The organism is Sorangium sp. So ce117 (genome assembly GCF_051524395.1).
Classification (GTDB): Bacteria; Myxococcota_A; Polyangia; order Polyangiales; family Polyangiaceae; genus Sorangium; species Sorangium cellulosum_B.
On sequence record NZ_CP150309.1, the window covers coordinates 1,671,375 to 1,729,045 of the forward strand.

The following is a 57,671-nucleotide window of genomic DNA, read 5'->3' on the forward strand; positions in this document are numbered from 1 at the left end:
CCGCTCTCCGGGATCGACGAGCTCACCTGGATCGTGATCTCCAGGTAGTGATCATCGCAATGCTGTTCCTCACGTCAGGACCGGCTTGATGTCGACGACCGGTGTGCCGTCGATGGCCTCGATGGGCCCGATGCGCAGGCGGTCGCCGTCGATGGCACGGACAAAGGTGGGATGGAGACCGAGAGGGTTCGGTCTGTCCGGAGATCGCGTCGCGAAGACGCCCGTGAGCGGATTGCGCGCGTCGGACCGCGGGTGGACTCGGAGGACGTCGCGACGCCCCTGGTGAAGCCACGTGATGACGATGATCTCGTCGCCGACGGCGAGGCCGTGCAGCCCTTCCGCCGCCCACGGGTACAGCTCGAGCCAGGCATCCGGCGCTCCCTCCGAGCCTTGCCTGGGCGCCTCGCTGCGCTCCTTGAGCAAGGACCGGATCACGCCGACCGGGCGCAGCTGAGCGCCATCCAACGCCGCCTCGAACGCCATCGTGCTCATGGAGGGGAAGGGAACGCCAGACGATGCATGGGTGTCAACGGCGAATCGTCACGCGCGCTCAGTTGGCCCTCGGTTGACCCTAGTTGCCTGATGACGGATGACCGAGGCTCCTTGCGCGAAGCAAGCTGTCGCTAGACGATGTCTGCCATGCGATATTCCACATCGGTTATCGCGTCTGCCACATGACGGGCGTGATGCGGCGCCGGCACGAGCTCGCTGAGATCTTCGATGGCGTGCTCTCTGTCTTCAGAGCGCACCGAGGCGCCGACGAGAACCGGTATCCCGCGCCGGCCTTCAGCCGCTGTCCACCGTCGCGACGCCGGCGCTGGCCGCCTGCGAGGGCACGAGGACCGTCCTGCGGAGGCGTCGCCAGCGGATGGCGGTGGAGAGCGCGGAGGCCTCGGAGGTTCGCTGATCCGAGGAAGCTCGGGCCACGGCGGCTGAAGCGGCGGCTCAGCGGCGGCTCAGCGGCGGCTCAAGGCGCGCGGAACCCGCTTGACGCTCGTCGCGCCCGCAAGCTATGTTCCCCGCATGCCCCGCGCGCTCCCCGCGTCCTGCGCTCGCCGCCGCTCCGAGGCCTTCGTCCTCGGCGGCGCGTCGTGCTCGGCCGCCGAGGTGGGTTCGTGCGTGGCAGGGCTGCGCTGGTGGCGCTGGTGCTCTACCAAGGCGGGCCCTTACCACGGGTAACGCGCCTCCCTGCGGGGAGGACGACCTGAAGGAAAGAAGAAGAGGGCCCGCCGAACAACGGTGGGCCTTTTCGCTTTTGTCCGCTATGCAGGGCGCCGCGGCGCGACGCCAGAGTCCCGAGGATCCGTGTCTGCCGGAACAGCCGTGAACATGAGGAGAGAACCATGATGCATGCAGTCATCGATGCGCTCTGCGCCGGCGTCGACCTCTCCGCGGAGCAGACCGAGGCGCTGTTCCGCGATGTGGTCGCAGGGGCGCTGACCGAGATCGAGCTCTCCGCGCTGCTCGTCGCGCTCAAGGCGAAGGGCGAGACCCCCGCCGAGATCGCGGGCGCGGCGCGCGCGCTCAGGGGGGCGTCGGCGCCGTTCGCGCGGCCGGCTTATGTCTATGCCGACTGCTGCGGCACCGGCGGAGACGGGCAGTCCACCGTGAACGTGTCGACGGCCGTCGCCTTCGTCGCGGCCGAAGCAGGCCTGCCGGTCGCCAAGCACGGCAACCGCTCGGTCTCCTCCCAGTGCGGCTCCGCCGACGCGCTCGAGGCGCTCGGCGCCCGGCTCGACCCGCCGGCCGAGGTCTCGCGCCGCGCCCTCGATGAGGTCGGCTTCTGCTTCCTCTTCGCGCCGCAGTACCACGCCGGGCTCCGCCACGCGATGCCCGTGCGCCGCGCCCTCAAGGTGCGCACGATCATGAACCTGCTCGGCCCCCTCGTGAACCCGAGCGCGCCGCCGATCCAGGTGATGGGCATCTACGAGCCGGAGCTCGTCACCCACGCCGCGCGCACGCTCGGCATGCTCGGGTGCCAGGCCGCGCTCGTCGTCCACGGCGGGGGGCTCGACGAGGTCGCCCTGCACGCCCCGACGCGCGCGGCCCGGCTCCGTGATGGGATCGTCGAGGAGCTCTTGATCGACCCGGCGGACGCGGGGGTCTCGCCGGCGCCGATCGAGGCGCTCCGGGGCGCCGGCCCGGCGGCGAACGCGGCGTGGCTCCGCGATCTGCTCGCCGGGCGCGGCGCGCCCGCGCACCGCGACGCCGTCGCGATCAACGCCGGCGCGCTGCTCTGGGTCGCCGGGCGCGCCGAGGGGCTGCGGGAGGGGACGGCCCTGGCGCTCGACGCGCTGGGCTCCGGGCGCGCGGCGGAGCGCCTCACGCGCTTCGTGGCGCTGAGCCGGGATGGGGCCCAGGAAGCGCGGAAGGAGGCGAAACATGGCTGAGCAGGGCAATGTGCTCGCGCGCATCGTGGAGCGGAAGCGGGCGGACGTGGCGGAGCGCGAGCGGCGGACCCCGCTCGCCAGCCTTCGGGCGAGCGCGCCGCCCACCTCACGGAGCCTCCGGCGCGCGCTCTCCGCGCCGGGCGCGCGGTTCGTCCTGGAGTGCAAGAAGGCCTCTCCGTCCGAGGGCCTCATCCGGCCGGATTTCGACCCGCACGCCGTCGCCGCCGCGTACTACGGCGTCGCCGACGCGGTGAGCGTGCTGACCGACGAGCCCTTCTTCCAGGGCAGCTTCGAGATCCTCCAGGCCGTGCGCGCGGTCGTGGACGTCCCGATCCTCTGCAAGGACTTCGTCGTTTCGCCCTACCAGGTGATCGAGGCGCGGGCGAACGGCGCGGACGCGATCCTGCTCATGCTGTCGGTGCTGGACGACGCGACCGCGCTCCTGTGCCTGGGCGCCGCCCAGGCGCTCGGCATGGACTGCCTCGTCGAGGTCCACGACGAGGCGGAGCTCGAGCGGGCGCTCGCGCTGCCCGCGCCCGTGATCGGCATCAACAACCGCGATCTCAAGACGCTCAAGGTCGATCTCGCCGTCTCGGAGCGGCTCGCCCCGCGCGTGCCGCGCGATCGGATCGTCATCGCGGAGTCGGGCGTCGAGTCGCGCGCCCACGTGGAGCGGCTCGCGCCCTCGGTGGACGGGTTCCTCGTCGGCACGTCGCTCATGCGCAGCCCCGACATCGCGGACGCCGCGCGCGCGCTGGTGACCGGCCGGGTGAAGATCTGCGGCCTGACCCGGCCCGGGGACGCGCGCGAGGCGGAGCGGCTCGGGGCCCGCTTCGGCGGCCTCGTCTTCGCCGAGACCTCGCCGCGGCGGGTGACGCGCGAGCAGGCCGAGATCGTGGCCGCCACGGCCGCGGGGCTGCCCTTCGTCGGCGTTTTCCTCAATCAGTCCGTGGACTTCGTCGCGGATACGGCGCGGGCGATCGGGCTGCGCGCCGTGCAGCTCCACGGCGACGAGGACGCCGCGTTCGTCGAGGCGCTGCGGCGCGCGCTCGCCGAGGGGTGCGAGGTCTGGAAGGCGGTCCCGATGGCGCCGTCCGGGGAGGCCGCCGGCGCGGCCGGCGAGGCGGGCGGCGACGGCGCGGGCGCGGAGGTCGAGCGCAGCGCCGACCGGCTGGTCTTCGACACGCGCACGGCGGAGGCGCGGGGAGGCACGGGGCGGACGTTCGCCTGGAGCGCGATCGACGGCCACCCGGCGCGCACGCGGAGCTTGCTCGCGGGCGGGCTGAACCCGGACAACATCGCCGCGGCGCGCCGGGTGGGGACCTGGGGGCTCGACGTGGCGTCGGGCGTCGAGCGCGCGCCCGGCGAGAAGTGCGCCGACCTGCTCGTGCGCCTGTTCGACAGCGCGCGCGGCCCGTCGCGCCACGACAATGATCCCGGGGCCCCGGCGGACCGCGCCTCCCCCTGACGGCAGCTCTCACGACGCACAACGCACAACCGACGATCGAGGCAATCACATGCAGCAAAGCGGCCGCTTCGGCGCCTTTGGCGGCGCCTATGTCCCGGAGATCCTCGTGCCCGCGCTCGAGCAGCTCGAGCGCGCGTACCTGGAGGCGCGCGGCGATCCGTCGTTCGCGGCGGAGTTCGACGCCTTGCTGACGACCTACGCGGGGCGACCGACGCCGCTCACCCTGTGCCGCAACCTGACCGGCGATCCGCGCGTGAAGCTGTACCTCAAGCGCGAGGACCTGCTCCACGGCGGCGCGCACAAGACGAACCAGGCGCTCGGCCAGGGGCTGCTCGCGCGGCGCATGGGCAAGCGGCGGCTCATCGCCGAGACCGGGGCCGGCCAGCACGGCGTCGCGACCGCCATGATCGGGGCCCTGCTCGGCATGCCCACGCGCATCTACATGGGCGCGAAGGACGTCGAGCGGCAGCGGCTCAACGTCTTCCGGATGCGCCTCATGGGGGCCGAGGTGGTGCCCGTGACCTCGGGCTCGCAGACGCTGAAGGACGCCCTCAACGAGGCGCTGCGCTACTGGACCGAGAGCTACGAGGACACGCATTACCTGATCGGGACGGTCGCCGGGCCTCACCCGTTCCCCACGATCGTGCGCGATTTCCAGTGGGTGATCGGCCGCGAGGCGCGCGCCCAGATCCTGGAGGCCGAGGGGCGCTTGCCCGACGCGGTGGTCGCGTGCGTGGGCGGCGGAAGCAACGCCATGGGGATCTTCTCCGAGTTCATCCCGGACAAGGACGTGGCGCTCGTCGGCGTGGAGCCCGCCGGCCACGGCCTGTCGACCGCCATGCACGGGGCGACGCTCCTCAAGGGCCGCCCGGGGGTGCTGCACGGGTCGGAGACCTACATCCTCCAGGACGAGCACGGGCAGGTCGCCGAGACGCACTCGGTCTCGGCGGGGCTCGACTACCCCGGCGTCGGGCCGGAGCACGCGCACCTCATGACGTCGGGCCGGGCGACGTACGTCGCGGCGACCGACGACGAGGCGCTCGACGCGTTCCAGCGGCTCGCGCGCAGCGAGGGCATCATCCCGGCGTTCGAGTCGGCGCACGCGATCGCGCACGCGCTGAAGATGGTGGCGGAGGCGGCGCAGGCAGGGCGCGAGACGGTGCTCGTCGTGAACCTGTCGGGCCGCGGAGACAAGGACATGGAGCAGGCGCAGAGGCTGCTCGATCCCGGGAGGTCGACATGAGTCGGGAGACGGTGACGACGCGCTACGATCGCGCATTCGAGCGGCTGCGGCAGCGCGGCGAGGGGGCGTTCATCCCCTTCCTGATGCTGGGGGATCCGGACCTCGCCACGAGCGCGCGGCTGCTGCGCGCGGCCGTGGAGGGCGGCGCGGACGCGATCGAGGTCGGGATCCCGTTCTCGGATCCGATCGCGGACGGCCCGACGATCCAGGCCGCGGCCGTGCGGGCGCTCGCGGCCGGCGTGAGGCCGGGCGACTGCATCGAGCTCCTGGCGCGGTTCCGGGCGGAGGCGCCGGAGGTGCCGATCGGCATCCTGACGTACGCGAACCTCGTGAAGCACCGCGATCTGGCGGGCTTCTACGCGTCGGCGGCCGCGGCCGGGGTCGACAGCGTGCTCGTCGCCGACGTGCCGGTGAGGGAGTCGGATCCGTACGTGGCGGCGGCGCGCGCCGTGGGGGTGGCGCCGGTGCTGATCGCGCCGCTGAACGCCTCGGAGGCCACGCTGCAGCAGCTCGCGGAGCGGTGCAGCGCGTACACGTACTGCGTGACGCGCAAGGGCGTGACGGGGGCGGACGAGCAGCTGCGCCTGGGCCACGGGGGGCTCTTCGAGACGCTGCGCCGGTTCGACGCGCCGCCCGCGATCCTGGGGTTCGGCATCTCGAAGCCCGAGCACGTGCGCGACGCCCTCGCCGCCGGGGCGTTCGGCGTGGTCAGCGGGTCCGCGGTCGTGCAGCGGGTCGCGGCGAACGTCGGTGATCCCGAGGCGGCCGCGCGCGCCGTCGCGAGCTTCGTCCGCGAGATGAAGGCGGCGACGGCGCGCTGAGCGCGCCGGCCGGATGGCGTTCCACCCGCCGAGCCGGTCAGGTTCACGGCGGAGCGCCGTCGCTACCGCGCCATGAGGGGTTCGCCTTTCGGGCGGCGAGCCGAGCTCACCGGCACGTGACGTCGCACAGCCTCTCCGAGAGCGCGATGCAGCCCTCGTCCCACCCGAGCGTGCAGCAGAAGCTGTCTCCGTCCTCTCCGCACACGGTCTCGACGCAGCTGTTGCAGGTCGCGTCGAGGGGCGCGCCCGTCTCGCAGAGGTCGTGGGCGCACCCGCAGGCCCGCCCGCAGGCGGCGGTGAGGCCGGCGACGCAGTGGGTGTCCCAGTTGCTCATGCAGCACGCCGGGTCCTCCGCGCACAGCTCGGTCACGCACGGGTCGCAGCCCATGAGGAGGGGCGCGCCTTCCTCGCAGAGGTCGTGGCTGCACTCGGCCGGCGGGCACACGCCGCAGTCGGTGGCGCACGCCTGGCAGTTTTCCCTGTCGGGCTCGCACACGCCGTCACCGCAGACCGGCGGGCACACGCCGCAGTCGTCGGCGCACGAGTCGCACGTCTCGCCGGTGTCACACCGCAGGTCGCCGCACGCCGACGCCCCACCCTCTCCACCGCCGCCGGCGGCGTCGCCGCCGCCCGTCGAAGCGCTGCTCGCCGAGGCGCTGCTCACCGAGCCGCCGCCGGCGGCGTCGCCGCCGCCCGTCGAGGCGCTGCTCGCCGAGCCGCCGCCGGCGGCGTCGCCGCCGCCCGCCGAAGCGCTGCTCGCCGAGGCGCTGCTCGTCGAAGCGCTGCTGGTCGAGCCGCCTTGCCCGCCCGCTCCACCGCCGCCCGTGGCATCTCCGCCAGCCGAGGCGCTGCTCGTCGAGCCGCCTTGCCCGCCCTCTCCGCCGCTGCTCGTCGAGCCGCCTTGCCCGCCCTCTCCGCCGCTGCCCGCCGCTCCGCCGGCCCCACCGTGCCCGCCTTGCCCGCCGGACCCGCCGGCGCCGGACGTGCTCGCCGCGCTGCTCGGCGCGGCGCTCTCGTCGTCGCCGCAGCCGGCGATCGTGAGGGTCGATGTCAGGGCGAGCAAAGCACACATGCGGAGTGAACGGTTCATCAGGGGAGCCTCGTTATCATCATGCGTTGGGAGCGGCCTCGCGCGCGAGGCCGCCTGTCAAAAGAGCCCCACGGAGAAGTGGAGTGCACCGTCGATCTCATCCAGCTCGTCGCGCGGATCCAGGTTGAAGCCGTAGTCGAAGGCGAGGGGGCCGATGGGCGTGTTCACCCGCAGGCCGGCGCCGAGCCCGTAACGCAAGAGCCGCGGATCGAGGTTGACGTTCCTCGCCCTGATCCAGAGGTTGCCCGCGTCGAGGAAGAGCCCGAGCTGGAGCAGATCCGTCAGCGGAACGCGCAGCTCGGCGCGCGGGTTCACCATCACCGTCCCGCCGCGCGGGATATCGTCGGTCGACACCTCGGCGTCCCCGCCCAGCGCCTTTCTCGCCTCCTCGAGCCCGTCCTCAGGATACAGCGACTCGGCCAGATGGGAACGGAGAGAGTCGACGCCGCCGAGGAAGAACAGGCGATCCGGGTACGTCCCGCTCTCGGCCACGAGCGGCTGAATATACCCTCCGGACAGGCTCAGGGCGAGGGTGAGCCGCGACCGCGGCGCGAGGGGGATATAGCCCGACACGCGGCCCGTGAATCGCAGGAAGTGGCTCTCGGGGAAGCTCGATTGGGCCCGGACCGAGGCGAAGGCGTCGAAGGCGTCGACGTGCTCGACGCCGCCGGAGAGGAGGAAGCCCCGGGTCGCGGCGAAGGGGGTGTCCCGCGTGTCCCAGGACGCGTCGATCCGCTGCGCCAGGGCGATCGTCTCGCCCTCGGGCATGCGCAGCTGGTCGAGGATATCCCGCTTGTCGGCGCCGACGGCGCCCGGGAAGAATCCGACTTTGTTCAGCTCGGTCGACAGGGCGAGCTGCGTCGTGACGGCGCGCCGCGGGCGGTAGGTGATCGCGGGGATGATCGCCGTCTTCGTGACGCCGAAATCCAGCTGGTTGTCGCGCACGTGGATGCCCGCGAGCGACATGCTGACGAGCGGGCCGAGGCCGATGTCCGGGAGCGCGACCGAGACCGCGATGCGGCGCTCCAGCTGGTCATCGACCTGGAGCTCCTCGTAGTGGCGGCTCGCCGCCTTGTCCACGATCATGAACTCGAACAGGTAGCTGAGCTGGACGCCCATCGTGAGGCCGATGGCGAGGCCGGCGATGTTGCGGTGTCCGTACTCGAAGGCGAGGCGCGCGCCCTCGCCGGTCGAGAACCCGATCTGCGGGTTGAGGTACTGCGGCAGCTGCTCGACCACGTGGATGACGACCCGCTTGTTCTTCTGCGGGACGTCGGGATCCTCGAGCGAGATCGACACGCTGGAGAAGGGGCCGAGCGTGGCGATGCGCTCCTCGCTCAGGCGGGCCTGCGACTGGCGGAACGGCGCGCCCTCGCGGAGCAGCACGCGGCGGAGGATCAGCTGCTCGTCGGTCCGGACGGCGCCCTTGACGACGATGCCGGTGACGAACACCCGATCTCGCTCCGAGACGATGAACCGCGCGCGGGCGCGCGTGCGGTCGGGCGAGGGCTCGATGGCCGTGCGGACCTCGGCGAACGCGTAGCCCAGGTCGCGATAAGCATCCATGATGCGCAGCCGCGCGGCGTCGAGCGCGAGCGTCGAGAGGGGCTGTCCGACCTTCAGATCGGCGAGGTCGCTGAGCCAGCGCTCGCTGAACGGCCGCTCGTCGGCGCAGAGGGCGCGGTCGCGCTCGCTCAGGCCGGCCTGGCGGCAGAAGCCCTTGTTCCCCTCGAAGGCGAGATCGTAGAGCTGGGTCTGCGGGCCGGGATGGACCGGAATGCGGAGCGTCACCTCGGGGGAGCACGCGATGTGCCGGGCGGCGTCGGGGCGGCACGTGAGGGCGGCGGGGACGGGCGGCTCGGGGAGGGGCAGCCCTTGCGCGTCGGTGAGGCACTGGGCCGTGACGCGCTCGGCGACCGGCTCGGGGATGCAGGCGCCCGGCGGGGAGCGGCGCGAGCAGGTGGCGCGGAGCACGGAGACCGGGCCGACGACGGCGTTCAGGTAGCCCTTGCTGAAGTAGAGATCGCGAAGGTGCTTGAGGGCGCGCTCGTAGGTCTCCTGCGCGTACGTCATCGAGGGGATGAGCTCGACCGGCCTGGCCCGGCCGCCGGCGCCGCGGGTCGGGCCGAAGAGGTCCGAGATGCCTCGCGGGTCGGGCATCGAGAAGGCGTCGGCGCCGGGCAAGTCCTCCTCGAGGAAGCTCTCGATCTCGCGGCCGAGGTCGTCCGGGCTGAGATCGCCCGTGAGGCAGGGGAAGACGCGCTTCGTGACGCGCACCTGGTCGTGCTCGCGGACGGTGAAGGTCAGGTAACGGACCGCATCGTCGGGCTTGCCGCCCAGCGAGGGGGTGACCTCGGCGTCGAGGAAGCCGCGCTCGACGTAGAACGCGCGGAGCCGATCGGTGAGATCGTTCGTCCTGGTCTCGGTCGTCTCGCCGAGGTCGAGCGCGGCCTCGAGGGCGTCGTCGTCGAAGGCGCGGTTGCCGTCGAAGACGGGGACGATGCGTGCGCCGGGCTCGAGGTAGACGTAGAGGTAGTTGTGCGGGCCGACCGCGAGCACGCGGTGGGAGACCTCGGCGTCGTGAAAGCCGCTCCGTCGGAGCAGCTCGGCCATCTCGCGGTCGGCCTCGGCGAGGGCGGGCTCGTCGACGCGGGCGCCGACGCCGAGGCCGTAGCTCTGCTTGAGCGAGCCGAGCTCCCGGTCCGCGCGCGGCGCCACGACGAAGACGCGCTCGGAGACCACGCGCGGGGCGCCGGCCTCGATGTCGAGGGCGAGGACGACCTGGGAGGGCTCGTCGGTGTCGACGGCGCGGACCGTGACGGCGGCCGCAGGGTAGCCGTGAAGCGCGTAGAACGCGCGGATGCGGGGGCTGATCTCGGCCAGCGTGGCCGCGGTGATCTCGCCGCCCTCGGCGATGCCGGCGGCCTCGAGGGTGTCCTGCCGGTCGAGCGCGCCGCCGGTGATCTGGATGGTGGCGATGCTCCTGCGGGGGACGACGACGATCCGGAGCGCGGCGCCGTCCGGCACGAGGTACGCCTCGGCCGACGCGCGGGCGAAGTTGCCGGAGGCGAGCAGCTCGCGCATGGCGCGGCGCGCGGCGTCGGGGCTGAGCGGCTCGCCGAGTTCGACGCTGGTGACCGGCGACACGATCTGCCATCGGTCGCCCTGCGCGGTGACATCGATGCGGACGATCGGCTTGCCGACGAGCTCTCCCAGGGCCAGCGGCTGGCCGAGCGACGGCACGTCGGTGGCCTGGGTGCCGGCCTCGTCCGACGGCACGGCCCGTGCCTTAGGGTCGACAGCGTCGACAGCGTCGACAGGGGCGAGGCTGGCCTGACCGGGGTTGAGGTTGGCCTGACCGGGGTTGGGGCTGGCCTGAGCCGGACGTGCCGGGGTCGGGTCGGCGTGCGCCGGGACGGCGATCGCGCCGAGCGGCAAAAAGCCGAGCAGAAGGGGAATGAGGGTGGAACGGAAGCGAGCCATCAGGCGCGGAGCGCCGGGGGACGAAACGGAAATGAACCGGCGCCGGCGTGCACGACGGACGCAGCGTAGCCCGGTTGGGCGCTGGATGGGCAAGAGGCCGCCCGCGAGGCCCCGATGTGCGAGACGCGGGGCTCTCGGCGGGCAGAGCTCGTGCTAGCGTCGCCGCCCGTGCGAGGCACCGGATGAAGGACCTGGCGATGCTCGTCGGCGCCGTGGCGCATGACGCCAAGGTGGTGACGCTGTGGGAGAGCTTGCGCGAGCACTTCCGCGAACATGGAATCCTGATTGATTTCGCGCTGTTCTCTACGTACGAGCGCCAGGTCGAGTCGCTGATCCGCGGGCACATCGACGTCGCCTGGAACAGCGCCGTCGCGCACGTGCGGGTGAAGCGGCAGACCGAGGGCCGGTCCCGCTCGCTCGCGATGCGCGAGATCGATCGCGACTTCCACAGCAAGCTCCTCGTCCGCCGCGACGCCGCCGTCGGGGCGCTCAGCGATCTGGAGGGCAAGGCGCTCGCCGTCGGGAGCGTCGACTCGGCGCACGCGCGCATCCTGCCGCTCCACTTCCTCCGGCAGGCGGGCGTGGCCGTGGAGAAGATCCAGCTCATGCCGTTCGAGGTGGACGTCGGCAAGCACGGGGACACCGCGACGAGCGAGGTCCAGGCGCTCGCGGCGCTGCACGAGGGCAAGGCGCAGGCGGCGGCGGTCGGGGACGCGGTGTGGCTCGCCGAGCAGGCGAACGGCCACATCGACCTCCGCCGGGTCGACGTCCTCTGGACCACGCCGGCCTACGATTTCGCGATGTTCGACGCGCTGCCGGCGCTTCCCGAGGCGAAGGCCGAGGCGTTCCAGCGCGCGCTGCTCGGCATGACCTGGAAGAACCCGAAGCACCGGCGCATCTTCGAGCTCATGGGCCACAGGCAGTGGGTCTCCGGCCGCGACGACCGGTACGGCGCCCTCGACGCGGCGCTCGCCGCGGCCACCTGACGGCCGCGGATCGAGCGCCGGGCGAGCGCCCTTCGAGCGCCGTCCGCGGCTCGAGCGTCACTCGAACTCGAGCCGCCACCTCAGGTCGGCGCCGACGTTGCCGAGCGGCGAGCTCGAGGCGTCGCTCGAGTTGTCGTACGACCCCTGGAGGCTCATCCGGTCGCTGAGCTTCACCTCGACGCCCGCGCGCACCTGGCTGCCCTGCGAGAGCCCCGTCGTCACGTTGGCGCGCACCGCGTCCGTGATGCGCTTGCCGATCGTCACCGTCGGCTCCGGGGCGCCGTTCTTGGACGAGTAGCCGGTGCCGAAGCGGAACTCGTCGATGAGGGGGACCATGGTCTTCACCGCCTTGTCGGCGCCCGTCAGCGACGAGAGCGCCTCGAGGCCCATGGTCTCGCCGAGCGACGACACGACGCCCTGGTTGAGCTCGGCGCGCGTCATGCCGAGCGTCAGCAGCAGGACGATGTCCTCCTGGCTGAGCGGCGGATCGCTCGTCAGGTTGAGCTGGAGGTTGTCGGCGTCGCCCTGGGCGTGCAGCTTGATGCGCCAGAGCCCGCTGGAGTTCGCGCTGCCGCCCGCGGCCGCGGCCGTCGGCGCCGTGGGCTCCGCGCCCGACGTCGCGTCCGCCGCGGCGGCGGTGCTCGTCGACGTGTAGCGGCGGTACTCGCTCTCGGCGCGCACGTCGACCTTGGGCGCGATGCGGAACGGATCGTCGAAGCGGACGTAGCCGTCCCGGACCTCGAACTCGGTGCTGCGCAGCATGAGCTTCGAGTCGGGCAGGATGCGCAGCGTGCCGCGCGCGCCGAAGCGCTGGTTCGTGCCCGAGAGCGCGAGCCCGGGCTGCGAGACCTCGAGCCGCATGTCGGCCAGATCGTTCGAGAAGCGGAGCGGGTTCGGCGAGGCGACGGTGACGTCGAACCGGACCACGTCGGCGGCGGGGTCGTAGGTCTGCACCGTCGTCCGCTGGCGCCCCGTGAGATCGCCGAGGTCCATGCTCATCAGGATGGGGCGCGTGTAGCTGAACGACGTGAGCGTGATCTTCCCCTCGACGCGCGGCAGGTTCTTCTCCCCCGACGCGTCGTCCTCGACGCCGGGCCGGAAGCTCGCCGTCAGGTTGGCGTTCGCGGTGAGGTTCACCCCGTCGGCGACCGGCAGCTTCACGCCGTTCGCCACGATGGATGCCTGCGCCGTGCCGAGGGTCAGGCCGCGCACCGGCATGTGCCCCACCGCGGTCACCGTGCCCGTGCCGACCCGCGCGCTCGCCTTCGTGAGGCGCACCTGGTCGCCGCCGATCGCGAACTCCACGTCGATGTCGTCGAGCGAGACCGGCAGGCCGACCACGTCGAGCTCGCCCTCCTTGAGCGTCGCCGAGCCCGTGTAGCGCAGCCCCTGGAGCGGCCCGGCCACCTGGACCTCGGCCTGCACCGTGCCCCGCGCGTGCCGGATCTGCGGGATGTCGGCGCTGAGCCGCGAGAGGCTCGTCGGGCTCACCCGGATCGCCACGTCGAGGTCCGGCGCCGTGAACACCCGCTTGACCTCGCCGGACGCCGTGAACGCCGCGGACAGGCGCGAGGCGGTGTGCGCCTCGAGGTGGAGCTCCGGCACCTTCAGCGTGTTGCCCGCGAGGCGGATCGGGCCGCTCGGGCGCGTGAGGTGGACCCCCTGGCCCTCCCGATCGAGCTTGAGCGCGTCGACCGTGAGCGTGAGCGCGGACTGCCGGAAATCCGTGAGGGGGAGCCGCTCGATGTCGAGCGACCCGGTCATCGTGCCCTTCGGCGCCGCCGCGAGCGCGGCGCCCGGGATCAGGTTCGCGAGCGTGCCCAGGTCGAGCGCGTCCATGCGCACGTCCCCGTCCACGATCTTGCGCCGCTGGCGCGTGACGCGGAGCCCCTTCAGCGCGACCTGCCCGCCGAACAGCGAGCCGTTCGCGACGAAGGAGCCGTCGGGGAGGTCGCGCTCGTACTCCGCCGGATCGAACGGCGCGCCCTGGGGGTTGCCGCAGATCGGCGTCCTGCCGATGATCTTCGGCGGCTTGTCGTTCGGCAGGATCGTGAGCTCGACGCGCGAGGGCGGCAGGCTCGCGTGCGCGCGGCGGATGCCGACGCGCGAGACGTGCACGTCCGCGAAGCCGGCGAGCCTGCTCACGGTGCCGCCCAGGCTGGCGACGACCGACACCGAGCCGTCGAACTGCGAGGCCGCCGCCCCGAGCCCGTCGATCCGCGAGAGCGGGAGGCCGCTCGCGATGACGCTCCCCTTCAGCGCGCCGCCGTGCGCGACGGAGGCGCTCGCCAGCACGGAGCCCGTGCCCTTGCGCAGCGACGCCGAGCGGACGTCGAGCCGCATGCCGTCGGCGCCGGCGGCCTGGTCGTCCCAGATCATGTCGAGGTCGACCTCGCCCTCGTCGAAGCGCTCGTCGAGCAGCTCGACGCCGGTGAGCCGCATGCCCGCGTTCACGGCGAGGTAGCCGCCGCCGCAGCGGTCCTCGGGGCCGCCGAGCGCGAAGTGGGCGCGGGCCGTCCCGCTCGCGGTCGCCTTGTAGTCGGCGAACCGCGGATCCTTGTCGAGGCGGAGCACCTCGAGCAGGTCGCGCGCGGCGAGGTGCGGCGCCTCGCGCGTGTCGACGGTCGCGTCCACGACGACGATCCCCGTCGAGCTGTCGAGCGGGCGGCCCTTGGGCAGGTTGCCGGCCGGGTCGAAATCGATCTTGATCGACGGGACCCGGACGCGGCTCGCCCCGTGCCGGACCCGCGCGTTCTCGAGCGTCAGGGCGAGCGGCTCGAACGCGACCGGCGAGGGCTCGAGGTCGCCGATGGGGAAGCCGCCGAACACGAACTTCTCGACGCCGATCTCGCCGGTGAGCTTCGGGTGCTCGTAGGAGCCGTGCATGGCCGCCTTCATCGTGGCGACGCCGGCGAGATCGAGCGCGGCGAGCGGGGAGATCTCGGCGAGGTCCACGCGCGAGCCCGGGTGGACCTCGGCCCCGAGCTGGTCGTTGAAGCCGAGCGAGACGGTGGTCCTGAGGTGCGAGCTCGGCGTGTCGATCGAGAAGCCCGAGAGCACGACGGCGTTCGGGCGCACCTGGAACGAGCCGCGGACCGTGGCCTCCTTGACGCCCATCAGGCGCTTGCGGGCAGGGTGCTTCGTCGGGTGATCGAAGATCTCGAAGCCGTGCGTCTGCACGGCGAGCGGGCCCTCGAGGGAGAGCGGGGACAGCGTGCCGCCGAAGCGATCGAACCTCCCCTCGCGCAGCGTCCACGCGACGTGCGCCTGAGGGTGGACGGCGAGGTCGCGGAGCAGGCCGGGCAGCTCGACGTTGGCGAGGTCGATCGGTCCGGCCTGGAGCGGCACGCCCTTCTCGAACGGCTTGATCTCCGCGCTCGAGATCTTCAGCGTGCCGTCGGCCCAGGCGACGTCGGCGTCGGAGAGCTGCACGGCGTCCGGGGTCGTCGAGACCTTGCCCGCGAGGCGCGTGACGAAGACCCTGCCGTCGAGGCCCGGCCGGTCGAGCAGGAGCGTGCCCTTGAGGCGGGGGAGCGAAAGGCCGAGCGGCGCGGACGCCGCGTCGTACTCCGCGTCGACGTCGAGCGAGACCGAGCCGGACGCGGGCGGCAGGGCCAGGAAGCGGTGCACGATCGGCACGGGGAGGCGCGCCCGCACGCGGCCCTCGATCCGGTGGGGCATGCCGCCGCCGAGGCCGACGGCGCGGAGGGCGCCGAGCTCGAGCTCCACCCGGCGCCAGTCGCCGTCCTGGAGCGCGCAGGGCGGCGCGGTGCCGGGATCCGGGTCGAAGTCGGCGGCGCCCTCGAGGATCAGCCGGCGGACGAGCGCGCGGCCCGGCTCGACGCGGACGCGCGTGTCGAAGCGGCAGACGACGTCCTCGTCGACGCTGTCCTCCTCGGCCTCGTGGCCGGGCGCGGGGTGCGTGCGGACGACCGAGACGAGGCCGGAGCGCATCGCGATCTCGAACGCGTCCGACGGCTCGGCGGAGACGTCGACGTCGACCTCGGTGGCCTGGACGCGGACGTTGTCGATCGTCAGGTCGACCCGCGCGTCGGTGATGGCCACCGAGGAGAGCGGCGCGCGGTCGAGGCCGCCCCCGCCGCCCTCGCCGGTGCTCGGGAGGGTGAGGTTGCGGAGCTCCCCGTCCTTCAGCACCGCGCGGACGCGGGGGCCGATGATCTCGACGTCCCCCGCGTCGATGTGCCCCGCGAGCAGCGAGAACAGGCGCGGGCGGATGGCCACGCGCTCGAGCTCGAGGAACGGCGCGCCGCCGTCCGAGGAGTCGACGACGAGCCGGTTCAGGCCGACCATGAGGGGCCAGGCCTGGACGCGCACGTCGTAGCGGGCCGTGATGCCGAGCTCGCGCTGGAGCAGCGCCGCCGTCTCGCGCGCCGCCCAGGCCCGCACCGTCTCGGTGCGCACGAGGAAGCCGAGCGCGAGCGGGATCGCGCCGATCACCGCGAACAAGACGCACAAAATGCGCACGGCGAGGCGCCCCCAGTCCCTGCGGGCGCTCGGCGGGGAGCCCTTTCTCCTCGTGCCGTGCATCGGGCGCAGCTTAGCTGAAGAGCGGTCGGACGCTTACGTGGGCGGGGTGATCCTGTGCCAGGAAAATACCGGTGCGTGCGCGTCGCACCCGACCGGAAACGTGCTCCGGGGTGGAACGCCGCGGGGGCGCCTTGCGAGGCGCGCCGGGCCGGGTCAGCCCGCGGTGAGCTTGCGGTAGCGGAGCTTGCGGGGCTCGGCCGCGTCGGCGCCGAGGCGGCGCTTCAGGTCGGCCTCGTAGTCGGCGTAGTTGCCCTCGAACCAGACGACCTTGCTGTCGCCCTCGAAGGCGAGGATGTGGGTCGCGATCCGGTCGAGGAACCAGCGATCGTGGCTGATGACCACGGCGCAGCCGGCGAAGTTGAGCAGCGCCTCCTCGAGCGAGCGGAGCGTGTCGACGTCGAGGTCGTTGGTGGGCTCGTCGAGCAGGAGGACGTTGCCGCCGCGGCGGAGCAGCTTGGCGAGGTGGAGGCGGTTGCGCTCGCCGCCGGAGAGATCGCGGACCTTCTTCTGCTGGTCGCTGCCGGCGAAGTTGAAGCTGGCGACGTACGCGCGCGAGTTGACCTCGCGCTTGCCGACGAGGAGGCGGTCCTCGCCGCCGGAGATCTCCTGCCAGACGTTGTTGGTCGGGTTGAGCGCGTCGCGCGACTGGTCGACGTACGCGAGCTCCACGGTCTCGCCGAGCTTGAGCGCGCCGCCGTCGGGCTGCTCGAGGCCCATGATCATGCGGAAGAGCGTGGTCTTGCCGGCGCCGTTCGGCCCGATGATGCCGACGATGCCGCCGCGCGGGAGCGAGAAGCTGAGGTCGTCGATGAGGACGCGGTCGCCGAAGCCCTTGCGGAGGTGGTCGGCCTCGACGACCACGTTCCCGAGCCGCTGGCCGGCGGGGATGTGGATCTCGTTCTCCTCGACCTTCTTCGACCTGTCCTCGGCGAGCAGCGTCTCGTAGGCGGCGAGGCGGGCCTTGCTCTTGGCCTGGCGGGCGCGCGGGGCCAGGCGCACCCACTCGAGCTCGCGCTCCAGGGTGCGCTTGCGCGCGCTCTCCTGCTTCTGCTCGAGATCGAGGCGCTTCTTCTTCTGCTCGAGCCAGCCGGTGTAGTTGCCCTCGTACGGGATGCCGGCGCCGCGGTCGAGCTCGAGGATCCAGCCGGCGACGTTGTCGAGGAAGTACCGGTCGTGGGTGACCGCGACGACGGTGCCGGGGTAGTCGTGGAGGAAGCGCTCGAGCCACGCGACGCTCTCGGCGTCGAGGTGGTTGGTCGGCTCGTCGAGCAGCAGGATGTCCGGCTTCTCGAGGAGGAGCCGGCAGAGGGCGACGCGGCGGCGCTCTCCGCCGGAGAGCTTGGTGACGTCGGCGTCGGGCGGCGGCAGCCGGAGGGCGTCCATGGCGCGCTCGACGACGCGGTCGATTTCCCAGCCGTTCGCGGCCTCGATCTTGTCCTGGAGCGCGGCGTACTCCTCGAGGAGCGCCTCCATGTCGGGGGGCGACTCGCCGAGCTTCGCGCCGATCTCCTCGAAGCGCTGGACGAGGGAGCGGACGTCGTGGACCGCCATCTCGACGTGCTCCTGCACGGTCTTGCCGGCCTCGAGCTGCGGCTCCTGGGCGAGGTAGCCGATGCGGATGCCGTCGGCGGGCTTCGCCTCGCCGAGGTACTCCTTGTCGACGCCCGCCATGATGCGGAGCAGGGTGCTCTTGCCGGCGCCGTTCGAGCCGAGGACGCCGATCTTCGCGCCCGGGTAGAAGGAGAGCCACAGGCCCTTCAGCACCTCCTTGTTCGGGGGGTGCACCTTCCGGACATCCTGCATCGTGAAGATGAATTGAGGGGCCACGTCTTCGCCTGCCTGTGCGTGCCCGGCGCGCCGTGGGGCCCCGCTCGGCCTTCGAGCGGGCGCGGCGCTGGCCGGGCTGGGGGGAGAGGCCGTATGCGAGATCGCCGGCTGACGGTCAAGAGGGCGCGGAGGCGGCTGTAGGCGGGCGCGCAGGGCGCGTGTCGGGACGGACGCGGGCGGGCGCGCGGGGCGTCGTACATACGAAGAGAGATTTCAACGCAAAGCCGCAAAGGCGCAAAGACGCAAAAAAGAACAGATTTCATGCAGTTTTGCGCCTTTACGGCTTTGCGCCTTTGCGTTGAAATCTCTCCCCGGATCCGTGGCCGGACTCCTGACGGGCGGAGCTAAACGCGCCGCGCGCCGCGCCCGAACGCCTGCTTGATGGCGGCGAGGTCCTCGCGGCCGACCTCGCGCGTGGCGACGAGCACGGCGAGATACACGAGGCCGACCAGGAGCGCCTCGCCGAGCACGGCGATCTTGCCGAGCCACGGGAGCTGCGTGCCCACGGCGATCGCGGCGAGCAGCGCGGCGCCGACGCGGAGCGCCGTCCGGGCGGGGACGAAGCCGCCGGCGGCGCGGTGGAGCAGGACGCCGCCGGCGACCGCGGCGGTGGCGAGCGCGAGCGAGGTGGCGACGGCGGAGCGCACAAGCATGTCGGGGCCGAACGCGGCGCGCGGGACGGCGATCGAGCAGCCGGTGGCGACGAGCAGGACGGTGGTGGCCGTGAGGGCGGCGGCCGCGCGCTCCCGGTGCAGGCTGGTGAGCGCGGCCGAGGCGACGCCGAGGACGGCGAACGCGCCCATGCCGAGGGAGAGGACGCGGAGCGTGTCGCCGCCGCGGCTCCAGATCTCGACAGGGAAGGCGAAGCGCAGGACGTGCGGGGCGAGGCCCGAGATCGGGGCGCAGAGGAGCCCGGTGAGCAGGAACGAGAGGCGGACCCCGGTCATGGCGTAGCGGCGGACCGCGGCGCGGTCGTTCTCGGCGTGCGCGCGGGCGAGCATCGGGAAGAGGATGAACGTGACCGAGAGGAGCAGCTGGTACGGCAGGAACGCGAAGAGCTGCGCGCCGCGGTAGACGCCGATGAGGTCGTCGGCAGCTTTCGCGCCGAGCGCGAGCCCGCTCGTGGCCTGCCCGAGGAAGCGGCGGAGGAGGAAGAAGTCGGTCTGGAGCAGGAGGTTCAGGAACGTCTGCGAGACGGCGAGCGGCAGGAGGAACGCGGCGTGCTCGCGGATCGAGGGGCCGGCGCTGCCGGGGCGGCCAAGGCCGGTCCTGGTGAGCGCGAGCGGGACGATGACGGCGGCCGCGGCGACGAAGCCGGCGATCGCGCCGAGGACGCCGCTCTGGCCGGCGCGGAGGAAGAGCAGGGCGAAGGCGGCGATGCTCGCGGTGCGGAGCGCGCCGTAGCCGACGTCGAAGGCGGCCTGCGTGACGAAGCGCCGCTGGCCGTTGAGCGCGCCGACGAGCGGGGCGTAGAGGCCGTAGAGGAGCACGACGGCGGCGGCGAGCCGCAGCGGGCCCGCGACGTGCGGGGCCTCGGAGAAGTCGGCGATGGCGCCGGCGAGGAGCGCGAAGCCGGCGGAGACGACCACGGCGAGGAGGGCGTGCAGGGCGAGCGTGCGGCGGAAGGCGGCCGCGACGTCCTCTTCCGCGACGCTGGAGACGGCGCGCGAGACGCCCTGGATGCCGGTCGCGACGATGACGTTGTTGACGACGCCCACGCCCGCGAGGACGACGGAGACAGCGCCGTAGCCGTCGGTGCCGAGCAGCCGCGGGAGGATGAGCTGCTGGACGAAGCCGAAGAGGATGAACGAGACCTTGGCGCCGGCGATGGCGAGGCCGCCGCGGCCGGCGGAGCGGGCGGTGGCGGCGGGGGCCGGGGCGTCCGGCGGCTGCGGCGGGAAGGGCACGGCGGCGCGCTGCACGGCGGCGTTGTCGCAGAAGCACGCCGGGCGGGCAATCTCGCGCGGAGCGGGCGAGCACACCGGGGCGTCACGTAAACTTCAGCGGCGGTGCGGATTCGCTTGACGGGGGGGCCTCGCCGACTATCCTCGCGCCCGTCTCCAACGCATTCCAGCTTAGCTCAGTTGGTAGAGCAGGCGGCTGTTAACCGCCGGGTCGCTGGTTCGAGTCCAGCAGCTGGAGCTATTTCGTCGCGGCGACCCGGTCTGGGCGCCATGCCGACAAGAGGCCTTGCTAGAAAACCTGGCAAGGCCTTTTTGTTTTTCCGCAGCTCACGCAGCGCGCACGCGGAACCCAGGAGATCGCTCAGAGCAAGACGGGGCGTGTGACGAGCCTCAAGGTTCGGCCCACGGAGCGCCTAGACCGAGCGGTGCTCTTGAGTTCACGGTGAACGGTTCCCCGCTCTGGGGTGCACAGCTCCTCCTCTCCTTGCCGGTCGCGCCCGCACACCGGAAGATAGAGAGGGAGGCCGCGATGAAGAAGCACACCTTGACGCTGCTGGGAGGGATGCGCGGCGAGCTTCGCGTTCCGGCAGACGTGCTTCTCGAGACGGTCGGTGCGCTGATCGAGGGTGCCCGCCAGGCGACGCGCTTCGTCGTCGAGGGCGAGAGCACGCGCAAGGGGCCGCGACCCGCGTGGCTCGATGTGGCTTGTCGCGTGGAAATCACGGGGCTGACCGCTGGTTCCGCCGTCGTGGCGCTCGAGGCTCCGACGCTGGCCGACGTGGCGCCCGAGCGCTTTGGAGGCGCGCATCAAGTCTCGCTGTTCGTCGAGGCGCAACGGCTGATCGAGACGAGCAGCTCGGCCGTGGACATCTTCGCGGCGGTGCTCGCGAGCGTCGTGAAGGGCGACCGAGATCGCGTGCTCGCCGACCGCGCGCTGCTCGACACCTGCGTCCGGTTCGCTCGGGCTGCGCGTGACGGCTTTCATGGCGTACAGCTCGAAGGCATCGCTGGGCTCGACGCCCCCCTCGTCGTGCGACGCGACGATGTGAGCAAGATCGAGCTCCTTCGCGACGAGACCCCGGATCCCAGGGCCGTGCGTGTGACCGGCACGCTGGACACCATCTCCGCGACGAAGTCAGACGTCATGCTCACGCTGGCAGACGGCACTGCCGTGGCTGCCCGGCTCGACGTCCGCGACAACGAGCAGCTCAAGACACTGTTCGGCTCGCGGGTGGTGGTTTCGGGCATGGCCCAGTTCCGTCCGTCCGGCAAGCTCCTGGTCATCGACGTCGAGTATCTCGGGCCCGCGCGCGCTGGTGACGCCGTGTTCGAGAGCGCGCCGAAAGCCACCGCCAGGAAGCCCGTGGCCTCCTGGGTGCCGCAGGACGAGGCCACTGGCGTGTCGGCGTTCTTCGGCACGTGGCCGGGGGACGAGACCGATGAGGAGCTGCTCGGCGCGCTCGAGGCGATCCGGTGAGCCAGCGGATCTACCTGCTCGACACGAGCGTGATTCTCCCGCTGGTGCGCGGTAACGCGCTGGGTAGGTACATCGACGAGCGCTTCGGCCTGCGGTCCGTGGCGCAACGCCCGCTCGTGTCGGTGGTCAGCCTCGGCGAGGTGCGCGCGCTCGCGCTGCGCAACGCCTGCGGCGACGCCAAGCTGAAGGCGCTCTCGAATGCGTTCGACAACCTGGTTGTCGTGGACATCAATCATCCAGCCGTCCTTGACGCGTACGTGCAGCTCGACCTGGCCTCGCAGAGCCATCCCGAGGGCGCCCGCAACATGGGAAAGAACGATCTGTGGATCGCGGCCTGCGCCAAGGCTTCTGGCGCGACGCTGCTCACCACGGACGACGACTTCTCCCACCTGCTCCCCGAGCACCTCGAGGGCGAGGTCATCGCTCCCACGAAGGCGTCGTCATTGCTGACGTGAGGTCTGCTGAAGCGACGGACGACGCCGAGCGAGCCGCGGAGCTGAGCGAGCCCCTCCGACCTCATCGGGTTCACTGAGCCGGCGCGGGCTCGGAGCGCGCCCGTGCAGCGCACACGGCATCTCGCATGTTCACCGCGCTGGAGAACGGGATGCCCCCCGCCTGGGGCGACAACGGCTTCCCTTCGTCGACCATGAAGGAGCGCGCGGCCGAGCTGCTCGGAGCGATGGGGCTCGCCGACCGGATGAACTTCAGGGCGACCGCGCTCTCGGGCGGCCAGCAGCAACGCGTGGCCATCGCGCGCGCGCTGTCGCGAAGGCCGCCGCTCGTCCTCGCCGACGAGTCGACGGGGAACCTCGACACCGAGTCGTCGGCCGAGGTCTTCGCGTTGATGCGGCGGTTCAACCGGGAGATGGGGACGACGTTCCTCGTCGTCACGCACGATCCGCGCATCGCCGAGCAGTGCGATCGCGTCATCGAGATCGTCGACGGTCGCATCGCCAGCGACCGCGCATGACGGTCATCCAGGCGTCGCACCGAGATGCAGCCCGGCGCCTCGCGAGCAACTCCTGGAGCTGGCGGACGAGACGCCGCCGAGGCCTCGTTTCCGCGTGCGTTCGGCGCTCGGCGAGCACGACGCGCGCGTGAACAGCGTTCGCGCACAGCGCGCCGCGGGCGCGAAAGAAGGCGTACCGAGGGCGTTCCGGACGGCGTTCGCGCTTTCTGTGCTGTCCTCCGGGGAGAGCGAAGCCGAGACTTGGTTAACAGCTGGCCCCTCTTTCCGGGACAGTGCCCTCGCGATTAACTGGCCACCAGCGTCACTCGACGCGGTACGCCTCGCTGAAGGCACCTAGCGTCACGATGGCCGGCGCGGTGGCGTCCTCTGGGTCGCGCGCCAGCGCCCCGTCGAGCACGCGCACACCGGTACCCGGCTTGAACGTGGTCGGCTGCTGGAGCCGAAGCAGCACGGGCGTATTCGCGGAAAGTTCGCGAGCACGCACGACGACGGCGTCCCAGCTTGTCGGGCCGTGCTGACGAACGATCCTCAGCTCGACGTCGCCGAAGCGGCCGTCGTCCGAGACGGCCTGCGCGGCGCCGGTCCAGTAGGCATCGCACAGGTGGCGCACGCTGCAGTAGCGGCAGGCGTCCGCGCTCGGACGCGCGGCTGGCGGACGCGCGGCGAGCGCCGCCTCCGCCGCCTGCCGACGCGCTAGTAGATCCTTGGCGAGCGCGTCGATCTCTTCCGCGCTCGGCGGCACGACCTCGACGTCGCGGCTGTCGTAAGCGAGCACGAGTCGATCGATGACACGCGCTGTTGGGTTGAGCTCATCGTCGAGGCGCCACAACACCGCGTACACCTGAACCTGGAACTTGTGCGCCTCGTCGGCAGATCCGGTCTTGAAGTCAGTGATCTCGCACGCCTCATTCGAAAGGACGAGGAGATCGGCCTTGCCTTTCCACCCAATGCTCTTCGCGCGAAGCTCGACCTCGGGGTACGTGCCGTTCGTGAGCGGGGTCCGACGGGGTGGCTGCTGCCCCGTCGAGTCGGACGCGGATGGCGCGGTCGACGCTCCTGACGGGAGATGGAGGCGCGCCAGCATCGCCTGGACGCGAGTGCGGAGCGTCGGCACCTGGCCACGCAGCGTCCGCCGCGCGTGCTCAAGCAGCGGGAGCGCGCGAGGGTTGTCAGCGAAGCGCCTGAGGATTCGCTCCACGCACTCCTGTACGATGTTCGTGTAGCCGCCCAGCTCCTTTAGCACCTGCGTCGCGCGCGGGTGATCCTGCGATGGTGCCCCGGCGCGCTTGAGTTGTTTCGTGATGATCTCGAGCGCGAGGTGGACGACGCTCCCCGCGAGCGCTGTCAGTTGGAGCCTCGGCGGATAACCGCGGCCGTCCCACAGCGCTGGGTAGTCGGCGGCGCCGAGCGCCCATCGACGCGGGCACTCTTCGATCTCTGCGCTCGTTGACACGCTCATATCCGTAGGCGCGGCGGGCCACGTCGTCGGTGAGACGACGCTCCACTGCGCCTCTGGGTCCGTCGGTGCTGTCATGTCCCGACCTCTGACTTAGCCGAGCTTCTCGATGAGTTGTGCGGTGGCGTATGGAAGGCTCCGACGCACGACCAACTCGTCGACGAGGATGACCGGCAGAGACGCGGAGTACTCCTTGATATCTCGAAGCGCGACGTCCGTCGGTTCATCGGGCGTCAACGGTCCGTGCAATCCGATCGCGAAACGCGCGCCTCGACTGTTCGCGGCGAGGATGGGCGCGACGACGTCGCCGAGGCCGGGGACGGAAATCCGCTTGCCACGCTCGAGCGAGATGCCGTCAAGGCCCTGTCGATCGAGGTCCTCGAAGAGGAGGTCCGTCGACCGCGCGACGCGGGTCGAGTTCAGTGTTGGCGCAGCGTCGTACAGAGCGAAGCGCAGTAGGCTGGCCCCGAGGTGACGGTCGAGCAGGTCGTGCTCGAACTTGTTCTTGTAGCTACGAAGGCACCGGTAGCAGGAGCGGTCGCAGTTGTCGGGGCAGCTCTCCAACACCTTGAGCGCATCTTCGAACACAGGCAGCCCGAGCTCACCGACGCGCTTCGCGAAGCCGGCGCCGCCCGGCAGCGTGTCGTAGATGTAGATCTCTGCTTCACGCCCCTCTCGCCCTGCGGCGGTCAGCGCGGGACGGTACTCCGCCTGGAGTTCATTGGCCTCGAGTTCGAGCCGAGCGCACGCGGCCTTCGTGACTGCCTCGCAGAGCGTCCGCAGCGCGACATCCGTCGCGAGCACGCCAGGGACCAGCAGGATGGGCGCGTCGACGCGGATCGAGACGAGCAGTTCGTCCGTGATGAAATCGGTGCCGAGGACCAGCCCCTTCGTCGCGCCACCGCCGGCGCAGTTCGGAGCCCTCAGGTCGGGGTACGGCTTCCGATGAGCAGCGCCCACGACTCCCTTCGGGCTCGCCGTCGGCTCGATGAGCCCGCACCTCGTGCAGTACGTATAGCCCTCTTCGCGCGGACCACGGTTGGTGACGAGGAGGTGCTGACGCGTGTGGTGCACGCGGAGGCGCTCGTTCAACTGCGTCCACCTAGACGGATCCGCTGGGGCGGGCGCAGTGAGCTTGGCGCGCGTGGCGTAGCTCTTCGCAGGCACGTCATCGGGTGACGTCCCCTCTTCCTTGCTCACGGGGTGCGCAAAGCCCGGTGGGCGCAGCCACTGCGTTGCCGGGCCGAAGGTCCCGATGCCGCCGCATGCCTCGCAGTCCTTGGTCTCTCCCCGCGAGCCGCCGTCTAATGTCGTGGTCCTCGCGTAATGGCAGACGCTGCACTCGTAGTAGAGGCGCCGCCCCAACCACGCGCGGTATCGATCGTCGCGCATGGGCGAGTAGATCGCGCCGGAGGTCCACAGCTTGTTGCCGATCCAGACCTCCTTCCCTGGCGCGTACTGGGACAGCGCGACCGGGAGCCCCTGCGATGGCGTGAACCTAAAGACCGGCCTGTACATCGTCGAGTTGACCGGGTCGAAGACATGGAACGACGCGACGTCCGTCGGAAACGCGTAGCGGGGGAGGACGCCTTTGTAAAGCAGGCGGTCGAGGAGGTTCTCGGAGGCGGGGTCCCGGCCCGGCTTCTCCTCGCCCTGCTCGTCAGGTGCCTCTAGCGCGGTGTCCGTCGTCGTGGGCGGCGCGGCGGCCGCGTTGGGCGCTGACGCCGTTGTGGGAGCGGCTCCGGCAGCCGCGGTGGCGGGCGGAACGTATTCGATGGCTTCGTCGATTGGGCGCATCGTCTCTGCGACGAGTTCCTCGAGCAAGCGCATTCGGTCGTTGGCGTCGAGCTGCTCCGGTAACCACGCGTCTACCTCCGCACGCAACTTGGCCTCGCTCGCGCGCAGCCAGCGCTCAAGGTCCGCTCGATTGAGCACCTTCGCGGAGTTCCTGAAGTCCGCGACGGTGCCGAGCACCGCGAAGAGGTGGGGCTGGTCCTCTGGCTTGATCGAGGGGAGCTTCTCCTGGTGATAGCGCTGCAGGAGGTACGCGGTGACGTGCCTGCGGATGATCTCGCTGTTGTCGAGCGTGAGCAGCGGGTCGTCGACGGCGCCACGGATCATTTGGTCGGGGTTGGTGAAGTAGTGCTCGTCGTGGCTATCTGCGCTGCCGAACGCCGTAACCGTCGCGACCGCGTTCCCTCGACGACCTGCGCGACCTGCGCGCTGCTGATAGTTCGCCCGCGCTGGCGGCATGTTCCGCAACGACACGCCCGAGAGCGAGCCGATGTCGATACCGACCTCCATCGTTGTCGTGCAAGATAGGACATCGATGGCGGGTCGCTCTCGACCGGTCCCCTCTTCACCGAGGTTGACGTCCTGGAAGAGAAGTTCATGCTCCTCCGCCTTCGAGAAGACCTCATCAGCCTGCGCGCTGTTGAGCTGCGCGGTGTGCTCGGCAGCGATTAGTGCCATGGGTGGGACCGGGGGCGCCTTGAGCGCATCGAGCGTACTCGCGCGGTAGTAGCCCTTGCGCGCGACGAAGACCTTGTCCGTGTTGGGATCGATCGGCGTCGCGGTGTCCCGGCCACAGTTTACGCAGGTCGTGCGGCCGGGGAACGGACGCTGCGCGGTCTTGCAGGACTGGCAGTAGGCCCAAGGTCCACCAACGAGGAGAGCGACCTCGCTGCCTCTCAGATGGAACTTGTTGGGCGCGAGTCGCTCCCCGAAGCGGAGAAGCAGCTTGGGCAACCACTCCTTATTGAAGGCGGACCGCGCGGTCTTGTCTGCGATAAGGCGATCCATCTCGTCGAACTTGCCCGAGCGGGCCTGGAACTCACGGCTTGAGCCTCGCCACGCAGGCGGCATCTGGCTCATCCACAGCCCGGCGCGACCCCAGCAGCGGATCCAGGAGCGTGCGGTCGCGACCTTCTGCTCCGGCGTGACCGCGAACCCAGGGATGTCGGGGAGCGCTTCAACCCATGGGGTATCTTTCGCGCGTTCGCGGAGCGACGCGAGCGCTAGAGCTTCGAGGCCGTAGTACCGGTCACCCAGCGAGTTCACGATCGCGCGCAGCAGCGACTCAGGCGGATGCGACGCGCGGAGCCCGCCCCACAGGGTCAACAGCAGTGCGGGGTCGCTAAGCGCGCCGTCTTTGAGGGCGGCTTCCACGTCGAGATCGTCTTGGAAGCTCTCTCCCACCTTGAGCTCGGGCCGCAACCTGACCCCCAACTCCTTCGCCGCGATGAGCACGCTCAAGTACAGGTCATCGAGCGACAGCCGGTCGGCGACCGCAGGAGCCTTCGAGAGCCGGTCGTAGCCAGCGACAATCAGCGGGCGTAGCGCATCTTGCGTCGAGTACGTCTGGAGGTTGGGCGCGAGGCGCGCCGCCGTCTGACGCGAGTCCGAGAAGATGAGGACCTTGCGACCACGAAGCGGCGCGAGACGTGTTGCGCGCACGGGGCTCGGCGGCTGCACCTGGATCTGCTTCGCGATAAGCGCTTGGAAGGGCTGGTCGCCCTTGGTCTGATGATCCTGCACCGACGAACGTCCGAAGGCGGCGCTCCCGCCGCACACAGCGCAGGGGCGGAACGCTCCAGGGCTCGCGTCGCGCGGTTCATCATCCGCCGCCGGCTGTGACATCGCAGCCCGAACATAGACCCGTCGGTTTCGCGCGCCGGGCTTCTGCGGGTTCAACCGCCCGGTGATCAGGTCGTACTCCGCGGGCTTGGCGAGTTCGGCGAACACCGGATTCTCAAGCAGGAGATCGATCGGTGAGAGCTCGTCGACATATTCCGCGAGCGTCCTAAAGGCCCCCCCCGGCTCTGCCCACAGGAAGTTAGGGTCGTTCACGTCATTCGTATACGCGCGCGCGTGCGCGGAGCCGCAATTGCGGCACGTGAACAGCTCGAGCACTCGTGCGCCGCACTCGCACGCGTCACGCGGTTGGCTATACAGCTTGCCACCGGGGCCGCCTCGCTGGGCAACAGGCAGGCTCGCGCAGTTCGGGTCCATGCAGACCCATAGACCCGCGAGGCCACGGTAGAACGAGTGCACGCGGCAGGGCAGCAACCCAGGCTCCGTCGGTCCCCTTCGCGCGACGCTGCCGAGGGCAATGAGGTTCGTTACCGCGCGTGCTGCGATGTCGGCCGGAACATCCGCATCGAACAGCGCCGCGCCGAGCTCGTCAACCGGCTGCGCCTCCTTCATCGTCGAGTTGACGAGACTCGACATCGGCCCGAACGACTCCAGCGCCTTATAGAGGGACGGCTGCAGGTCCCACGGCTCGGGCACGTTGCGGTACTTGAGGAAGCTCGAGACGACCTTGAGCCGCGCTTCGTCTGTGTCTGCCTCATAGAAAGTATTGAGGTCGAAGGCCTCGAGCGCGGCGGCGTCGGCGGCGGTCCCCTTGGAGGCGCCGGGGCGCTTGAGCAGATCGCCCTCGACCTTCTGGAAGTCGGCGGGGTCCTTTCCGGTGAGCTGAGCCCCGAACTCGACGGCATAGTCGGCGCGATTAAAGCTCGCGCTCGTGCAGATCACCTGCAGGCGCGCCGGAGGGATGCCGAGCCGGGTGCGAAGGCGTCTGATGAGCAGCGCCACCTCAGCGCCCGCAGCACCTCGATAGAGGTGCGCCTCATCGATGACGAGGAGGAAGCGCTCGTCCGGGTTCTTCTCCAGCCATTCGCGGGTGCGGTCGAAAATGGGCCGCTCGAGCGGTCGCATCAGCATGTACTCGAGCATCGAGTAGTTCGTCACCAGCACGTCGGGCGGCGCCGCATGAACCTCATGTCGGGTGATGAGCTCGGGATCCTCGGGGAGCGTGACGCAGCGCTTGAAGTCGCCGTTCTTGTCGAGCCAGCGTCCCTTCCCGTACCAGGCCGCAAGGTGAGGCTTTGCCGGCCATTTGCCGCGCACCTTCAGCTCGTTCACGAGGTCCTTTGCTGCCTCCTGCTGCGGCGACGGCGGCCCCGACGCGAGCTCGAGATTTCCGACGTAGTACTTCCCGATCGGCTTCAGTCGGTCCTGGTCCTTATCCTTGTCGCGTACACCCGGGTACAGCGTCCGGCTCGTGTAGCGCGCGAACCGCGCAGGTCTACCGGACCAGCTGACGAAGCGCCGGACGACGCGCGGGTCACCGAGCAGCAGCCGCAGGCGGCCGAGCTGATCGTTGACGAGCGCGTTCATCGGATAGAGGACCATCGCGCGCACGGCGCTCGTCTTGCCGAACTCGGAGCCCTTCGCACTGGCCTCCATCGCGAGCTTGCCGAGAATTGGGAGGAGGAAGCACTCTGTTTTTCCTGAGCCGGTGCCCGTCACCACGACGAGGCTGCGACCTCCGACGAGCGAGAGCTGGGTCGAGAGCGCTTGGTGCTGGTACGGAGGATCGTGGATCAGGAGCCCGAGGTCCACCTTCGGCGCGGAGACCGACGTGAAGATTTCCAAGACGGCTGGGTCGAGTCCGAGTTCGGCGAATGTCTTGCCAGGCTGGTATCGCGGCGTGCTCTCGAGGTAGGGCCGCTGGTGGATGACGCCGACTTGGTCGAGGAGCGCGCCACGTTGGTCGACGAGCGCTGGGTGGCTCACGTGGTACGTGGCCTCGATGTAGTCACGCAGAGCGCGGTGGAGTTGCTGGGTCGTCTCGCCGATCGTTAGAGCCATTGTCGTTCCTGTTTTACTGGGGATTCGCGCCGAACTCTTCAACCCAAAGCGTGTCGCGCGCGAACCGCCGCTCCTCGTCGATCTCCGTCTTCGGAATCCGGTACGCGAAGAGGTTGCTCGTGCTCGGCACGGGTTCACCGATCGCGTCCCACCGTCGCCGCGCCCACGCGGGTACGGGCGAAAAGAACTCGAGCACAACGGAGGCCCCGACGCTCTGCGTGATGCGGAAGCGTTGGGGTGAGCATCGCTGGGCATCGAGAGCCATCTGGAGGTGCCACGCCTCGTCACATCCTCGCCACCGGCTCCCGCGCAGCGGGAGGTCGATCATCCGCTCCGGCTGGCCGTCACGCACTTGGACGTAGCACCAGAGATCGGCGCCGTACGCCTGGCGTCGCCGGGCGACGTAGCGGCCAGTCTGCGCCTTCGGCTCTACCCAGCGCCCTCGGTAGTAGTGCACCGGCCGCGTTGAATCGAGCAGCAGTAACCCCGGGATGTCTCTCGACGGGGCGACGCTGTCGAGCGAGCGATCCCGCGCCGCCACATGTTGAGAGGCGCTCTCCCGCGCGGGGCCCTTTAGCCAGTCGTTGAAGGTGAGCTCGAGCAGCCCGAGTTGTCGCAGCTCGGTGCGCAGATCCTCCCCCGCCGAGGGGATCATCCGACGGACATGCCCGACGTACTGGATGCGACGCTCCATCTCCGCGGGCAGCGGTGAGAGGTGGTCCGACGCGACGCCGAGGAGGATTACGAGCCCGCTCTGCCGAGCCACGAAACTCGCCGGGGCAGCGTAGAGGAGCACACGGGACGAAGACGTCTCCCCCTCCACGTCGGGCTGCTCGAGCACGTCGCCGTGCGCGATCATCGCCTCGAGCGTCGCCTCCACCAACTCCTGCGCCCTGTCCAGGTCAGGCACCAGTCCGCGCAGGGGGCGCACTACCGCGCGCACGAGCGACGCGGCAGAGCACGGGCACAGGAAGCTCGCCGCGCGCCTGAGGGCGCCCGCCAGCCCCTCCGCGGTCGTCAGGTCCAGCGCCTCCGGGTCGAGCCCGAGCTCGGCAATCTTGTGCGCGTGAACCTCCGCCGCAGTTAGGCGCTTCATGACCACCCCCATCCCGCGTAGATCTCGCCAGCCGTCGCGTGCTTCTTTTGCTGGTCCACGGCGAGGACGAGGAAGCGCGCAGCGCGCGCAAGCGTGGGTACCTCCAAGAGCTTGTTGATGCTCGCGTCGATGTGTTCCCCAGCCCAAGCCTCGAGGGTGACGGGATCGCTCGCCATGCGGAGCGCGAACTCAGCGAGCCACGTCGAACAATCGGGGCCCACGCCTTGAACCCGCCGCACTACGGTGGACCCAGGAGACCTTGGTCGGCTGATGATCTCTCGTCGGCTCTGGCTCGGCGGCACGAGCCGGAAGCTCTCCGCCAGCGATGCGAGGCTCGCGACGCGCTTCGCGGGTGACGTATCCGCGAGCGCCTCGTACTCCAGCTGGAGCTTCGCGCCGATGCCCGCCTCGGACCGGTCCTGAGAGATGCTCCGCTTGAGGTCAGCGAGCCCGTTGGGCGCGCCGACGTTGGTCTCGGCGCTCCTCCAGGCTTGGCCACCGAGCAACGACAAGATGTGGGCAGTAATGGCGCGAATGACGAGCCGCTGGCGCGCTCCTGCGATGAGATCTCCGGAGAGCCGCGCGGTCCCCCAGCGTCGGGCCAACGACAGGAGTTGCGAGACGGACTCCGGCGTGCGGTCTCGCACGTCGATCCGTGGCTCACGCTTCAGCTCCGCGAGGCCCCTGACGATAGAGGGCACGATGATCGACGCCTTGAAGTCCCGGAGGGTCGCGACGTAGAGCCCGCCGGCGCGAGGCGCAGCGTGCTCCGCGACACCCTGGAGCCGCTCTGCCACGGTCGGCTGGTCGAAGGAGTACCGCTCGATCAGCGGGGCGCCGCTGCCGGCGTCGTCGTGGAGCCGCGCGACGAAACCAGATGGGGCCCTGCGGAGCGACCAACGTAGCGGCGTGAATTCGCGCTCGCACCGGAGCGTGAAGGCGCCGAGCTCGTCTGCGGAGAACTCGACCTCGCAGACGCGCGCGTCGTCGTACGCGCGCTGCGCGGCCTCGTTCGCCTTCACGTTGCTCTCGAAGTGGCGCCGCCACTCTCCTCCGGCGAGGGGCAACGTGACCGCAGGGAGTTGGCGCTCAAATGAAGGCGCCCCGCCAGCGTGCGTGAACATGAGGACCCGGCACCGGAGCGGCCGCTCAGCGGGGCCGCGCACCGAGAGGTCAATCTTCCCCTCCCAGAGTTGCTCGAGCGTCGGGGCGGCGGGGTCCACCTCCACCATCAACGGTCCATGCGGTGTTATCCCCGGCGACCACGGGCGTGCTTCTCGGACGCGCATCACGACGTCGAGATCCCCGATCACCTCAGCGTCGGCGCCGCGCCCTCCGCGCGCCGCCACGCTGAACTTGTGGAGACCGATGCCGAGCGGCGGCAGCTCTATGAAGACTGGTTCGCCGATGGGCGTGTCCGTCAGCGACAGGGACAACGACGCGCCGCCATCCCCCATCGACACGACCAACTCGTCGATCGGGTGATCCGAGCGGACCGCGAGGGTCGGTCGCTCGGACGCGAGCCACTCGCCGTGGCCCTCGCCGTCCCACGCCACCGCCGCGAGCCCCGCGGGCCATACCTCGATGGATTTCGCCTGCGTGACCTGGAGCTCTCGGAGCGCCTGCTCCCACTCCGGCGTGAGCGCGCTCGGCACATCCAGCAGCACGCCGAAGACTCCCTTGCACGTCAAATCGACCGACCCCGCGAGCGCTGTGCGCGTGAGCGGCGTGGTGCTGAGGAGGAGGTAGCGCGAGCCTGCCCTGACGCGCATGCCCCGGGATTCGTATGCGAGGCCGTCGCTCGCGACCTTGAAAAGCCAGGAGGAACCGGGGCGCAGGAGGCACTCCGTGCGGAGGAGGTATTCGAGCTGCGGCTCGATGCGCTCAAATTTCAGCAGGACCTCGTCCGAGCGAGGCCACCGGGCGAGGGCGATGCGCTGCGGTCCGTGCAAGCACCGGCCGCGAGCCAACGGGCGCCCCGCCGCGCCTGCGACGGTGCAGCGGGAGTCCGTAAGGACCTCTCGAACGTGGGGGAATCGTAGGAGTAGGTGCGACAGGTCGGGGAGCTCCAGCAGCACTTCCCACAGCGCCCCCTCCATCGGCCGGAGGACGAGGCGCGGCTCGACCCCGAGGCGCGCGACCTCCGCGCGAGCCTCGTCCCGTCGTTGGACGGGCGTCGTGGCGGGCTTGCCGAGCGTGAGCCCTCGGATCCGTGCCCGCTCCTCTGCAGCGCGTCGAGCGTCGCGCAGCCACTCGCGCCCCCTCCGCTCGCGGTCGACGTCGTCGCCGATGCGCCTGAGCGTCGTTGGGTGAAGCAGCGTCCTAAAGCCCTCCTTACCCTGGAGGAGGAGCGCGGCCGCGATCTGCCCGACGAGCGCCGGCTCCTGGATGAGGTTCTGAAAGCGCGCGGAGGTGTTCCAGCTCCGCGACGCGATGAATTGTCCGAGCAGCAGCGGGGCGTCGAACAGCTCAGCGGAGAAGGAGTGCCGGAGCTCGTAGAGGATCCTCGCGAGCTGCTGCTGCAGATCGCGCGGCAGGATCGCGTGCGTGATGGGCCAACAGATAATCGAGAACTGCTTCGCCCACGCGCCGGACGGCTCCGCACCGCCGAACTTCTCCCGGAACGCAACGAAGACGTCTCTGATCCAGCCTCGGTCACCGCGCTCGGTCCAACCCGGCGTCTCCGCCTCGAAGGTCTGCCAGTACTCATCCCCCGCGTAGCGGTACCCGAGCTCCGCGGCGTATGCGATCCACGCGAGGGCGTGGTCTCGCGAGGGCGTCCAGAGACGGATGTGGGTGCGGATCGCTGCTGACAGCTCCTGGACATCGTCGGGCGTGAGGCCGTGCTCAAGCGCGAAGATCGGGATGTCCTTCCGCGCGCGAGCCAGCTCGCCGAAGTGAGTCGCTAGTCGTAGGTTCCACCCCCTAAGATCCATCCTCACCCGCTCACTTCCGCGGACGCGCGGGCGCGCGCTGCGCGTAGATCCACGCGTCGAGGTCGACGCGACGAACGTGCCACTGCCGACGGACCTTGAGGGCCGGCGACTCCCCGCGTTGCGCCATGGGATAGGCGGTCATCGCTGCCACCCGCAGCAGCGATGCGACCTCCCGGATATTGCGGACCTCGTTCGTCATCGTCAGCGGCCGCCGCGCGGTACCAGCGCTACCAAGCCAAGGTAGCCCACGGCATAGTAAGCGAACCTGGCACTGCGGTAAAGTGGGGGCGGCCGACCGGCTGCGGGCCAGGTCCCCCGACGAGCACGCGACCTCCGGGGCTAACGTGGTGCGAGGGGTGCGGCGGGACACCGACTCCGCAGCGCGCGTGGGCAGGTCGCGCACGCTGTCGGAGCCAGGTGCACGCAGTCGGCGATGGCCGCGCGGCGGTTGGCGGTACTCATGAACAGGTACATCGCCTGCTGAACGAGGCGCGGGTTGTAGCGCTGCAGCGCACTGTCGAACTCGGTCAGGTCGACGACTCGCGCGAGTTCGCGCAGGAAGTCGCGCCTGGCGTCGTAGGTGCCGTTACCTTTGTAGCCGATGGACGCAAGGAATAGATCGACGTTGCTGTCGATGACGACGTAGTAGGTCCAGTCGATCCCACGGGACCACGGCGCGAGGCCTCGCGAGAGGTCTGGGTTCGTGACCATCGAGAGGAACATGCTCGCGATCTTCTGGTTCACACGCCACGCGCGCGAGAGCTCACGCTCAAGCTCCTGCGCGCGTGTCAGCGGATCTGGCGCTCGCCTCATAACCAACCGACGCAGCGCCGAGAGGTCCTCGACGCCCGCCTCCCTGACCATCAATGCGATCGACGTAGGGACCTTACCGAAGTGCCCGTAGCGCTTAAGCAGGACGGTGTGCCGCTTGAGGTGACACGCGACCTTCGGGTTCGCGTTGCAACACCCCAGACGAGTCCGAGGATCCTTATCGAGGTCGCACTCCTCGGCGAGGGCGAGCGTCGTCCGCATGTGCGCGCAGCCGCCCTCGTCGACCAGCGCCAAGAGCTGCTCTGCGTCAGAGATCTCGTCCGCGTCGGACGCACCCATGCCCCGCAGAATGCGGAGGATCTGCACGTCCTGCCGGCGCTGGAACATCGCCGTCGCGACGAGAAGTCGAAAGAGGGCGCGGCCGTCCCCCGCGCGCAGGGCTCGCCGATCGACAGCGAACGCGCCCACGCGCGACGGGTCGCAGAACATCTCGAGGACGCCTGGGTCCGAAGGGCGCCGGAAGTGGTGCTCCAAGTACCACCGAACGACCGCCTTCGTCGCCGCGATTTGGCTTGCGCGCGGCCGCCCGAGCCTGTTCGCCTTCACGACGGATCAGCGAACAGCGGCAGCTGGCTCGACGAGGCACGCTGCTGCGTCACGCGGGCGCCGTGGGTGATCGGGTGCACCCTAGTGTGTCGCGAGACTTCCTCGAGCACTTCGTCGGACGTGATCCGGTTCCGGAGCCACCGTTCTCGCCACCACGCACCGATCTCTCCCGTGGCGGCGCGACCCTCGTCAAGGGGGATGATGGGCTCCGGCTTCGGGGCGAGCCCGATGAGGTAGTCGCGTAGATTCCTGATCAAGTTCACCGCGTAGACGACGCGTGGGCGGTGGTGACGCAGGAGCATACCGGAGGGCAGGTTAAGCATGTCGAGCGCCTGTCTCACCTTGCGGAGCTTCGGGCTCACCCCCTCGCCGAAGATGCTGTTCACGCGCTGCTCGTAGGACTGCTGCACGAGATCGACGAGCGCGTCGACCGTCTGCTCGGAGTACTGCGACGTACCAAACGCCTCCGAGCGCCCCAACTCCTCGTAGCGGATGACCTCATTGTCGGCGCCACCGAGGCGGTCGGCGGGGATCTTGATGCGGTTGTACTGACTCGATCCCACGCCGTAGAGCGACGTCGTCCCGAGCAGTACGAGCGTCGGCGCACGGACGATGGATCGGCCCGCAACAGAGGACGCGATCTCACTTTCGGCGGCCGTGTAGCGACGACGGTATTCTGCGACGACCTCCGGGCTCACTGCCATCATGGCGACGAGCTTCCCGCCGAGCAGCGCGTTGTAGGGCTGCACGGCGCCACAGACCGTGATGTCCGCGACCGCGATGCCTACGCGGTCGGCCTTCGCCTTCTTGACCACGCGACGGATCGCGTCGCTGCCGTAGCCGGTCGCCGCCAACGCGGCGAGCTTCTCCGCCGTCGGCCTGTCGCCGAACGCCTCGTTCAACACCGCCCGCGCGCGCAGGTAGGTCGCAAGGGCGAGCGCGCGCTTGCTGCGGAACAGGTGCGTGCGCGCTCGCGCGACCCAGTACTCGTCTCCGCACAGGTCGGCGCGCTTCCTCTTGAGGTCGCGCGCTCGCGCGTACCGGTGGTGTAGCCGCCGTTGCTCCGCGCCCTCCTTGAGCAGGCGCTCCAGCGAGGCGTCCGATGGGTCGGTGAGGTCTCGTGCCGAGAGAATTTTATCCTCGAGCAGGTCGGCGACGTAGATCTCGGCGATGGCCGCGTCGAGCGTGTTGACGAGCCACCGCGCCAGTGCGCACGTCGGCTCGCGCCGTACGCGCTCCAAGAAGGCCTCAGGGTGCCAGCCGATCCATGAGTCGCGCTCGCGGATTTGCATGATCGGGCTGCTCAGCGCGCCGATGCCCATCACCGGGTGGTTGTCGGCGGCGCGGTCGCGGATGAGGAACAGCATCGTGCGACCAGGGACGTTCGTATACTGGTTTGTCCACGTGTGGCGAAAGTAGCGCCAGACGTCCATGAGGCGCAGCCCGGTGTACGCGCACGTCGCGTTCTCCGATGTGACGAACTCGATGTACGGATCGATTAACTGAGAGAGCGCGTCCGCCCACCCATTGTTGAGGTGCGTGCGCGCCTCCCTGAGCCCTTCCGCGAGTTCACGGCCATCCCGCATCAGCGAGAAGATCGAGACGAACTTCCCGTCGTGGAGCCGCTGCCGCTCCATCGACCCGACGAAGCGCTGCACTGAAGGTTGCTGGAGCTGTGCGTTACGTTTCACCAACTCCTGCCTGCGAATGCGCGCCTTCTCTGCCGTCCTGTCGCCGTGCACAGGATTGGGTGGCCTGATCTCGACGCGCTCAGCGCGCACGCGGAGACCCCACCCCTGGATCGCGAGGTCGCTCAGGACGAGCCCCGCTGCGAGGAGGGCTTGGCGGTCAGAGCGCCGCGCCGCCTTTATTTCCGCGACGAACTCGGCGCGGCGCTTCTCCAGAGCCTCTTCGGCGCGATCATCCCGACGGATCTTCGCGAGCTCACGCGCGTGCTCCACGAACGCGTCTCGCGACGCCTTGCTCGGGAGCGGCGGCTCTAGCGTGGTCCAGGGGATCTCAGGCATTTTGGTCATTTGTCGTTCAGGAACGCGGCCAGGGTGTTACTCCACTCCAGCCGATGCTTCGCGAGCGCGGGCACCTTGCCGCGCGCTGCCGCCTCGCTCCGCGCTGCCGCGAGGAGGAGCAGTTCGAGCTTCGCGCGGAGTTGCGGGTCGCGAGCGGCCTCGCCGTCGGCGAGCGGCTTGTAGATCTCTCGGTAGAAGGGGTGGTCGGGGTTGAGCACGAGGACGAGCCGATCGGCGTCGTGCGCCAGCGTGAAGAATGACGTGTCCTTAACCGCGTGCTCGATGATGCTGTACCGATCTGTCTCGTCGGCTCGTTCACGCAGCGCGGGATGGCTCTCCTCTAGCTCCCGCATCAGCGCCTTCGCCGCGGGATCGGCGCCGCGAGGCAACGGACGGAGCAGGTGGTCGCGCTCGTTGGCGATGCGCTCCGCCTCGGAGAATCGTGCGCTCGCCTTCACGGCGAGGTGCGCCTTGCGCGCGCGGCCGTTCAGCGCGCGGGCGGTCGCCTCCAGGTCCGGCGTGAGCGCCTCCAACAGGTGCGCCTGCGGTCGAGCCTGTTGCTTCGTGTGGGTAATGCCGAACGCCTCATCGAGGATCGGATCGAACTCGATCTCGCACCGCCACCAGTCGTCGTAGTTCTCGCGGTGCTTGCTCCCCATGAAGAACCAGCCGTAGTCCACCTCGCGGCCGGCGCGCACGATGGAGACGCCGGCGCCCTTGGTCAGCCCGATGCGGCGCTTCTCGTCGTTGGAGAGCTTGTGCCACGCATGGACCGGTAGCTCCGTGAACCGGACCCGCACCCACCCAGTTTTTCGTGCGTCACCAGCGTCGGCGCGGACCTCGAAGCGCATTTCCTCGCCGAAGAGCTGAGCGCCAGAGACCTCGGCCTTCGGGTTGAGGTAGAGCGGGTCAAACGCCTCGAGCGTGTCCCCGTTGATCGTGATGCGGAGCCCCTTCCAGATGAAGTGGCGGAACCTCCGACCCAACTCTGCCTCGAGCTTCCGCACGATGGTCGAGACGCGGCGGTTGTCGAGCCTGTCGCATTGCGACCAGCACACGAACGTCCCGGAGGTCCCGGTGCAGGCGCCCGGCGGCGCCTTCACGATCCGGGGCTCGGGGACCTCCCCCATCTCGCAGCGCACGATCTCATCGACGTCGAGGTAGGAGTAGTACACGCGCGGGGATGATTCGCTCCCGCGTTGCGCGCCACTCTTCGCGTGCGAGGATGCCTGCCAGGTGTAGACGGTGACCCTCCGCGCCTGGCTCAGCGACGCGTTGGGGAGCCCCATCCCGTAACGTCCGAGCCCTCGACGATCGCCGAAGCGCGTGCTGCCGCCGAAGCGGAGCGCTTGACGTAGCGTGCCCGGGGCCATTCCGCAGCCGTTGTCGAGGACGGAGACCTCGATTGCCTTCTCCTCGTCGTCGCTGGCCTTGGCCGCCACGCAGATCGCGATGCGCGTTGCGCCCGCTTGGATTGAGTTGTCGACGAGTTCGGAGATCGCGCTGGCGGTGCCCTTGTACCCGGAATCGCGCGTCGCTTGGATGAACTTGTCGAGCGCGATAATCGAGCAGTCCTCGCGCCGCGATCCATGCGCTGCCTTCCTCATGGCGCCACTCGCGCCACTCGCTGCTGCGGATTCTTCTGTGGCATCACGCGTCCCCCCTCTACGCCGTCGCCGAGGCGCCGGTTTGTCGACTAAGCAGGGGCGAGGCCGCAGGTTGGAGGCGGTTCGAGTACTCGCGGATGGCCACCGCCTCCGCACGCGTGAAGACGATCGCCTTGTCCCTGTAGCGTCGCCCGTGGGAAATTTTCGGGGCCCTGCGCCACGGCCACAGGATCTGCCGAACGACGCCGACCTCCCGCTGGATGTCTGTCGCGGTGAGGTGCTCGACGCCCGCGATCTCGATCGGCATCATGCTGCTCGGCTGTCCAGGTTGTACGTCGTCACCGTGCGTCGTCGCTCGTCACTGATGGGTGCAAACTATCTCTCACCGTCGCGGCACGTCAAGCATCGTCGCGCACCGTCATGTGAGAAAACTCGTGGTTTTTCGGGCGACTAGCGCCAGCGCGTGGCTCCACGCCGCCCGCTGCTCGCACGTCCCGGCGTGCGCCACCGCCCAGGTGGGCCGCTCGGCCATCAGCTCGGCGCCGTCGACCGCTTGGAGTTCGAGGGCCCACGCCTGGATGTCGGGCGCGAGAAAGAGCAAGTTGAGCAGCTGAATCAGCCGTGCCCGCGTAAGCGTCAGCTTCCACGCCACGGCGGCGCCGTCGGCGACAAGACCCCGGTCGATGGCGCCCTGCAGGTGGTGCGCGAGGGCGAGCATCCGGGCCACTTTTGCGGGGCGCCGCACGGGCTGGGCCTCGGGGCGGCTGCTCAGTGAGGAGTACCGCGAACTGCCGCGGCGGAACAGCCGGCCGGTGAGGACGTGGTGGCCCCGCGGCGTCGGGGCATCGTTGCTCGTCATACGGCGGACTTCGAGCGCACGTCGGCGCTGAAGTTCAGCAACTCGACTTCCACGACACCAGTCTCCTCGTTACACACGGACCGAAGCCACCAGCGCGCAGCAATCGCTCTGGTTCTCCGACGTCATCAGGCTCCAGACATTCGCGAAGTCGCGTAGCGCGCCGAGCATCCTCTTCACCTCTGCGTCTGCGGCCTCGCGGTTGGCTCAGGGCGCGCTCGGTCTCGGCGAGCTGCCGTTTGGCGACGACGAGGAGCTCGGCCTTGACGCGCAGCCCGGCCTCGATGAATTCGCCTGCGAACCGGGCTCCCACGCGCAAGGCCCTCGACGCCATGTGGTCCATCGCCGCCGCCCCAGCCGTTCGCGCCTCCGCGGCGCGCGCCGCCCGCCGCTCCTGCCCGCCCGCCCATCTGGACAGGAAGTGGGGTCATCTGGACATCCCGCCCGCCCATCTGGACAGGGGGCGGGGTCATCTGGACACCCTGCCCACCCGTCTGGACATCCCACCCCGTCGCCTCGCCTCCCGGCTCCCCCCACCCCCGTCCAGACCCTGCTCCGCGCTGGACGTCCCTGCGACCAAGCTCATCCTTGCCGCTTTGCGTCGTGCCCCGAGGGGCGCTGGTCGCAGGAGGAGGGGTCAAGCAGTCATGGCAAAGCAAGGACAGGACTTCGATCGCTGGGTCAAGGTCGCCGCCGGGTCGGAGCGGATCGACAACCCGCTGAACATTCCGTACGACATCGCCGTGCGCGAGGCGGTCGCCGCCGCGGCGTTCGTGAAGAAGTACTGGGAGCCCGACGGCGATCGTCCGGGCCTCAAGCGCGTCAAGAGCCGCCTGCCCGCCTCGAGCGGCGAGGAGCTGCTCTCCATCGTGCACGCGATGCAGGAGGCGCAGACGCTGCTGCTCCTCATCGCCGATCCGGCCGTCGCCGATCTCGGCGAGCGCGCCCGGTTCGTCGTCGATGAGCTCGAGTCGGCGCTCGAGTTCCTGCTCGACGACGACGTCGACGAGCCCGCCGACGCGCAGCTCGCGCGCATCAAGGAGTTCCACGCGCAGGACGGCCAGCGCTCGAGCGCCCTCTCCCAGGCGCTCCGCGATTACGCGGGGCTCGCGGAGTCGCTCAAGGACCGCCTGGTCGAGGCGGACGAGGCGTTCGAGGTGCGCCTCATCGCCGAGGCCAGGAAGCTCGCGGAGGATCTGCAACGGCGGGCGCTGGAAGCGGCCCCCGAGGCCGGCGCCTCGGCCGCCGCGACCACGATCCGCAACCAGCTCCTGCACCTCATGGTCGGGCGCGTCGGCGCCATCCGGAAGACCGCGGCCCACGTCTTCCGGCGCCACCCCGAGATCGCTCGCGAAGTGACGAGCGCTTACGAGCGGCGCCGGCGCGCGGCGGCGCGGCGCGAGAAGTCCCGCAAGGCCGCCGAGGCCGGACAGGCCAACGGCAAACCGGCGGCGGCGCCCGTGCCTGGTACCCCCACGCCCCCGAACAACTAGACATCGGCCGGCGCTCGGCCATCGTCATCCCGGCCGGCTCGCCGTCCGCGCGGAAACTGCGCCCCGCGGCGCGCCCGCTCCCATCCACCATCGCCGTTCGCAGCCTTCACAGACGACGCCGGAAGCGGAGGACGAGCGCGGCGCCCATGCCGACGAGCACGAGCAGGGCTACGCTGACCCACGCCCAATCCTGGGATCCGAGCTAGCTAAAGGAGACGGCCACTGCGCCGCACCTGGGAGACCACGCTCCTTTCATCAGGCAGCCCATCCTCTCATAAACCGCCCCCTCCGGTCCGCCGGAAGGTGCGGACCCCGCCGTGGGGCTCCTCGCCGCCGCGGCTCCGCTATCTGCTCGGGCACCATGTACGCTAGCGCGATCGCGAGCTCGCGAGCGTCCCGCGCCACAACGTCGCCCAGCTCGATCAGGTGGACAGCGAGGGTCCTGAGCTCGCCGACGCTGAGCACCGGCGTCCAGTCACCAGTTCGACGTGGGCATCGACCCGCACGGACCGACCCGAGCTCGCAGGTTCCTCACTCAACGCCGGCGGTCGCTCCGTGGTCGATCAGGCCGTGGCGCCGAGCCCGCGCTCGAGGAACTCGCCGGCGACGGACCCGAGCTCGCGCGGCGCGTCTACCTGGAGGAGATGATCCCCTGGCCGAGGAGCGCCCCGTGGCGCGCCCGTGCCGCCGACACCGGCCGCTCCGCCCTCGCCCTCGGGGCGACGTGGCCGAGGTCGACCACGTGGGCGGCGGACGCGCCGAGCTGGCCGACGCACGCCGCCCCGAACTCGCCGGTGTCCACCTCGACGCCCACGGCCGCTCCCGGGCGACCGAGCCGCGCCGCCATGTACCACCCGCCGGCGACGGACCCGGCGCACGCCTCGACGCTGGCGACGGACCCGAGCTCGCCCATGCACCTCTCGACGCCTCGGTCGCCGAGCTGCTCCGGCTCGGCCTACGCGTCGGACGGGTTCCCTCCCGGACATCGGATGTCATTGCCTACGCAGAGGAGTAGAAAGAGGAAGGGCGGTCGCCGTGGGAAGAGGACGGTGGGAGCCGCGGATGGAACCAAGAGGACGGTTCCCGACGTGACCTGTTCATATCCTAAAGCCTTTGGTTTCTAGTTCGGAAGAGATGCGGCACGCCTCAGGGAAGCACACATGAGCCCGGCACACCGATCGCAATAGGCGCGGCATGCGAACAATCACCATCACCATCGCAACAGTTCTCATTTGCTTTTTCATGCCTTCCTGTGCGGTCGACCAGATGCCTGACACGGAAGACGTGTTGGATAATGAAACTCTGGAGGCTGGCGAGTCGCTCGCAGCACGAGGAAGGTGCGAAGACGCGGTGGACGAGGGGGCTGACATCTGGAGGCTCATGTGTGGATCGGCGATGGATATATTTTTGACACGGTATGAGACACGTCTCTGTCTTGCGGAGAGCAGCGAAGGGCGAGCCGTGGGCCACGCGAAGTGCCGTTCCAGTTGTCCGACTGCATGCCTCGCACTTTCGACGCGATGGGAGATCTACTGTGAAGAGCGCGCGCCCCTGCTCCTGAAGAGCATCTGCGAACAGGCGCGACAGAACGGGCAGAGGAGGTGCCTGAGCTCCTGTTGAGCTAGGGCGCTTGACATCGCCAAAGAGGGCGCTAGCTGGTGGGGCATGCCGGACGTGATTGCGGAACGTACCCTCGATCTGACACTTCCGAACGGGACGAACGAAAGCCTCCGAGTGCGACTGTGGTCACCCGAGTACAGGCCACACGCTATGTGCTGGGAAGCTGACGTGGAAGTCGCTGGAGCGGGGGACGCTCATAAAACCCACGGAGTCGGCATCGATGCTTTCCAGGCGCTGCAGAGCGCGCTCCATTTGATCCCGTCGATGCTCGTCAAATATGAGGATGTGGGCCGGCTCTCGTGGCTCGATGCGGAGTGGCTCGGGTTCCCAGAGATCAAACTCACTGAGCCTTGACCGCGGCGCGCTGACGCGCGAACGCGCGGCCGAGGTGGCGAGCCCAGGTCATCGGTGCCGGAGCGAGCGCCGTGGCCAGGAGCACGCCGCCGGCGACGCCTGCCGCACCCCACCCGAGCGCCGGGCGAAGGGCCCGGGGGGTCGCGCGCACGAGGCCCGCGAGGCGTGTTCGCCACCGTGTCCCATCGACGCGCGCTCGGAAGCTCGGCGCGGCCGGGTCGCTCGCGGGCAGGATCGTCTCGCGGAGCGAACGCAAGGAGGTCGCCGAGAACAGCGGGAGCACGAGGACGCTGGACCGGAGCGCCCGTCTCTCTTCGGGGCGCAGCCGCTTCTCGGCGGCGCGGTAGTCCCGGCGCGCGAGGCGCAGCCGGCTCGCGGCGGTGTGCTCGTTGAGCGAGAGGGCGCGCGCGATCTCGCGCACCGGGACATCGTACGCGTCGGCCAGGAGGAGGACGGCCCGGCGCTCCGGCGCGACCTCCGATAGGAGGCGGATCGCGAGCGCGAGCCGCTGCTTCGCGGCGATGTGATGCTCGCTGCTCGCTGCGATGTCTGCCTCCTAGAAGCAGGCGGCGTCCGCGAGCCCTACCGGCACCTCGCGGCGCCGGTAGGCGCGTTCCAGGTGATGGCGGACCTGCCGCCAGGCGATCCCGAAGAGCCACGACGCCTCGGCCCTCCAGTGCTCGCCGAGGCGCTCCGGTCGAGATGGCTCGGGCATGCCCGCGGGCGTGCTGCGCGGGCGAGGAGGCGTGTCACCCGGTGCGCTGTCTGCGGTGACGGCGGCTTGCGCGCGCGCTGCGGCGAAGCCCAGGGGGTCTGGCGAGTCCAGCGGGGCCGGGGCGCGCGCGCTGCTGGAGCGCATCGGGTCGTACCGGGGGAAGCTGCGGTAGGCGCCCAGCAGGACGTCCTGGCACAGGTCGTCGAGGTCGTCCTCGGCGACGCCGAGGAACCGGAGCATGCCAGGGAGGACATGAACGGCGGTTGTGTGCATGGACGTCCAGGCGCCGTGCTGGACCGGGTCGGCCGGAGGACGAGAAGAGCTCATGCTCAGAATTACGGGGCGTTTCCCGCGGCCGTCACAGAATCGGGCCGGGCCGAGGCCCCCCCGGCCCGATGCGGACCCCCTTCGACCCGGTGCGATCCCAGCTCGGACGAGCGACGACCCCCTTCGACCGGGTGGAACGCCCGATGGGAGGGGAGCAGGTCCTCCAGCAGCCGGAGGCCTCCAGCTGCCGTTCGCCGCGTGGCGAACCTGCCCGACCCTCCGATCTTCCGGGAGTTCGATGTCGGCGCCCCGCGCCCAGAGTGTCGTGATGTCACGATAGCGCGTGCGTGCGCTGGTTCCCCGTAAATGTGACGGCGGTGGGGGGACGATGACGTAGAAGGCGTGCTTGGCCGACGGGCCGACATGCATGGATACCGGGGCCCGTTTCGATCACCGACGCCGGGCAGCGTCCTCAGCGGCCCACGACGCCCGTAGCAGCTGGATAGCCGACCGCGGACGGCTCGCGAGCACCGCGTCCTGCTCGACCCGCGGGAACAGCCCCCGCACCATCGGCTCGACCTAGCAGCGCGTGATGGCGACGACGTCGTCGTGCGGCAGGGATTCGTGCGCGAGTCCTTCGGCTCGTCGCCGCACCTCGCGAACGAGCACGCCTCGGAGCTCCTCATGGGCGCGGTGCGCACGCTCCATGAACTCGCCGGGCCACGCCGCGTGGTGTGGGTCGGTCTCGCCGGTGCGGATGTACCGCTCGACCTCGTCGGCGATGCTGGGCACGTTGCTCACTGGCGCATTCTACCGCGACAGCGCTTATCCGCGACGCACCCTCTTCTTGCTGCTCTTCTGGATCGCCTTCGTGCCGGTCTCCCTGGGCTTCGCCGCTGGTCTCGACTTCGATGCGACCTTCTTTGCCTTCGGCTTGGTCTTCTTCGAAGCGGCGGGCTTCGTGGCTCCGCCTCTCGACCTGGTCTTCCCTAGCTTCGCCGACTCGAAGCGGGGATGGGCTCGCAGGACGCAAGTCACGGAGACCTCCGTGGCATCGAAGATGGGCGGGGGACAGCCCGTCGCCGCCATCGTGCTGCGGATGGTCTGGATACCTTGTCCTTCCGCCTGGGCGAGCTGGAGGCGAGAGAGGAACCAGGCGAGCGCCTGGTTTCGCCAGCGGGGCGTGACGGAACCCGTACGGAGGTTCTCCAGCGTCACACCGACGGGAAGCGGCCCCGGTGAGACGAACTCGATGCGATCACGGTACGAGGTGAAGCGGCCAGGATCGACGAGCTCATAGTCTCGATGAGCGAGCGCGTTGACCATCGCCTCCTGGAGAGCTCGCCGCGGATATTTCTCTGCATTCGGCGCTCGGAGATCGGTCTTGTCGAACAGCGTCACGGCTTCGGCGTCGAGGAGCTCCTGAAGGCGGCGCGCCTGATCGAGCAGCGTGCCGGGGAGCTCGAAGCGACGAGCGATGGGATCGGTGCGATCGAGCCCCGGGTACGCGGAGAAGATCGAGAACGCGCCGGGGATGAAGCGCTGGGGTTCTCGTCCGAAGAGCAACACGGCGAAGTTCCTCGGACGCAGCACGCCGGAGAGCGGCTCGGCCACGCACAGCGACGGCACGAACGGCGACAGCTGGACCCCGGCGACCAGGTAGGGCTCGACACCACGGTCGAGCGTGAAGACCCCCATGCGCTGCAGCGCGTCCCTCAGCGTGAGCAGGTCGATGTCGTTCACGGTCGCGGCGTTGCACGGCCTCCGATCCCAGGGCTCCAGTGCCCCCTTGCGAACGAGCAGGTCCTTGAGGAGCCCGTTCCGCGCCTCGATGGTGGAGCGGCTCACCCGCACGAAGTGCTTCGCCCCCTCGTTGTTTCGGCGAAACGTGTGCGCGGAGCCCGTGGCAGGTTGGAGGAAGACCAGGATCCGCCGCTGCGGATCATCCGACTCGAGCTCCTCGACCAGCGGCGCCAGAGGCGGAGAAACGCGATCCCTGCACCGAGTCAGGACCATGTTCTCGACCTCCTTCAAGCGTGCCGCGGTGAGCCCCGCGCGAACGAGCTTGGGAAATCCGCTCTCGTCCTTCTCCTCCTTCGCACCGCATACCACGTAGCCACCGCCCAGATTCTGGAGGTCGTTCGCGAAGGCAGAGAGCGTCTCGACGACGTCATTGACATCAGCGACGTTCTCTTTCCATTCCGTCTGCTCGCTCTCCCGTCTCGCAAGCTCTACCAGGTCGATGCGGGCCGTCACGAAAGCACCACCTTCTTGCCCGCCCCGATGAGGCGCGCACACTCATCGCGCGAGGAGGGGCGCGGCGATCTCGTCATCGGCTCCGCTCCGGTCGCGTGGAATCCCCTGTGCACGGGAGCACGCTACCCGGGCCGAACTCTGCCAACAAGACCCGACCAGAGTCGAGAAGAACAGGTGTGGCTCGGAACCTACCGACGCCGGATCGCGGACGCGCACACCGCCCGCTGCGGGGCCCACGTCCCCGCGCTGGCCACCGACCGGAGGGGCCGCTCGGCCATCGGGCTCTGCGCCGTCGGTGGCTCCGAGCGCACGGACGGCGTCTTGAAGATCGGGCGCGAGGGGGAGCAAGTCGAGCAGGCGCTTCATCCCGGCGCGCGAGGCGCAGCCGGCTCGCGGCGGTGTGCTCGTTGAGCGACAGGGGGCGCGCGATCTCGCGCATCGGGACATCGTACGCGTCGGCCAGGAGGAGGACGGCGCGGCGCTCGGGCGTGACCGAGGAGGAGATCGGCGCGGAGCCGTGCTTGCCCGGCATCGCTTGGGGATCATCGTGCCGAAGCGGCACCCTCTGGCGCCCGAATCCATGATCAAAGTCAAGGACCTGGCGAACGAGCCCATGCTCATGGATCCCGACCGCGACGCGGCTAGACACAACGGGCCGAACGCTTCGAGGACATGCGTCGATGACCCGGCTCACTGCTCGCCGCCCTGCGCATCCTGCTCCTTGACCACGCTGATCTCCCCGTCCGCCTCGAGGCAGGCAGAGCGCACCGTGGTGATGTCCGTGATCCCTTGCCTGCGAAGGGCCGCCTGCAGCTCCTCCTCGGTGACCATCTCCCGGCGCATGTTCTCCCACTGCGGGCGGCCGTCTCGGACGAGGGTCGTCTGCGTGTCGCGCAGGCAACGCCGGAAGAAGGGGACGCGGAACTCCAGGATATCGAGCACGTAGCCCCAGGCGACGATGAGCGCGATCATGAGCAAGGCGTCCGCGGGCGAGCTCGAGCCGCCCATGATGCCGTCGGCGGCCATACCACCGATGAGAATGAGGGCGAGCATGTCGTTCGGTGAGAGATGCCCGGTGCGTCGCTTGGGGATGACGCGGATCAGGATGACCAGGGCGAGATAGACGAGCGTCGTGCGCAGCGCGATCTCCCAGAGGGGCTTGGAAAAACCAAAGTTCCCTTCCATGGGCGTCCTCCCGCCAGCACGGCCACGCGCGTCAGCGCGCGAGATGGACGTCGGGAGCGAGGTTCGCGGCCGCCCAGCGCGCCAGCGCCGCGAGCTCGACGCAGCGGTGCAGGTGTCTCATCTCGGTGTTGCTGGGCATGGCCGCCTCCTTCGGGGCACGGGAGCACTGCTTCGTTCGCGCTGGAGGGGCCCTCGCAAGAAAGGGACCGCTGCTGACCGTGTGCCGCGCGGCCGAGGAGGGGGTCGCTCGGTGCGCTGCCTGCTAAATTCGCGTATTCGCTCGTGTTTCTGCCCGTTTGGCGCTCCGGTTCACCGCCGGCGCCGAGCGCACTATAGTGCTGCACGTGGTCCGGCAGCCGACGAGCGAGCAGGGCCGATCCTCCCCCTTGCAGGAGCTCAAGCTCTTCCAGGAGTAAAAGATGACCGTGAAAGCCTTTGGTGCCCATGCCGCCGACAAGCCGCTGGAAGCGCTCGACATCTATCGCCGCGCCCCAGGCGACCACGATGTGCAGATCGACATCGTCTACTGCGGCGTCTGCCACTCGGACTTGCACACCGTCCGAGGTGAATGGGCGGGCACGCTCTATCCGTGCGTTCCTGGGCACGAGATCGTGGGGCGGGTGTCCGCTGTGGGGGGCCAGGTATCTCGCTTCAAGAAGGGCGAGCTGGTCGGCGTCGGCTGCATCGTCGACAGCTGCGGCCGCTGCGCGTCCTGCGCCGAACACCTCGAGCAGTACTGCGAGAGGGGCATGACGCTCACCTACAACTCTCCGACCCCGGACGCCCCCGGGCACACGCTGGGCGGCTACTCCCAGCGGATCGTCGTCAACGACAGGCACGTGGTGAAGATCACCCACCGCGAGGAACAGCTGGCGGCCGTGGCCCCGCTGCTCTGCGCCGGCATCACCACCTATTCGCCGCTTCGGCACTGGAACGCCGGGCCCGGCAAGAAGATCGGCGTGGTGGGCATCGGCGGGCTCGGCCACATGGGCGTCAAGCTCGCCCACGCGATGGGCGCGCACACGGTCGCGTTCACGACGTCGGAGTCGAAGCGGCAAGACGCCAAGGCCCTCGGCGCGGACGAGGTCGTGGTGTCGCGCAACGCGAACGAGATGGACCGCCACGCCGAGAGCTTCGACATGATCTTGAACACGGTCGCGGTGAGCCATGACCTCGACGCCTTCACGAGGCTGCTCAGGCGGGACGGCGCCCTGGTGCTCGTGGGCGTGCCGAAGGACGCCCACCCGTCGCCCAACGTCTTCAACCTCGTGCTCAAGCGCAGGACGATCGCCGGGTCGACGATCGGCGGCATCGCCGAGACGCAGGAGATGCTCGATTTCTGCGCGGAGAAGGGGATCGTCGCCGACATCGAGGTGATTCCGATCCAGCGGATCGAGCAGGCGTACGAGCGCATGCTCAAGGGCGACGTCAAGTATCGCTTCGTCATCGACACCGCCAGCTTGGCCGCCGGGCCACAGCGGTAAGACCCTAGGTCATCGTCAAAGCCGAGGGGCGGCGCTAGCCCCTTCGCCTCTTCCGTGGCGCGCGGCGCTGCCCGGCATGCCCTTTCCGCGCCGCCGTCTCTTCCCCGCCTGCCACGACCTCCCGCACGCTGTCGCGCAACCAGCGGTGAGCGGGGTCCGCGTCCAGCCTCGGGTGCCACAGCAACGAGACGGTGATCTCCGGCGCGGCGAAGGGCAGCGCGAAGCTGAACAGGCCGTCGCGCAGGCTCCTTGTGTGGTGATCCGGAACGGTCGCGATCAGGTCGGTCGCGCGCGCCAGCGCGATCGCCGTGGCGAACCCGCCGACGATGGTCACCACCTCGCGCGCCAGACCGAGCGCGGCCAGGCTCTCGTCGATGCGCCCCTTGGCCACGCCGCGCCGTGAGAACACGACGTGGCGTCCGGCGGCGTAGCGCGCGGGCGTGATCTTCGCGCGGCCGAGGGGGTGGTCGCTGCGCACGACGCCGATGAAGCGGTCGCGGAACAGCGCCTGGGTGCGCAGCTCGGGGCTGGTGTCCTCGTCGACGACGCCCGTCTCGAGGTCGACGGCGCCCGTGCGCAGCGGCGCGCTGTCCTTGTCGGGCTTGGCCACGAAGCGCAGCCGGACGCCTGGCGCCTCGGCGCCGGTGCGCTCGATCAGGGCTGGACCGAAGCTCTCGACGAAGCCCTCGCTGGTGCGCAGCGTGAAGGTGCGCTCCAGGCGCTTCAGGTCGAGCTTCTCGGCCGGCCGCAGGACGGCCTCGGCGCCCTGCACAAGGTGGCTCACGCGCTCGCGCAGATCGAGCGCGCGTGGGGTCGGCACCAGGCCGCGTCCAGCGCGCACCAGCAGGGGATCGCCCAGGGTCTCCCGCAGGCGCGCGAGCGCCCGACTCATCGCCGACGGGCTCAGGCGCAGGCGTCGGGCCGCGCCGGTGACGCTGCCTTCCGTGAGCAGCACGTCGAGCGTCACGAGCAGGTTCAGGTCAGGCAGCGACATGCCAGCAGGCTACCAGAGGTCGGGGTGAACTATAGCGTCGGATGCACATATAGATTGCGATCGTTGCGCGTTCCGCAATCCGTGCCGGCGCTCTAGCTTCAACGTCGAAGCGCGGATCACGTCGATTCGAGCCGAGCCGGAGGCCACCCATGACCGAGAACGCCCTTGACCTGTTCGTCCATCGCACCCGCGCCAGCTGGGGACCGCTCAGCAGCGACCTTGTCGCCAGCTGTCGCCATCACCTGGAACAGCTGGCGAAGGCGCACGCCTCCGAGCCCTGGCTCGCGGCGCTGCACGAGGAGGCGCCCGCGTCCAGGGAGCTCTACCGGGATGCGGAGCACGGCTTCGTGCTGCAGGCCCACACCGAGCAGGCCGGGCTCTACCGCCCGCCGCACGACCACGGTCGCAGCTGGGTGATCTACGCCCTGCAGCGCGGAGAGATCGCGATGTCGACCTACGCTCGCGTCGAGACCGGGGCCGGCGTCCAGCTGGTCAAGCGTGACGAGACGCTGCTGCGCGCCGGGCAGGCGCAGCTGTTCTTGCCGGGAGACATCCACGACACGCGCTGCGTCGCCGGCCCGGCGCTGCTGTTCCGTTTCACCGAGCGCGATCTCCGACAGGAAGATCAGGTCGCGCGGCGCGTGACCCGCTATGTCGAGCGCAACGGCGTCTGGACGGTGGGAACATGATGGCGCTGCGCACCTCGATCGCGGGCGCGCCCCTGCCGAGCGAGGCGCCCGATCACGCGGCTTCCTGTGTGCAGGGCCCGGCGCGCGCGGAGGCGATCGCGTGCGTGCTCGCGGCCATGGTGCTGGTGGTGCTCTCCGCAGGCATCGCCAACGTGGCGCTGCCTGCGCTGGCGCACGCGCTCCAGGTGACGCCCGCCGCGTCGGTGCGCGTCGTCAGCGCCTACCAGCTCGGGCTGGTGATGGCTCTGCTGCCGTGCGCCGCGCTGGGCGAGAGCCTGGGCTATCGCGCCGTGTTCACGGCGGGCGTCGGGCTGTTCACGGGCGCGTCGGTGCTGTGTGCGCTGGCGCCATCGCTCCACTGGCTGGTCGCCGCGCGCTTTCTCCAGGGGCTCGGGGGCGCCGCCGTGATGGCGCTCGGGGTGGCGCTGCTGCGCTTCGTGGTTCCGCAGGCGCAGCTGGCAGCCGCCATCGGCTGGAACGCGCTCGCCGTGGCGCTGTCCTCGGCCGCGGCGCCCACGGTCGGCGCCGTGCTGCTCTCGAGCGCGAGCTGGCCCTGGCTGTTCGCCGTCAATCTGCCGCTCGGCGCGGCGGTGCTGCTCGCCTCGCGCGGCCTCCCCGAGGTCCCCGGCACGGCGCGGGCGCTGGACGCGACGAGCATGGCGCTGAACGCGGGGGCCTTCGGCGGGGTGATCGCAGGCGCGGAGCTGCTGCCGGCGGCGCCGGCGCTCGGGGCCGGCCTGCTCGCCGCGGCCGTCCTGAGCGCGACGCTGTTGCTCCGCCGCGAGCTGCCGAAGGAGGCGCCCCTGGTGCCGCTCGACCTGCTGCGCAGCCGCTCGTTTCGCGTCTCCGTGATCGCGTCGGTCGCGTGCTTCGCGGGGCAGGCCTCGGCGCTTGTCGCGCTGCCCTTCTATCTGCGGCACGGCTTTGGCCAGGAGGCCCTGAGCACCGGGCTGCTGATCACGCCCTGGCCGCTGAGCGTGGCCCTCCTGGCGCCCGTCGCGGGCCGCCTCGCCGACCGCATCTCGACGGCCTGGCTGTGCGCGACGGGCGCGGGGTGTCTCGCGCTGGGGCTCGCTGCGCTCGCGCTGTCGCCGGCGCACGGCAGCGCGCTTTCGCTTGTGCCGTTCGTGGCGCTCTGCGGCGCGGGCTTTGGCCTGTTCCAGGTGCCGAACAACCGCAACATGTTCCTCGCGGCGCCGCGCGCGCGGAGCGCCGCCGCGGGCGGCATGCAGGGCACCGCGCGGCTGGCCGGCCAGACGGCGGGCGCTGTCGTCATGACCTTGCTCTTCACGCTCATGCCAGTAGATACCGCGCCGCGCATCGGCCTCGGTATCGGCGCCGTGCTGACGCTGAGCGCCGGGATCGTCAGCGCGCTGCGCGCCGGCTCGCACCGCGAGCCATGATGGTGGGCGGATGGGCAGCTGAAAGCCGCGGTGTCCGAGCTCTTCGAGCAGAGAGCGCCGCGGGCGAGAAGGAGGGGCGCCGGCTGGCGCCTTGACCCACCTCGGGCACGCGCGTATCCAATTCTGCGTAATGCTGAGGATCCGTCGGGCGCAATGGGTTGCTCTGGCGAGACCGGCGGACGATCGGCTCGCGGAGCAGCTGGCGGCGATCGCGGCGCGCCACTGGGCGGAGGCGGCGGCGCTCCCGGCGCCGGCGCGCCTCGAGCGCGTGCGCGCCGCCGTCGATCGCGCGCGCGCCCTCGGGATCGACGACGATCGCGACGTGGGCCGCTTCGTCATGATCGACCTCGCGCTCGGCGCGGGGTTCGAGGTCGAGCGGGCCTGGGCGCGGGCGATCCTCGCGGACGAGCGGCTGCCGATGGGGAATCGCGTTGCGCGGCTGAAAGCGCGGGCGCACGGGGAGCTCGGGTGAGCGCGGCCCTCCGCGCCGCGGCCGGGCCGCGGTCCGATGTCGGCCTCGAGCCGCTCGGGTTCGAGCACGCCGCCGCCATGCAGGCGCTGCTCGCCGGCCCGGCCGTGGCGGGCCCGCTGCGGCTGCCGCACCCGCTGCCGCCCCGGCACGTCGAGCGCGAGGTGGTGGCGCTGCGCCACCACGAGCGCGAGGGGACGCGGGCGAGCTTCGCCATCGTCGTCGCGCGGGGGGTCGCGCAGGCGGCCGGGCAGGCCGCGGCCCCCGGGGGCGCGCCTGCGGTCGCGGGAGGCTGCGATCTCTGCGCCATCGATCGCCTCGGCCGCACGGCGGAGATCCGCTACTGGCTGGGCGAGCCGTTCTGGGGCCGCGGGATCGGACGCGCCGCCGTCTCGGCGCTGCTCGGCGAGGCGCGGGCCCGCGGGCTCGGCTCGGTGACGACGTTCATCGCGCCCGGCAACCTGCGCTCGCGCCGCCTGGCCGAGGCGCTGGGCTTCGAGCGCATGTCACGGAGCGACGCGGAGGAGGCGCCCGGCGGCGCGCCACCGCTGCTCGCCTACGGCCGGGCGCTCTGAGCGCGGGGGCACGAAGATGGAAGAGAGAGAACCGTCCCTCCCCGCCACTCGGTACAGGTCAAAGAAGCGGGCAAGGAAGCAGGGGCGCTTCCGGCCGCCGACCGTCACCGAGCTCGGCCTCCTGGACCTCGAGCTCTTCCTGCAGTCGAGACCTTCGAGCTGGCCCGACTCCATCGACGAGCTGATGCTGCTCGACGCCCTCCGTCTGCGCACGCGCTACTACCGGTGGCGGTTCGTGACCGACGAGCAGTCCGCGCTCGAGACCTCGACCGACGAGGTGCTGCGCCTGGTCCCGAGCAAGAGGGGTCCGGAGACGACTTGTTCCGTCACCGACAAGGAGAAGGAGGTCGAGAACGACGACGCCGCGAACAAGGCGCAGCGGGAGTTCAACGATCTCGGACCGCCCGCCGCCGGCGACACGCTCCTCCTCCTGGCGGCCATCCAGACAGGCGACATCCAGGCTGTCGAGAATGCGATCGATGGCGCCGATCTCTATCTCCCCTGCGCTTATACCCCCTGGATGATGGGGAACGAGGGCATCTGGGATTTCGCGTCCGCCATCGACTTCTACATGTCGCCACGGCAGGCCGCCTTCGTCGAGTACGCCTGCGCCCTGCTCGCGCGGGCCGACGGCCAGACGGTCTGCGCCGAGCTCGCCGGCTCGAAGATCACGAATGCGCGCAAGGAGCTCCTCGATCTCCTGCTCGCGCACGACAGGACCGATGCATTTCCGAAGCCGCTCCTCGCGCACACCCTGAAATTCGACCTCGCGCATGCCGGGTGCCTGATCGATAGCCCGTGCTGGACCCACTTCGGAAAAGACCCGATGAGCCAGCCCTCGTCGAACGTCCGGGACTTCGTGCTGCTGCTGACCGGCTTGCTGGCGGGGCTCTGCCTCGAGCTCAACGAAGCGCACCTTCATCGGAGCTGCGGCGTCGAGGACCTGCTCGAGCGCCTGCTGGCCATCGATTCGGTCTGCGAGCTCTGCATCGGTGTGGTCTACGGGCAACAGCCGCTGAGCAACATCGGGCAGACGCCGCTGAAGGCGCCCACAGCGCTGTCGCCAGCGTTCGTGGACGAGCTCTTCCGCCTGCAGGCCGACGCGGCCGGCCTGGCCCGCGCGCTGGATGCGGCGTTGAGAGAGGAGCTCGGGCTGCCGCCGCCGATCCCGCCGGGGCTGCGGGAGGATCTCTGGGGAGCCGCGAAGCGCAACCTCTGGGTCTACCTGCCGCAGCTCGCGCAGCACCTCAGGGGATCCGAGAAGATCTGGTCCGTCATCTTCACGCCGCAGGACCTCTCCGGCCACATCGGGAAGCTCGAGGCGCTGGAGCCTCCCAAGGATCCGTCGCTGGTGGAGACCCAGGAGCTCGCGAAGAAGATCGTGTTGAGTTGCCTGCGGAAGAAAGGCGTCATCGAGCTCGCCACCCTCCTCGAGCTCCGGAGCAAGCTTCCGGCGAACCCCAAGGCCGAGCAGATCATCATGAACGTCCTCGGCCTTGGCCAGAGCCTGCAACAGACCATGGAGGAGGCGCTGGCGGCCGCGCACGCGGCCCGCACGCACCCCAAGGTGTTCGGCGCCCCCGCCGACATCAAGAACAAGTACGACCGTGCCGTGTGCGGCGCGGACGCGGTGCCGCCCGACGTCGAGTACTACGGTCTTGACGGGCTGGCATGGGACGCCAAGCGGCTCGGCGGCAATCAGTCGGAATGGGGCGACACGCAGAAGAAGGGGTTCGCGAGCACCAGCAACGTGCCGTGCGCCCTCCTGCTCGACGCGACGTATGCCAACCAGCGGCGTTACCAGCGAGCCTGGGCCGAGATCTTCCGCGACGTCGCGCGCGGCAAGCTGCGGCTCTACCGGATGGTCGAGGGCGAGCGCCGGCCCGCGCTCCTCGAGATCTCGGTCGACATGATCTGCGAGGCCCGCGGCGCGCAGGTCCTCTCTCCCAGCCCGGTCGGCTTCCTTCACGATCCTTCATGCACCTTCGGGGCCTACGTCGTCGACGACTGGCTGAAGAGCGGCAAGCTCCAGGGAAACGCCGTCGACGTCGCAAAGATCATCAAATCGAACCCCTGGGTGAAAGCCACGCTCGATCGTCTGCTGTCGGGGCAGCTCGTCTGGTACGACTTCTTCTCCGACCACACCCGCGAGCTCCCGCTCGGCGGCGGGCGGCACATCTGCCTCGAGGTCTCGCTCAGGTCGGTCCCCGAGATCGTGAGCCTTTGCGACGAGAACGCCGCGCTCGCCGAGGAGGTGAGCTCCTTCTGGCGCATCATCTGGGTGGTCGACCAGCACCGCTTCTTCATCACGTTCACGCATTACGAGCGGTGGTGCCTGGGCCGCGGCCCGACGGCGCAGCCGCTGCCGATGCCCGCTTTTTTCGAGCTCGAGGGCCCTCCGCCTTCCGCGCTGCCCGCCGCCCCGACAGGCACGACCTTCGCGAACGCGCTCGGCGCTTTCGGCGCCGGCCTCACGTGAGGCGGCGCTTGTCTCGCCGCCGGTGCCACGAAGCGCCGGAACCACGCAGGCAGATGTCAGCGCCGGGGGCGCTTGAATCGCTCACGCGAGCGCTCGACCTCTCCTCGGATGACGCAGCCCTCGACGTGATCGTTCACCAGCCCCATCGCCTGCATGAACGCGTACACCGTCGTGGGGCCGACGAACTTCCAGCCGAGCTTCTTCAGGTCCTTCGAGAGGGCGACCGACTCCGGTGATGTCGATACGGTCTGCGGGCGCGCGAGCCGCTCCGCGGCGGGCTCGTAGCGCCAGACGAACGCCGCCAGCGAGCCCTCGCGCTCGACGAGCTCTCTGGCGCATCGCGCGTTGTGGATGACCGCCTCGATCTTGCCGCGGTGGCGAATGATCCGCGCATCCCCGAGGAGCCGCTCGACGTCTCGCCCCGTGAAGCGGGCGATCTCGTCGACGTCGAAGCCGTGGAACACCGCGCGGAAGCTCTCACGCTTGGCGAGGACGGTGCGCCAGCTCAACCCGGACTGGAAGCCCTCGAGGCTCAGCTTCTCGAACAGCCGGCGGTCGTCGCTGACAGGAAACCCCCACTCGCGATCGTGATAGTCGATGAACTCCGGCGCCGCGCCGGACCAGCGGCAACGCGCTCGACCGTCGGGCCCCACGATTGTCGGGTTGCTCAGAGCATCGCCTCGCTGGACGGCCGCTGTCGCAGCCGCCGAGAGTCGGTCTCGTAGGACGATTGTCCTGGGCTGTCAAGCGTCGCCGCGTGCTCCACACGTCGCGCGACGTGGGCGGACAGCCTCAGCGTGCGCCATGACGGCTCACGGCAGCCGCGAGGCTGCGGCACGCCGCTGGGCCATCGACCCGCTGTCATCCACGGGAGGTGGCCTTGGCCGTGTACTCCGCGAACAGTTCGCTCAACGCCTTCGCCATCGCGCGCATGCGCGGCACGTGGCGCAGCTCTCGATGCATCACGACGTAGAACGGGACCGACGGACCCGCGGCGTCGAGCGCGACGGGCTCCAGACCCGGGAGATCGACGCCGGCCCCGTGCACCACGATGCCCATGCCCGCTCGCGCTGCCTCGATCCGCGTCTCCACGGCGTTTGAACGAAGCGGGAAGTTTTGCGCGCCGCGCTCCACGAGCCAGTGGAAGGGGCCGAGTCCCTGGGTGATCCGCTCATCGACGATGAAGCGCTGGCCGGGGTAGTCGTCTCTCGTGACCAGGCGTCCGGGCAGATGCGCCGCCAGGTAAGCGGCGCTCGCGTACAGAGCCGGCTTGACCTCGCCGACGCGCTTCTCGATGAGCACGTTCGAGGCCGAACGACCCCCGCGGAGCCCGATGTCGGCCTCGCGCTCCGCCAGATCGACGAGCCGCGACTCGACCGACACCTCGACGATGGTCGTCTGGTCCTGCTCCCAGCATCGCCGCGCCGCCTGGGCCGCCACGGCGCCAAACCCCTCCGGCACGGAGAGGCGCACGGTGCCGGCTCGTTCACGATCGTGCGCCCCGAGCGCTTGCTCGAACCCGGCGGCGATGTTCACGAGCGCGAGGGCCTCGCGCTCTAGCCGCACCCCGTGGCTCGTCCGGTGGACGACGGAGCGCCCGAGCGCGCGCTCGAGCGTCGAGACGCGCCGCATGACCGTGGAGGCCGACATGCCGAGGCGCTGTCCGGCCGCGAGGAAGCTCCCGCGGCGGTGGACCTCGAGCAGCACACGACAATCGTCCCAGTCCATGGGACGACCCTGCCATCTCGACGGATCTTCGTCCATGCAAAACGGTTTTGTTCCTGCGCAAAACCACCGTGGTGCGGCGCAGGTTATGATGCCTTGATGAAAATGGCAGTGCTCGGTACAGGAGCCATCGGCAGTACATTCGCTTACCAGCTGGCGAAAGCCGGCCACGAGGTCACGGCCGTCGCGCGCGGCGCGCGCCTGGAGCGCCTGCGGGAAGACCGCGCGATTGTTATGACCGATGGTGCTCGCGCCCCTGTGGCCGTCGCCGGCACCCTCGATCCGAGCGTCCCGTACGATCTCGTGCTCGTGACGGTGCTGGCGCCTCAGGTCGACAGCGTCTTACCCGCGCTGCGACAGAGCGTCGCGAAACACATCATGTTCATGTTCAACACCTTCGAGCCGCTGGATCGACTGCGGGACGCGGTGGGCGCCGAGCGCTTCTCGTTCGGCTTCCCCGGCGGCGTGCTCGCGCATCTCATCGACGGCAAGCTGCGGAGGCGCATCCTGCCGGGCACCACCGTGGGCGATGCGGCGTGGGCAAAGGTGTTCGGCGCTGCAGGGATCCCGACCGTGACCAGCGCCGATATGCACGGATGGTTGCGCTCGCACGCCGCCATGGTGATCCCCCTCATGTCGATCGGCGTCGTCGTGGCGCACCGGGACGCCGGCATCACATGGCGTGAGGCGCGCCGCTACGCCGCCGCGCTCGCCCAGGGGTTTCACATCGTGCGCGGCCTGGGCCA

Annotated in this window: 42 protein-coding genes, 1 tRNA gene and 1 pseudogene (2 of these 44 cut by a window edge); 19 read left to right on the plus strand and 25 right to left on the minus strand. The window is 70.1% G+C overall.

Annotated features, from left to right (window positions below; all coding sequences use genetic code 11):
• Nucleotides 1-48 carry the final stretch of a hypothetical protein gene (locus tag WMF46_RS06220; RefSeq protein WP_437984754.1) on the plus strand. Its footprint begins 861 nt before the window's first position, so 48 of the gene's 909 nt are visible here — the last part of the coding sequence; the start codon falls outside the window, past its left edge; the stop codon is at nt 46-48.
• A 21-nt stretch (nt 49-69) separates the two neighbouring features.
• Here WMF46_RS06220 and tsaA read toward each other — a convergent pair whose 3' ends face one another.
• The gene (tsaA, locus tag WMF46_RS06225; RefSeq protein ID WP_437984755.1) at nt 70-492 is read right to left on the minus strand and encodes a tRNA (N6-threonylcarbamoyladenosine(37)-N6)-methyltransferase TrmO; all 423 of its coding nucleotides are present in this window, start codon (nt 490-492) and stop codon (nt 70-72) included.
• A gap of 854 nt (nt 493-1,346) precedes the next feature.
• Here tsaA and trpD point away from each other — a divergent pair.
• The 4 genes from trpD to trpA are packed head-to-tail and all read left to right on the plus strand — an operon-like array spanning nt 1,347 to nt 5,922.
• Nucleotides 1,347-2,390 carry an anthranilate phosphoribosyltransferase gene (gene trpD / locus WMF46_RS06230; RefSeq protein ID WP_437987863.1) on the plus strand — a complete coding sequence of 348 codons (1,044 nt, stop codon included), beginning with the start codon at nt 1,347-1,349 and terminating at the stop codon, nt 2,388-2,390.
• On the plus strand, nt 2,383-3,858 hold the full coding sequence (gene trpCF, locus WMF46_RS06235) for a bifunctional indole-3-glycerol-phosphate synthase TrpC/phosphoribosylanthranilate isomerase TrpF (protein WP_437984756.1): 1,476 nt from the start codon (nt 2,383-2,385) through the stop codon (nt 3,856-3,858). Before trpD ends, trpCF begins: the two co-directional genes overlap by 8 nt.
• Before the next feature lie 49 nt (nt 3,859-3,907).
• Nucleotides 3,908-5,101, plus strand: a complete 1,194-nt coding sequence (gene trpB / locus WMF46_RS06240; RefSeq protein ID WP_044964109.1) for a tryptophan synthase subunit beta — start codon at nt 3,908-3,910, stop codon at nt 5,099-5,101.
• Nucleotides 5,098-5,922 (plus strand): tryptophan synthase subunit alpha, encoded by an 825-nt coding sequence (gene trpA, locus WMF46_RS06245; RefSeq protein WP_437984757.1) that lies wholly within the window; start codon nt 5,098-5,100, stop codon nt 5,920-5,922. The genes trpB and trpA overlap by 4 nt, the downstream gene beginning before the upstream one ends.
• 106 nt (nt 5,923-6,028) lie before the next feature.
• Here the strand turns inward: trpA and WMF46_RS06250 are convergent, their stop codons facing one another.
• Both WMF46_RS06250 and WMF46_RS06255 read right to left on the minus strand, forming a co-directional pair.
• Nucleotides 6,029-7,012, minus strand: a complete 984-nt coding sequence (locus tag WMF46_RS06250; protein WP_437984758.1) for a hypothetical protein — start codon at nt 7,010-7,012, stop codon at nt 6,029-6,031.
• Nucleotides 7,013-7,069: 57 nt separating this feature from the next.
• Nucleotides 7,070-10,291, minus strand: a complete 3,222-nt coding sequence (locus tag WMF46_RS06255; RefSeq protein ID WP_437984759.1) for a POTRA domain-containing protein — start codon at nt 10,289-10,291, stop codon at nt 7,070-7,072.
• 386 nt (nt 10,292-10,677) lie between these two features.
• On the opposite strand from WMF46_RS06255, the gene WMF46_RS06260 reads away from it, so the two are divergent.
• Nucleotides 10,678-11,481 carry a phosphate/phosphite/phosphonate ABC transporter substrate-binding protein gene (locus WMF46_RS06260; protein ID WP_437550174.1) on the plus strand — a complete coding sequence of 268 codons (804 nt, stop codon included), beginning with the start codon at nt 10,678-10,680 and terminating at the stop codon, nt 11,479-11,481.
• A gap of 57 nt (nt 11,482-11,538) precedes the next feature.
• Here WMF46_RS06260 and WMF46_RS06265 read toward each other — a convergent pair whose 3' ends face one another.
• The 3 genes from WMF46_RS06265 to WMF46_RS06275 all read right to left on the minus strand — a co-directional run bounded on the left by WMF46_RS06265 (nt 11,539) and on the right by WMF46_RS06275 (nt 19,838).
• A complete protein-coding gene (locus WMF46_RS06265) occupies nt 11,539-15,966 on the minus strand; it encodes a translocation/assembly module TamB domain-containing protein (protein WP_437984760.1) in 4,428 nt (1,475 codons plus the stop codon).
• A gap of 216 nt (nt 15,967-16,182) precedes the next feature.
• Nucleotides 16,183-17,856, minus strand: a complete 1,674-nt coding sequence (ettA, locus tag WMF46_RS06270; protein WP_437984761.1) for an energy-dependent translational throttle protein EttA — start codon at nt 17,854-17,856, stop codon at nt 16,183-16,185.
• 344 nt (nt 17,857-18,200) lie between these two features.
• A complete protein-coding gene (locus WMF46_RS06275) occupies nt 18,201-19,838 on the minus strand; it encodes a lipopolysaccharide biosynthesis protein (protein WP_437984762.1) in 1,638 nt (545 codons plus the stop codon).
• Between the two features lie 87 nt (nt 19,839-19,925).
• Between WMF46_RS06275 and WMF46_RS06280 the strand changes: the two genes are divergently transcribed.
• The 4 genes and pseudogenes from WMF46_RS06280 to WMF46_RS06295 form a co-directional block, all read left to right on the plus strand.
• Nucleotides 19,926-19,998: transfer RNA gene (locus tag WMF46_RS06280), tRNA-Asn, on the plus strand.
• 291 nt (nt 19,999-20,289) lie between these two features.
• Nucleotides 20,290-21,237 carry a hypothetical protein gene (locus tag WMF46_RS06285; RefSeq protein WP_437984763.1) on the plus strand — a complete coding sequence of 316 codons (948 nt, stop codon included), beginning with the start codon at nt 20,290-20,292 and terminating at the stop codon, nt 21,235-21,237.
• Entirely contained in the window at nt 21,234-21,692 is a 459-nt protein-coding gene (locus WMF46_RS06290) for a type II toxin-antitoxin system VapC family toxin (protein WP_437984764.1), read from the plus strand. Before WMF46_RS06285 ends, WMF46_RS06290 begins: the two co-directional genes overlap by 4 nt.
• Nucleotides 21,693-21,823: 131 nt before the next feature.
• Nucleotides 21,824-22,207, plus strand: a pseudogene (locus WMF46_RS06295) (ABC transporter ATP-binding protein); the annotation flags it as partial.
• Between the two features lie 301 nt (nt 22,208-22,508).
• Here WMF46_RS06295 and WMF46_RS06300 read toward each other — a convergent pair.
• The 10 genes from WMF46_RS06300 to WMF46_RS06345 form a co-directional block, all read right to left on the minus strand.
• Nucleotides 22,509-23,660 (minus strand): PD-(D/E)XK nuclease family protein, encoded by a 1,152-nt coding sequence (locus tag WMF46_RS06300; protein WP_437984765.1) that lies wholly within the window; start codon nt 23,658-23,660, stop codon nt 22,509-22,511.
• 96 nt (nt 23,661-23,756) lie between these two features.
• A complete protein-coding gene (locus tag WMF46_RS06305) occupies nt 23,757-29,318 on the minus strand; it encodes a DEAD/DEAH box helicase (RefSeq protein ID WP_437984766.1) in 5,562 nt (1,853 codons plus the stop codon).
• Nucleotides 29,319-29,331: 13 nt separating this feature from the next.
• A complete protein-coding gene (locus WMF46_RS06310; protein ID WP_437984767.1) occupies nt 29,332-30,414 on the minus strand; it encodes a hypothetical protein in 1,083 nt (360 codons plus the stop codon).
• Nucleotides 30,411-33,350, minus strand: coding sequence for a hypothetical protein (locus WMF46_RS06315; RefSeq protein ID WP_437984768.1), 2,940 nt, complete (start codon nt 33,348-33,350; stop codon nt 30,411-30,413). Before WMF46_RS06315 ends, WMF46_RS06310 begins: the two co-directional genes overlap by 4 nt.
• 10 nt (nt 33,351-33,360) lie before the next feature.
• Nucleotides 33,361-33,549, minus strand: coding sequence for a helix-turn-helix domain-containing protein (locus WMF46_RS06320; RefSeq protein ID WP_437984769.1), 189 nt, complete (start codon nt 33,547-33,549; stop codon nt 33,361-33,363).
• Nucleotides 33,550-33,689: 140 nt separating this feature from the next.
• A complete protein-coding gene (locus tag WMF46_RS06325; RefSeq protein WP_437984770.1) occupies nt 33,690-34,727 on the minus strand; it encodes a hypothetical protein in 1,038 nt (345 codons plus the stop codon).
• Nucleotides 34,724-36,754, minus strand: a complete 2,031-nt coding sequence (locus tag WMF46_RS06330; RefSeq protein WP_437984771.1) for a Druantia anti-phage system protein DruA — start codon at nt 36,752-36,754, stop codon at nt 34,724-34,726. Before WMF46_RS06330 ends, WMF46_RS06325 begins: the two co-directional genes overlap by 4 nt.
• Nucleotides 36,755-36,759: 5 nt before the next feature.
• A complete protein-coding gene (locus WMF46_RS06335; RefSeq protein ID WP_437984772.1) occupies nt 36,760-38,361 on the minus strand; it encodes an ATP-binding protein in 1,602 nt (533 codons plus the stop codon).
• Between the two features lie 58 nt (nt 38,362-38,419).
• Entirely contained in the window at nt 38,420-38,671 is a 252-nt protein-coding gene (locus WMF46_RS06340) for a hypothetical protein (protein WP_437984773.1), read from the minus strand.
• A gap of 108 nt (nt 38,672-38,779) precedes the next feature.
• Nucleotides 38,780-39,220, minus strand: a complete 441-nt coding sequence (locus WMF46_RS06345) for a hypothetical protein (protein ID WP_437984774.1) — start codon at nt 39,218-39,220, stop codon at nt 38,780-38,782.
• Nucleotides 39,221-39,864: 644 nt separating this feature from the next.
• Between WMF46_RS06345 and WMF46_RS06350 the strand changes: the two genes are divergently transcribed.
• Nucleotides 39,865-40,710: a hypothetical protein gene (locus WMF46_RS06350; RefSeq protein WP_437984775.1), complete on the plus strand. Its 846-nt coding sequence runs from the start codon at nt 39,865-39,867 to the stop codon at nt 40,708-40,710.
• Nucleotides 40,711-41,341: 631 nt separating this feature from the next.
• On the opposite strand, the gene WMF46_RS06355 is transcribed toward WMF46_RS06350, so the two are convergent.
• Nucleotides 41,342-41,623, minus strand: a complete 282-nt coding sequence (locus WMF46_RS06355; protein ID WP_437984776.1) for a hypothetical protein — start codon at nt 41,621-41,623, stop codon at nt 41,342-41,344.
• A gap of 752 nt (nt 41,624-42,375) precedes the next feature.
• Here WMF46_RS06355 and WMF46_RS06360 point away from each other — a divergent pair.
• A complete protein-coding gene (locus tag WMF46_RS06360) occupies nt 42,376-42,684 on the plus strand; it encodes a DUF6968 family protein (protein ID WP_437984777.1) in 309 nt (102 codons plus the stop codon).
• Here the strand turns inward: WMF46_RS06360 and WMF46_RS06365 are convergent.
• From WMF46_RS06365 to WMF46_RS06385, 5 genes are all read right to left on the minus strand, one after another.
• The gene (locus WMF46_RS06365) at nt 42,671-43,231 is read right to left on the minus strand and encodes a sigma factor-like helix-turn-helix DNA-binding protein (RefSeq protein ID WP_437987864.1); all 561 of its coding nucleotides are present in this window, start codon (nt 43,229-43,231) and stop codon (nt 42,671-42,673) included. The two genes, WMF46_RS06360 and WMF46_RS06365, sit on opposite strands and share 14 nt — an antisense overlap.
• A gap of 9 nt (nt 43,232-43,240) precedes the next feature.
• Complete coding sequence (locus WMF46_RS06370; RefSeq protein WP_437984778.1) at nt 43,241-43,726, minus strand: sigma factor; 486 nt, start codon at nt 43,724-43,726, stop codon at nt 43,241-43,243.
• A 519-nt stretch (nt 43,727-44,245) separates the two neighbouring features.
• On the minus strand, nt 44,246-44,467 hold the full coding sequence (locus tag WMF46_RS06375; protein WP_437984779.1) for a hypothetical protein: 222 nt from the start codon (nt 44,465-44,467) through the stop codon (nt 44,246-44,248).
• Between the two features lie 24 nt (nt 44,468-44,491).
• Nucleotides 44,492-45,922, minus strand: coding sequence for an ATP-binding protein (locus tag WMF46_RS06380; protein ID WP_437984780.1), 1,431 nt, complete (start codon nt 45,920-45,922; stop codon nt 44,492-44,494).
• Between the two features lie 690 nt (nt 45,923-46,612).
• Nucleotides 46,613-47,107 (minus strand): DUF421 domain-containing protein, encoded by a 495-nt coding sequence (locus tag WMF46_RS06385; protein ID WP_437984781.1) that lies wholly within the window; start codon nt 47,105-47,107, stop codon nt 46,613-46,615.
• A 419-nt stretch (nt 47,108-47,526) separates the two neighbouring features.
• Here WMF46_RS06385 and WMF46_RS06390 point away from each other — a divergent pair, with 419 nt between their 5' ends.
• Nucleotides 47,527-48,591, plus strand: coding sequence for an NAD(P)-dependent alcohol dehydrogenase (locus WMF46_RS06390; protein ID WP_437984782.1), 1,065 nt, complete (start codon nt 47,527-47,529; stop codon nt 48,589-48,591).
• A gap of 34 nt (nt 48,592-48,625) precedes the next feature.
• Here the strand turns inward: WMF46_RS06390 and WMF46_RS06395 are convergent, their stop codons facing one another.
• A complete protein-coding gene (locus WMF46_RS06395; protein WP_437984783.1) occupies nt 48,626-49,585 on the minus strand; it encodes a LysR family transcriptional regulator in 960 nt (319 codons plus the stop codon).
• A 149-nt stretch (nt 49,586-49,734) separates the two neighbouring features.
• Here WMF46_RS06395 and WMF46_RS06400 point away from each other — a divergent pair, with 149 nt between their 5' ends.
• From WMF46_RS06400 to WMF46_RS06420, 5 genes are all read left to right on the plus strand, one after another.
• Complete coding sequence (locus tag WMF46_RS06400) at nt 49,735-50,274, plus strand: hypothetical protein (protein WP_437984784.1); 540 nt, start codon at nt 49,735-49,737, stop codon at nt 50,272-50,274.
• The gene (locus tag WMF46_RS06405) at nt 50,271-51,677 is read left to right on the plus strand and encodes an MFS transporter (RefSeq protein ID WP_437984785.1); all 1,407 of its coding nucleotides are present in this window, start codon (nt 50,271-50,273) and stop codon (nt 51,675-51,677) included. The genes WMF46_RS06400 and WMF46_RS06405 overlap by 4 nt, the downstream gene beginning before the upstream one ends.
• Nucleotides 51,678-51,807: 130 nt before the next feature.
• On the plus strand, nt 51,808-52,149 hold the full coding sequence (locus WMF46_RS06410; protein WP_437984786.1) for a hypothetical protein: 342 nt from the start codon (nt 51,808-51,810) through the stop codon (nt 52,147-52,149).
• Nucleotides 52,146-52,721: a GNAT family N-acetyltransferase gene (locus WMF46_RS06415; protein WP_437984787.1), complete on the plus strand. Its 576-nt coding sequence runs from the start codon at nt 52,146-52,148 to the stop codon at nt 52,719-52,721. Before WMF46_RS06410 ends, WMF46_RS06415 begins: the two co-directional genes overlap by 4 nt.
• A 16-nt stretch (nt 52,722-52,737) precedes the next feature.
• Nucleotides 52,738-55,200: a hypothetical protein gene (locus tag WMF46_RS06420; protein ID WP_437984788.1), complete on the plus strand. Its 2,463-nt coding sequence runs from the start codon at nt 52,738-52,740 to the stop codon at nt 55,198-55,200.
• A gap of 56 nt (nt 55,201-55,256) precedes the next feature.
• On the opposite strand, the gene WMF46_RS06425 is transcribed toward WMF46_RS06420, so the two are convergent.
• Both WMF46_RS06425 and WMF46_RS06430 read right to left on the minus strand, forming a co-directional pair.
• Nucleotides 55,257-55,853, minus strand: coding sequence for a DNA-3-methyladenine glycosylase I (locus tag WMF46_RS06425; protein WP_437984789.1), 597 nt, complete (start codon nt 55,851-55,853; stop codon nt 55,257-55,259).
• Nucleotides 55,854-56,061: 208 nt separating this feature from the next.
• The gene (locus tag WMF46_RS06430) at nt 56,062-56,907 is read right to left on the minus strand and encodes a LysR family transcriptional regulator (protein WP_437984790.1); all 846 of its coding nucleotides are present in this window, start codon (nt 56,905-56,907) and stop codon (nt 56,062-56,064) included.
• Between WMF46_RS06430 and WMF46_RS06435 the strand changes: the two genes are divergently transcribed.
• Nucleotides 56,890-57,671: the 5' portion of a ketopantoate reductase family protein gene (locus tag WMF46_RS06435; RefSeq protein ID WP_437984791.1), read on the plus strand. It continues 199 nt past the right edge of the window; the window shows 782 of its 981 coding nt (coding positions 1-782); it begins with the start codon at nt 56,890-56,892; the stop codon falls past the right edge of the window. The two genes, WMF46_RS06430 and WMF46_RS06435, sit on opposite strands and share 18 nt — an antisense overlap.

Coding starts and splice junctions, on each gene's coding strand:
- tsaA (WP_437984755.1), bottom strand. CDS start 492: ATGAGCACGATGGCGTTCGAGGCGGCGTTGGATGGCGCTCAGCTGCGC.
- trpD (WP_437987863.1), top strand. CDS start 1,347: ATGCATGCAGTCATCGATGCGCTCTGCGCCGGCGTCGACCTCTCCGCG.
- trpCF (WP_437984756.1), top strand. CDS start 2,383: ATGGCTGAGCAGGGCAATGTGCTCGCGCGCATCGTGGAGCGGAAGCGG.
- trpB (WP_044964109.1), top strand. CDS start 3,908: ATGCAGCAAAGCGGCCGCTTCGGCGCCTTTGGCGGCGCCTATGTCCCG.
- trpA (WP_437984757.1), top strand. CDS start 5,098: ATGAGTCGGGAGACGGTGACGACGCGCTACGATCGCGCATTCGAGCGG.
- WMF46_RS06250 (WP_437984758.1), bottom strand. CDS start 7,012: ATGAACCGTTCACTCCGCATGTGTGCTTTGCTCGCCCTGACATCGACC.
- WMF46_RS06260 (WP_437550174.1), top strand. CDS start 10,678: ATGAAGGACCTGGCGATGCTCGTCGGCGCCGTGGCGCATGACGCCAAG.
- WMF46_RS06285 (WP_437984763.1), top strand. CDS start 20,290: ATGAAGAAGCACACCTTGACGCTGCTGGGAGGGATGCGCGGCGAGCTT.
- WMF46_RS06305 (WP_437984766.1), bottom strand. CDS start 29,318: ATGGCTCTAACGATCGGCGAGACGACCCAGCAACTCCACCGCGCTCTG.
- WMF46_RS06310 (WP_437984767.1), bottom strand. CDS start 30,414: ATGAAGCGCCTAACTGCGGCGGAGGTTCACGCGCACAAGATTGCCGAG.
- WMF46_RS06315 (WP_437984768.1), bottom strand. CDS start 33,350: ATGGATCTTAGGGGGTGGAACCTACGACTAGCGACTCACTTCGGCGAG.
- WMF46_RS06320 (WP_437984769.1), bottom strand. CDS start 33,549: ATGACGAACGAGGTCCGCAATATCCGGGAGGTCGCATCGCTGCTGCGG.
- WMF46_RS06330 (WP_437984771.1), bottom strand. CDS start 36,754: ATGCCTGAGATCCCCTGGACCACGCTAGAGCCGCCGCTCCCGAGCAAG.
- WMF46_RS06335 (WP_437984772.1), bottom strand. CDS start 38,361: ATGAGGAAGGCAGCGCATGGATCGCGGCGCGAGGACTGCTCGATTATC.
- WMF46_RS06340 (WP_437984773.1), bottom strand. CDS start 38,671: ATGATGCCGATCGAGATCGCGGGCGTCGAGCACCTCACCGCGACAGAC.
- WMF46_RS06345 (WP_437984774.1), bottom strand. CDS start 39,220: ATGACGAGCAACGATGCCCCGACGCCGCGGGGCCACCACGTCCTCACC.
- WMF46_RS06350 (WP_437984775.1), top strand. CDS start 39,865: ATGGCAAAGCAAGGACAGGACTTCGATCGCTGGGTCAAGGTCGCCGCC.
- WMF46_RS06355 (WP_437984776.1), bottom strand. CDS start 41,623: ATGGGCGAGCTCGGGTCCGTCGCCAGCGTCGAGGCGTGCGCCGGGTCC.
- WMF46_RS06360 (WP_437984777.1), top strand. CDS start 42,376: ATGCCGGACGTGATTGCGGAACGTACCCTCGATCTGACACTTCCGAAC.
- WMF46_RS06370 (WP_437984778.1), bottom strand. CDS start 43,726: ATGAGCTCTTCTCGTCCTCCGGCCGACCCGGTCCAGCACGGCGCCTGG.
- WMF46_RS06385 (WP_437984781.1), bottom strand. CDS start 47,107: ATGGAAGGGAACTTTGGTTTTTCCAAGCCCCTCTGGGAGATCGCGCTG.
- WMF46_RS06390 (WP_437984782.1), top strand. CDS start 47,527: ATGACCGTGAAAGCCTTTGGTGCCCATGCCGCCGACAAGCCGCTGGAA.
- WMF46_RS06395 (WP_437984783.1), bottom strand. CDS start 49,585: ATGTCGCTGCCTGACCTGAACCTGCTCGTGACGCTCGACGTGCTGCTC.
- WMF46_RS06400 (WP_437984784.1), top strand. CDS start 49,735: ATGACCGAGAACGCCCTTGACCTGTTCGTCCATCGCACCCGCGCCAGC.
- WMF46_RS06405 (WP_437984785.1), top strand. CDS start 50,271: ATGATGGCGCTGCGCACCTCGATCGCGGGCGCGCCCCTGCCGAGCGAG.
- WMF46_RS06410 (WP_437984786.1), top strand. CDS start 51,808: ATGCTGAGGATCCGTCGGGCGCAATGGGTTGCTCTGGCGAGACCGGCG.
- WMF46_RS06420 (WP_437984788.1), top strand. CDS start 52,738: ATGGAAGAGAGAGAACCGTCCCTCCCCGCCACTCGGTACAGGTCAAAG.